The following is a 55,579-nucleotide window of genomic DNA, read 5'->3' on the forward strand; positions in this document are numbered from 1 at the left end:
TCCCTGCTCCTTTGAGTCAGGTATTGCCAGCTGAAATGACAGAAGAAGCAATTCGTCAGCAAGAGTGGCACCTGATGCATGACATTGAAGTGGATGAATCCATGATGGCATTCCCAGCGGTAGAAATGGTGTTGGGTGGTGTGGATTACCATGCAGAAGTGCGTTTGAACGGAGTAGCATTGTTCGACTGTGACGGTTCTCAAAATGTCTACAAGAAAGACATTCGTCCGTTCATGCAAATGGGGCGTAACCGCTTTGAAATCTTGTTCTTAGAGGAAGAAGAGGATCTTCTGTTTGATGAAGATAAACCTGAGCTGTGCTCTCTGTCCGATCATGAATATAAAAAAAGTGATGAGCGCTTAGGGGTATGGCAAGAACCGTATCTGCAGTTCATTCGCAATGTGCGTTTAGACCGCGTGGCTACCGAACAGATTTGGCACCACGGTGGTGGTTGTGAGTTTAAAGTAGACTTGTACTATCAAACTTTTTCGCCGGGCCTGGTCTCTGCATCGGTTAAGTTTAATGGTATGACTTACCATATTCCTATTGATGTCCGAGCGGAGCATGCGAGCGCTTTATTCCAGATCGAAGCGCCAAAGTATGCCGATCTTACTGATCCTGATCCAAGTGATCTCTACCAGTTGTCTGTTGAGTTGGATGGGCAGCACCAAAACTTCACTGTTGCCTTGAGCCAGGAGCTTTGTGTTACCCATGTTGTGCTTTAACTCTTAGTAATGCTCTTTATTACAGTGTTTTAAGCATTACGACTTCACATGCATCATGCCCTGTTTGTCCAAGCGGGGCATCGAGATGCTCAAAGCCTAGCTTTTCATACAAGCTTACCGCTTCTCTCAGACATTCAGTTGTCTCTAAATAGCACTGCTGATAACCAAATTGTTTCGCCAATTGTAAGCTCAATGCGACGATGCGTTTGGCTAAACCGTGCCCTCGTGTTTGAGGTAAGAAGTACATCTTTTGTAGTTCACACACATTTGGCTCGCCAGCTAAAGGGGCAAAGCCACCGCCACCAACGATCTCTCCGCGATGTTCAATGACCCAATAGGCGGCCCCGAATTGATTGTAAACCGAATACATATCATCAAGCGTTGGATCGGCCACACCATAACCTTTGTCTGCGGTTAAGCCGTATTCTGCAGAGACTTTACGAATCACATCTGCGACTTGCGGGTTGTCTGCTTTAGTAAGAGGTCGAAGAACGTATTCCTCAGACTGACACACTTTTGTTAGCCCTTTTAGGTAATTCTCTAGACCAAGTTTGAGTTGCTCTTGCTCGCTGTCATCGAGTTGGGTAAGCAGTTGTTCAAAGAAGTGGTTTTGCTGTTGGTCCAGTTCTGATAACGCCTGTTGGCCTTGCTCTGTAATCGCTACGAGTTGACTACGTTTGTCTTTTGGGTTTTCGATGCTCTCGACCAAACCTAATTTAATCAAACCAGTAACGGTTCGGCTCGCGTTGGACTTGTCGACATTAAGCTGCTGTGCCAGCTGATTGATGGTCAATGGCTGCAATTGGATTTCACCCAATGCGTGCGCTTGCACTGGAGTGAGAGCGACATCGCCGCATTGTTTATCAAGCATACCAAGCAATCGGACGGCTTGACGGGAGTAGTGTCGAAGTTGACGAGCGTTCATTATCACTTACCTCTAAAAATAAAGTTGCGCACCGCAATTAAATTAATTGCGGTGCGCAACCTTGTCAATGGTAAATGTCATTTTTCTCGTTAGGAGACGTAGTGAGCCTCCATGTTTAAGCGTGGTGATGTAAACAAAACTGCGGTGCTGGAGCTTTTTCTGATGATTTACGCATCCATACTTTCTCGTGGAAGTAGTAAGCCACCGTGTTCAAACTCGGCTCTAGCATCGCCATTACGCCGCCGACAAATGCATCACCTGTTAGTAAGTAAACCACGGTAAAAGCGACGCTGAAGTGCACGGTCGCAAAGCTTGCGGTTTTTAATTTGGTCATCCACTGACGAGCTTTAAGTGCTGGGACTTTTGCCCATGCCTTTTCATGAAAGTAGAAGGCTACGGTGTTCACTGAAGGCTCAATCATGGCAATTAAACTACCAATTAGAATGTCGCCTGTGAGTACGTAAGCGACACTAAATGCGATAGTAAAATGCAGTGCTGCGAAAGTTAGTGTCTTTTTCATGATAATTACTCAATCGTGTTTGTTTCGATGAGCTTATTATCGATAATAATTCTCATTAATGCTAATGGGTAATGAGTATTGTTGTGATAGGGGGAAGCTATTGATGATGGTTTTGGTGAAATGTATACAAAAAAGGTTGGCCATGATGACCAACCTTTTGAACCAAAAAGTGAGAAGTGTTAATTCTTCTCTTTCACTGAGGCTTAAAGCGCAGCGATCGTTGTCTTCTGCTCTTCTAGCTTAGCTAGCGTTTCTTTGTAGCCTTCAAGCTTCTCACGCTCTTTAGCAACAACTGCTTCAGGAGCTTTCGCTACGAAGCCTTCGTTACCTAGTTTGCCTTCGATACGCTTGATTTCGCCGTGAGTCTTCTTGATTTCGCCATCTAGACGAGCAAGCTCAGCATCTTTGTCGATCAGACCTGCCATTGGGATCATCAACTCAGACTTACCAACCAGTGCTGTCGCACATGCAGGAGTTTGTTCGCCAGTTTCAAGCACGCGTACTGCTTCTAGCTTCGCTAGTGACATCAGTACTTGCTTGCTTGCTTCTAGACGAGAGGCATCTTCTGCATTTGCTGCTTTCAGCATAACGTCAAGCGGCTTACCAGGGTTGATGTCGTATTCAGCACGTAGGTTACGGATGCTGGTAATGAACGCCTTCACCCATTCGATATCATCTAGCGCTTCTTGGTTGAAGTTTGCTTCGTCGAATTGAGGCAGTGCTTGAAGCATGATTGTCTCACCTTCTACACCTTCAACTAGTGGCTTGATGCTTTGCCAGATAGTTTCAGTGATGTAAGGAATCACAGGATGAGCCAGACGTAGAGTCTTCTCAAGAACCGTGATGAGTGTACGGCGAGTACCACGCTGTTGCGCTTCAGTACCTTTCCATAGAACGGGTTTAGTTAGCTCTAGGTACCAGTCACAGAATTGGTTCCAGATGAATTCGTAAAGCGTGTTCGCAGCCATATCTAGACGGAAGTTGTCGATATGGTTGTTAAACGCTTTCGCTGCGAGTTCAAACTGAGACTCAATCCACTTGTCTGCTAGTGAATATTCAATCTCACCACCGTTGAAGCCACAATCTTGCTCTTCTGTGTTCATCATTACGTAACGGCTTGCGTTCCATAGTTTGTTACAGAAGTTACGGTAACCCTCAAGACGCTTCATATCCCAGTTGATATCACGACCTGTTGATGCCATTGCTGCAAGAGTGAAACGCAGTGCGTCTGTACCGTATGCTTCGATACCGTTTTCAAACGTCTTACGAGTGTTCTTCTCGATCTTCTTCGCTAGTTGAGGCTGCATCATGTTGCCACAACGCTTCTCTACGAGAGACTCTAGGTCGATACCATCAATCATGTCGATTGGGTCAAGTACGTTACCTTTCGACTTGGACATCTTGTCGCCGTTTTCGTCACGGATTAGACCAGTAACGTAAACCGTCTTAAATGGTACTTGTGGTTTGCCGTTTTCGTCTTTCACGAAGTGCATGGTCATCATGATCATGCGCGCAACCCAAAAGAAGATGATGTCGAAACCAGTTACTAGAACGTCTGAAGGGTGGAATACTTTCAGATCGTCAGTTTGCTCTGGCCAACCTTGAGTACCGAACGTCCATAGTGCAGAAGAGAACCACGTATCCAGTACGTCTTCGTCTTGGTGAAGTTCAATGACTGACTCTAGGTTGTTGTTCTTACGAACTTCTTCTTCAGTGCGACCTACGTAAACATTACCTTGGTTGTCGTACCAAGCTGGGATGCGGTGACCCCACCATAGCTGACGAGAGATACACCAGTCTTGAACGTCACGCATCCAAGAGAAGTACATGTTTTCGTATTGCTTAGGAACGAATTGGATGTCGCCGTTTTCTACTGCTTCAACTGCGGTTTTCGCTAGAGGCGCAGTACGTACGTACCATTGGTCAGTTAGCATTGGTTCGATAACAACGCCACCACGGTCGCCGTAAGGAACTTGTAGATCGTGATCTTTCACTTCTTCAAGTAGACCTAGCTCGTCGAATTCAGCAACGATAGCTTTACGAGCGGCAAAACGCTCCATACCGTGGTATTTAGCTGGTAGCTCAGTGCTGTAAGCGTCGCTTGCTTCGCCGTTAGTGTTGAATACTTCTGCTGAGTCGCGGATGTTCGCGTCGAAAGTCAGAATGTTGATCATTGGTAGCTGGTGGCGCTTACCTACTTCGTAGTCGTTGAAGTCGTGCGCAGGTGTGATTTTCACACAGCCAGTACCTTTTTCCATATCTGCGTGCTCATCGCCCACGATTGGGATGCGACGATCAACGATAGGAAGGATGATTTCTTTACCGATAAGATCTTTGTAACGTGGATCTTCTGGGTTAACTGCAACACCCGTATCGCCTAGCACGGTCTCTGGACGAGTCGTTGCAACAACGATGTAGTCTTTGCCATCCGCTGTTTTAGCGCCATCTGCTAGTGGGTAGCGGAAGTGCCACATGTGGCCTTTAGTGTCTTTGTTCTCTACTTCTAGATCTGAAATCGCTGTGTGTAGCTTTGGATCCCAGTTAACTAGACGCTTACCGCGGTAGATTAGATCGTCTTCGTATAGACGTACGAAGACTTCTTGAACGGCGTTAGATAGACCATCGTCCATCGTAAAGCGTTCACGATCCCAGTCTACAGATGCGCCAAGACGACGAAGCTGCTTAGTGATAGTGCCGCCAGATTCGCCTTTCCATTCCCAGATTTTGTCGATGAAAGCTTCACGACCGTAATCGTGTTTTGTTTTGCCTTCTTCTGCAGCGATCTTACGCTCAACAACCATCTGAGTTGCGATACCAGCGTGGTCAGTACCTACTTGCCAAAGGGTGTTTTTACCCTTCATACGTTCACAACGGATAAGCGTATCCATGATCGTATCTTGGAACGCGTGGCCCATGTGTAGGCTACCAGTGACGTTCGGTGGCGGGATCATGATGCTGTATGATTCTTTAGTAGTGTCACCGTGTGGCTTAAAGTAGCCTTTCTCTTCCCAAGTCTGATACAGAGCTTGTTCGATTGAAGTTGGGTTGTATGTCTTTTCCATAGCGCTCTTTTAATGGATACGTTGATGGTTGAATCTTAGTCAATCTTTATAAGTGAGGGATCTTAACAAGATCGCCTTAACTATAAGGATTGACCGTTAAGGATATTGAATTTCGATCGTTTGCAGCTGGTAACCTGCTTGACGGTAAATTTTATATCTTTCTCTTGCGAGTTGTTTAGCTTTTTCTTCGCAGGGCACGAAGTCTACCACTTGAGCAAACTTGTTCGCAAAGGTTGTCTCATTTTCCGCCAAATTAATTACCAGCTGACGGTTCCAATTAGGTTTTACACCTTCATGGCCGATTTCAATATTGGTGGCGTATTTCGGTCCCTCGCCTACGAGGTTATGTGCCATGAACTTGTCTGCATCAACTTGCCAAAAGGCTTCAGCGAGCTGCTCGGCGTGTGGTTTGTCTTGGCAGTTTAAATACACTTTAGCGCCTTGGCGAGCAAAGTGCTGAGCCAAAAACACGATGTATTCTTCAAAGCCAGCCACCGTTGCTTGCGGGCTCTCTTCGTTAATGATGTAGAAGGTTGCAGTTTGCATCATTCTCTCACTTGCCTTGGGTCTCTTCCTAAGACCATCTTAAGTCCCACTTTCATTTTAGAAAATTAGGATAATAAAAAAGGGCCTTGCGGCCCTTTTAGATTCTGTTCAGAAATTACTCTTCTGTCTCTTGGCCGCTGCGGTTCAAAAGGAATTGGACAAGCATTGAGACAGGACGGCCCGTTGAGCCTTTCGCTGCGCCTGATTTCCACGCGGTACCTGCGATATCGACGTGTGCCCAGTTGTACTTCTTCGCGAACTTAGATAAGAAGCAACCCGCAGTAATTGTGCCACCAGGGCGACCACCAATGTTTGCCATATCCGCAAACGGGCTCTTCAACTGTTCGTGGTACTCGTCTGCCATTGGTAGACGCCATGCACGGTCACTCGCTTGCTCAGAAGCGTTTACTAGCTCATGAGAAAGAGGGTTGTGGTTAGAGATTACGCCGCTGATATGGTGGCCTAGTGCGATAACACAAGCACCAGTTAGCGTTGCAACGTCAACCACGCAGTCTGGTTCGAAACGCTCTACGTAAGTCAGTGCGTCACAAAGAACAAGACGGCCTTCAGCATCCGTGTTCAGAACTTCTACAGTTTGACCAGACATGGTCGTTAGGATGTCACCTGGACGGTAAGCGTTGCTGCCAGGCATGTTTTCACAGCCCGCTAGAACACCAATAACGTTGATTGGTAGGTTTAGCTTCGCTAGCGCTTTCATTGTACCGAATACCGATGCCGCACCACACATGTCGTACTTCATCTCATCCATACCTTCGCCCGGCTTTAGAGAGATACCGCCTGAGTCGAAGGTTAGACCTTTACCTACGAGCACAATCGGTTTTGCATCTGAGTCAGGGTTACCTTTGTACTCGATGATAGACATCATAGATTCGTTTTTAGAACCACGGCCTACTGCTAGGTAAGAGGTCATACCCAGTTTTTCCATCTCTTGCTCACCAATGATTTTGGTGGTTACGGTTTCGTAATCGTCCGCTAGACGACGAGCTTGAGAAGCAAGGTAAGCTGGATTAGCTACGTTTGGCGGCATGTTGCCAAGGTCTTTTGAGGCTTTGACACCTGATGCGATAGCAAGACCATGAGTGATTGCTTTTTCACCCAAGTTCAATTCACGACGCGTTGGTACGTTGAAAACAAGCTTGCGCAGTGGGCGGCGAGTCTCAGGTTTCACGCTCTTGAATTGATTAAATGTGTATAGACCATCTTTAGTCGCTTCTACAGCCTGGCGCACTTTCCAGTATGTATCACGACCCTTAACATGCAGTTCAGTTAGGAAACATACCGCTTCCATTGAGCCTGTCTCGTTAAGTGTGCTGATCGTCTTTTGAATGATTTCCTTGTACTGGCGCTCGCCAAGTTCACGCTCTTTGCCGCAACCGACAAGTAAAACGCGCTCTGACAAAACACCTGGTACTTGATGCAGTAGCAGCATCTGACCAGGTTTACCCTCTAGATCACCACGGCGAAGTAGTGAACTGATGTAACCGTCACTGATTTTATCAAGTTGTTCGGCTACTGGAGAAAGGCGACGTGGTTCAAACACACCAACAACGATACATGCGCTACGTTGTTTCTCTGGACTGCCACTTTTTACACTGAACTCCATGCGTACTCCTACATCCTGAAGACAAATTGCTCTAAATGTTAGATAATGATCGCTTACTTGTTGAATTTTAGCTCCAGGCTTACATGCAGAGCTGATTAAGCGACTAACATCTAGTTTATAATTTTTAAAAAAATAAATGGTTCAACGGGAAACTATAGTGATTCGACCAAAAAAACAAGTTTTGTATAGGTAATTTCAGCGTGATTATTGTTAGATATTTGATCCGCGAAACACTCAAGAGCCAATTTGCGATTTTTTTCGTACTTTTTTTGGTGTTTGTAAGCCAGAAATTCATAAGTGTTCTTGCTGATGCTTCTGATGGGGATATTCCTGCTGGATTGATTTTCTCGATTGTTGGTTTGAACATGCCAGCAATGGGTCTGTTAATGCTGCCTTTAAGTCTGTATATCGGCATATTGATCACATTTGGTCGTCTGTATGCAGAGAGCGAAATTGTCGTAATGAACGCGACAGGTATTGGTAATAAATTCTTGGTTCAAGCGGCCTTATACCTAGCGTTGATTACTTCAGCGGTGGCGGCTTTCAATGCGTTGTGGCTATCGCCGTGGTCTCAAGACCGCGTTGAGCAGCTTTATGAGCAGGTAGCGTCAGAAAACAGCGTTGACCTACTTAAAAAAGGTCAGTTCCAAGGTACACCAGACGGTTCATCGGTTGTGTTCATCGATGACATTAAAGACAATACCTTGAGCAACGTTTTTGTTGCGCAGATGCGCCCTCGAGATTCAGTGTTACCGAGTGTGATGTTCTCATCTTCTGGTGAAGTAAAAGAGCTTTCGGACGGTCGTCAGATCATCACTATGAAAGAAGGTACGCGTTATGAAGGTGTGCCTACTCGCGTTGAATATATGATCACGAAATTCGATGAATACGAAGGTGTTATCGGCCAACGTGAGGTCAAAAAGAAAGGGCGAGACTGGGAAGCATACCCAACGGTTGACTTGATAGGTCACCCAGATCCAGAGGCGCAAGCGGAGCTACAATGGCGAATTTCGTTATTTGTGTGCATTCCACTCTTAACAATGCTCGTTATTCCTTTGTCTGCGGTGAATCCGCGTCAGGGACGGTTTGCCAAAATGGGGCCTGCGATCCTGATCTACCTAGCGTATTTCTTGGCGATCAGTGCAACCAAATCTGCATTAGAAGATGGTGACATCCCGGCTGCTATTGGTATGTGGCCAATCAATGCGATGTTGCTGATTGTTGCTATCATGGCGAATATGATGGATAGCGTTGCTGCTAGACGAATAAAAGACAAATTCCGCAAGAAGAGGCTCGCGTAAGCTGTGTTCAAAATCTTAGACCTTTACATCGGTAGAACCATCATCTCTACCACTGCCTTGGTTTTAGCGACGTTTGTTGGCTTATCGGGCATCATCAAATATGTAGAACAGCTACGTAAAGTAGGGCGAGGTGTGTACGACCTCACTCATGCGTTGTACTTTGTGTTACTCAGTGTGCCGCGTGATATCGAAATGTTCTTTCCAATGGCGGCATTACTCGGTGCCCTTATCGGCTTAGGTATGTTGGCTTCAAGCTCTGAGCTGGTGGTGATGCAAGCTGCTGGTTTCTCTAAGCTGGATATCGGGTTATCGGTACTCAAAACGGCCGTCCCGCTCATGATTGTTGTTATGGCGTTAGGTCAATGGGGCGCTCCTGAGGCCCAGAAGATGGCCCGTGACTTACGTGCGTTTGCGATATCAGGTGGTAGCATTGTGTCTGTGCGCTCAGGTGTGTGGGCTCGTGACGCAAACGACTTTATCTTTATAGGTAAAGTCGAAGACGACAAGCTTTATGCTTTAAATATGTGGCGTTTTGATGATGATAAGAATCTACAAAAAGTTATTTTCGCCGAAGAAGTCGACTACCAACAAGATAACAACTGGCTGATGCGCTACGTACAAATTACGGACATGGAAAATGAAAACGTAATTTCAAAGCAAGACATCGAACAGATGGAGTGGCACACCTCTTTGGCACCGGATAAGCTAGCTGTGGTGACCGTGAAGCCAGAAGAACTGTCACTGAGCGGTTTGTATGATTATGTGACTTACCTAAAAGCATCGGAACAAGATGCATCTCGCTATGAGTTGGCGTTTTGGCGTAAGTTGACTCAGCCGCTTTCAATTGCTGTGATGATGTTAATGGCGCTATCTTTTGTTTTCGGTCCACTCAGAAGCGTGACCATGGGGGCAAGGGTATTGTCGGGCGTGGTTGCCGGGTTTACTTTTTACATATCCAGTGAGTTCTTTGGCCCATTAAGCTTGGTGTATGGCATATCCCCAGTGTTTGGTGCTTTGGCCCCGAGTTTGGTGTTCTTAGCTATTGCGATTGCACTACTACGAAGAAAGCTATAACTGAAGCATCATCCGAATAAACCAAGTTTTACCGAACCAAATGTAAAAGGAAGGCATTACGCCTTCCTTTTTTGTGTTCCTAGACAAGTTAGTTTGCCTTGGGTAATACAACAACCTCTGTTTTGGCCCAAATGTCGTGGAAACCACGTCTCTTCGGATCAATCGGTACAGTCAAATTTGCCAAGCCAAAGCCAGATGTCGAAATACGAATCAGAGCTTGAGTTACCGTAATTGGTGCTCCGTCTTTGGCATTGCGAACTCGAAGTTTCCAAGCGCGCATCCCAAGAGTTTGTCCTGCTCGCGTCCAGAAGAACACAAAGAAATATATCCACACACCCGCAAGATAAAGTGTAAATAGAGGGCTCAATACAGGGTGTTTTCCGAGCATATCTGCGGCATCAGCGTACTCGCCATAGCTCAACAATCCTGCTGCATTTAGTGCAAACACAACGGCCATAACAATACCTGCGGCCATCATTTCAATTGCGATAATAATCAATGTGTCGTAAATCAACGCTGCAAGTCGACGAAAGAGACCAGCAGGTGGAAGAGTTGTAGACGTTGTCATTATTCCATCACTTACCTTAAAAATTGTGCGTCAGAATATAGATTCCCTCACCAAGAGAAAAGAGACCTAACGCACAGAGTCTTTAATTGTGTATAAACGAAGAGACTTTTCTGCCCTACGTTATCAGCACATGTCATGATACACGAGGCCGTGCAGCAATATGTTTCAACTGAATTCGACTCTCTTAACCATTGGCTTTTTGGTCTGTGACCAGATTAGATAGCTGAGAGAGTTGGTGTTTCTCATCTTCGGTATAATGTTGGCTTAATGAAAGCTCTAAAGCTTTTTCTGACAGCTTGATTGCTGGTGACAAAAATAACTTAGGGTGCATACTAGAGAGAGCTAGCAAGGCCTTTTGTAGGCGAATCTGTATTTGGAGTTGCGCTGCACCATCGTGTGCTATCGGCAAAAAGACATCATCGAACAAATCCTGGCAGCTTAATGCGGGCACAAATAGTCTAGGGTATCGAGTTTTGGTAGGCGGCTCGCTGAGTAGGTCTCCCCATAATGAAAGTGCTCGTACAGAACGCCCAAGAACGTCAATCGCGGTGCCATTATCATTTACAGCCGGAGATAGTGCTCGTGAGGCGATTTCCGCCATAACGACTAAACCAAAGCGAGGGTCCTGATCATATGAACGCTCCGTTCGAATCGTGAAGGCTGCCGTTACTTCGCTTTCGTCTGGCAACTCTCCACAAACCCAAGCCAATGGTTGACCTACGTACACAAAACTTCCCGGTTGTCGCTCAAGATAGATGGTGCATTGGTTTGCTTCAGCAATACTATCGAGATGATGCATATCAACATGCTGTAAGTAGCCAATTTCTTGGCTCAAAATAGGTTTACTTCCTCTGGGTTTATGTTCTGGGTGGCTCCACGGGTGAGCACCTAGCCAGCGCTCTTTACCCCGTTTTCTTATCGCATCTAACAAGGCTTGCTCTACGTATGAAGTGGTTTCACTGACCCTTCCTAGTACGGAAAGGTGCTGAATCCAACGTAACAGAGTGAGTATGATCATCACGATTACGGCGATAGTCACGATGAATAGATAAATTTGTGCTTGTTGATGATAGGCCCCAATACCTAGCGCGATAATTCCTACCAAACTAAATAGAAAAGAGCCAAGAAAGGTTGCTAAGGCATTTTGTGTTGTGCTGTCTTCCATCAACAGTTTTGTCGCTCGCGGCGTTACCCCTGCACTAGCGGCACTGTACGCTGAGACCATAATATTGAGAGAGAATGTAGTCACTGCAAGCATGGAGGTTGCGAGGATATTTAATATGTTGTTCAACAAATCCTTGCTGACGTTGATGGCAGGGGGCAGAGTAATGAACTGGTTTAAAACAATCGACATTAAGGCGGTAGCAACAGCTAGTAATGCGTAGAGTGACGTCCGGACCCACAGTTTTCGTGTCATCTGTTTCAGTAACCACTGCCATTTTGACCCAGTCATTCTTTGCTCCTATTCAGTTCTCACTAGAAAGTCGATAGAAAATTCAGAAAGTTATTCTTGCTTAAGCATAGGTTAAATGCCCGTCGTTCTGCTTGATATTTCATGCATCACGAAAGTAAGAAAGCTGCTTGCTTCAAAGAATGGTGCTCTTGAGGTGTGAATTACCACGATTCTGTTACCTTAATTGATAGATGAATTAAAAGTATGTGATTGAAAAGAGGTAGCGCATGATTGTAATTACAGGTGCAAGTAGCGGCTTAGGGGCGGAACTAGCAAAGCGTTATGATGCGGAAGGCAAAGAGACGTATGTAATAGGAAGAAATACAGAAAAACTATCCGCACTAGCAAAACAACTCTCTCATAACGTCGGCTATCAAGCTTGCAACCTCTCATTACATCAAGGTGTGAAACAGCTCTTTGATGGGATGAAACAGCCGCCTGAAATGGTCATTCATAGTGCAGGAAGTGGTTATTTTGGCTTACTGGAAGAGCAGGAGCCGGAAGAGATTCAAAAGTTGATTGATAACAACCTGAATTCTGCGATTCATGTGTTAAGAGAGTTAGTAAAGCGTTACAAAGATCATCCAATAAAAGTGGTCATGATCATGTCCACAGCCGCGCAACAACCTAAAGCGCAAGAGTCTACGTATTGTGCAGTGAAATGGGCCGTCAAAGGATTAATTGAGTCGGTTCGTTTGGAGCTAAAAGGAAAACCTATGAAAATTATCGCGGTTTATCCCGGTGGAATGGATACGGAATTCTGGAAAACAAGCGGCAATACGATGGACACGAGTCACTTCATGCAAGCAGAAGATGCCGCAGAGATGCTCCATAATGCGTTGTCGAGCATTGGGAATGGTTATGTTTCTGATATTACAGTGAATAGAACTTAAAAAGAGTTTCGTATACTCATTTTCATCTGGAAGAGTAGTAGAAAATGGAGCGTACGTTTCTTATGAGTACAGCTTTGTCACACTTTGTGGCGAAATTATCAGCAAACGATAGTTATTTAAGGTATTTCTGCTTGCGCAGGTCAAAAGCTTACGTATAATGCCAACCATCAAAGGGCAATAGCCCAAAGATGCCGGTGTGGTGAAATTGGTATACACGACGGATTCAAAATCCGTTGCCTTCGGGCGTGGCGGTTCAAGTCCGCCCACCGGTACCATATTTAGAAAGGTCGCTTTTATAGCGGCCTTTCGTCGTTTTGGGCGTTTGAAAATATTCGACTTTTCAGGTGCTTACCTCATTTTTCCTTTTCTGTTGTCACCTCTTTTTTCGCTTCATTAACCTCACTCTATCCACCTTAAAATTTCTTCCATGGTCCATCTATGGTTCATCGCATGACGGTTCTGTGCGCAAGGGAATCCCAGTAAATCCAACAAATGCTAAAAGCTGCCATCTCGCAAGCCAGTATCGTCAAGGGCTTCGAGCTGCCAGAACCATGGTACGACCATGGTGACTTTACGGTGCTATGATGTTTTGGCTTTGCCCTTATGGAACACCTGATCGTTTTGATGGATAGTCGAAAAGTCGGTTTGAGATAGGCGGTTTTGCGGTGTGTGTAGTAAGCGCGTTGGGGTAATACACCTACAATCAATCACACAGATGAATTAACTCCAAGTTGATATCAATATGCAACTGTGTAATCTTCTTTATAGTGGTGAACAAATGGAGCTTGACCAACTATGAAGATGATTTTCGTCGATGCTGAAAATGTAGGACTGAAGGAGCTAGAAAAGATTAACGCTTCTGTTGTTGATAAAGTCTTTGTTTTTTCTAAGTCAGATTCAGTCAAGCTTGTTTGTGAAAAGTCGTTGTACCTGTTCTTATCTGACTATCCGACAGGTCAGAACCAAGCCGATTTCTATATCATTGCATATCTGTCTAGGGTGCTACTTGCTTTAGATAAAAAGCAGTTGGGCTCTGTTCATTTTGAGCTATACAGTAACGATGAAAGCTTGATTTCAGCATTTGAGTTTCAGTGCAAGCAATTAGGCGCACCTTTTCAAAGCATCAGAACTAGAGAGAACACAGTTGTTCCAATTGTTAAGCCACAGCAGACACCCCAAAAATCTCCTGAAGACAAGCTTCTTCATGCTTTGAAGTCTCCTCGTGCTTTAGATCCAAGCTTTCAAAAGCAGCTAGGGCTGTCAAAGTCAGATTTTACCAAGGCAATCAATGAGCTTTCCAAAAATAACCAAATCAAGCGTAGTCCTCAGTCCAAGAAAAAATGGGTTAGGTGTTAGTACGCTGACTTACCGACCTCATTAAAGTGTAATAAATGGCGGTATTCTCCATCGCTATTACTAACCATCAGTGTGTGAATATCGCTGTCCTAAGCTTGCTGAGTGATGATCTCGGTACTCTCTGGCGATTCGAGTGAGGAATTGGTGTGCCGAGTGGCGTACCGTAGAAAAATATGTGGTTTGAGCGAGTTTCTATGTAAGTTATGGACTCTAAACGCGTTGCTGGTGTCGGTAGTTGTAGGATTACGTGGATGTGGCTTGATAGATGAGGACTAGATCTTGGTTGGGATTTTTATATTAAATATATAATAACCAGTACAACAGCTTGCCGTAGGCTGCTGTTGTACTGGTTATTATTAATACTATGTTAGTGGTTCTGGTGGCGAAATCTGTAGGTAATACAGTGGTAGTTTCCCTTTTAAGCTATGACATTTTTCACTCATCCGTCCAAAATCACTGAATATCACTAAGAATCACTGAACAATCACCGTCCTATCATCATCGCTACGAAACCGACTCTCATACAATGTCATCGTTCATTCAACAAAGGAGATAGAACGATGGGCAACAAACAGAACAACCATAAAGCGAATCAAGCTAATAGCAACAAAGGAACTTCAGGTCACAATACTGCGTACCAGAAAGTTCTTGATAACAGAGCTAATCAATTGAACCCAAATAACTCACGTTACCAAGGCAAGAAGTAGGAGATTCAATATGGTTGATACTTCGGACATGTCACAAGACGAACTAGATCTATGGTCAGATATCAATAACCCGAATAATGATGCAGATATGGATGATTGGGCGGATGCTCACAACCCTAATAACGATGATTATTTAGGAGATGACTAAGATGAAAGCCGATGATTAAATATCATCGGCTTTCATCTTAATAACAGTTGGTTGGCATGACGATGAGTGACGATAAAAAATACAAATACACAAGGCAGTTGTTGAAAATTGCTAAACAAGAAGGCGATTACACGAATAAAGAGATTGAGAAGAAGGCCGGTTTGAGTGGATCTTCTAGTTCTTTGGCATCTCGATGGCTAAATGGTCATGCTTTAGCTACTGAGCGACAAATGCGCTACTTCATAAACAATTATGGTCACTTACTTAAGCGGAAAATGGAGCATTTGTTCTATAGACACGCACCTGATGGAGATGACTTATCAACTAAATTTATAAAGCTAACCGGAGATATCATATTCAAACACCATGTCCGATTAGATCCGTCTTATGAGTATAAAAAGGGCATCAATGTCTTGAGAGTTGTGATTCTAGAAAGTAATAGCCTTTATAAACTTGTGGTTCAATACCGCGCTGGTTTTGTTCAATGGAGAAAAGTCCAAAAGGGATATTCACCACTAATAGAAACCAATTCAAAGGGGCTGGTATCCTCAGATAATGAAGAGTCAAACTGGTACCTTTGGGAAGTTATAGACTGCAACAATACCGATGAGTTAATTCAAGAGTTTGAAGTATTGTTAGGTCATCTTTTGGTTCAATCTAACATCGTTGACTGGGCGGTGAACTGTGGTCGTTTAGATCAAGATACGCCTTCCCATTTTTTTAATCACAAGCATATTTCACCGATGAGATTTTCTTTTTATCAAAAGTTAATGAAACTTGGTTTGCATAGCGATCTGTTGCCGTTTTAAGATGTGACCGAAAACCCAATAGCCAAAGAGGGGCTTAATCCTCAAAGCAGAACTGGATGCCAGTTCAACAACAAATACCTTTCATCATGAGCACCACCTTAGCTTTAAAGTTGAGGTCGTGTATAGGTATTCGGATAACCTTGTACTCTGTCACTGACTAGGTGAAAACGCTGAGGCAAGTAGCTGAAACGGTTCAAGGTTTATTAGGGATAGGGGTGGGTAAAGCCGAACCATATAACTTCGTGTTGTATCGTTCGGCTTTTATTTTCACTTCATGCAATTCTTTATTTTACCTATTAAAAATTCGCCAAATTCTTTAGTTATCTGTACTTTATCGTTACCGAAGTTAAGCGTGCCTAGAGTGAAATTTCCTGACTTCGTCACTGGAATAGTGGGATAAAGTTGTCGGAATTCTTCTAATGCTGCGTTACGTTTAATGTCATATTTCCACCATGAGCCACCGAAGTCACAGCTATGGTTTTGTCCTTCCATATACCAAGGCCAGCGTTCTTTCCAAGCCTCCTGTTTTATCTCTTGATCTGTTACATGGAAAAGACTACCCGTGACTTTGAAGTAACTAAGCAAGGAACCACACCCTACGCCAGTTGTAATGACGATATCGCCTTTGGTTACACCTTTAGGCTTTTTCTTGGAAAAGTGTAAGTTCTGGTGGAGATCTGAGTAATCTCGTCGTTCTTCGAGAAGTACAGGATCATCCTGAGTCCCAATTGGTTTTAGGAAGTAGAGTGGCTCTTTATCTGAGTCGCTCTCAGAGGAATAGACTCGTGGTAGGATATCGATGTCAGCACTTGGCTGCTTTGTTTCCCATGCTTTTTGTGATCTATACTGCTCAGCGAACATCACGGCTTTTCTGAGTTGAGTTAACGTAAGCTCTCTAAATTCAATGGCTTCGTAAATTTCATCAATAAGATTGTCCAGATGGGCACTGTGTGGGGTTAGTACCCCCCATTCGTGATTGCGGTGTAATCCGTTTTTAGTGAAGTTTGCCGATGTGATGATAGCTTGATGCTCATGGTTTTTGGTTAGGGCATAGATTTTTCCATGAAGGTTATTATCGATGTGAACTTTTGCCTTTACCTTTGGGTATTTGGCATTGAAGTATTCGAGGAAGTCTAATAGTTGTTTTGGCTTTGTTAACTGCTCGGGATCATTGGCTTTGAATGTCGTTACCAGTTCAATGTTCTTGACTGCATTGAAATGAAAGCCATCTAAAAAATTTGTCATATCAGAAGCTAAGAACGGTGATGTAATGAGAAGTCTATCGCCACCTTGATCAACTAACCTTTGCAGATCTTGGTGATGGGAGCCAGTGATATTCGATAATATATACATGTTTTTCTAGCCTTGAATGACGTGTCGATATCTCATCATATTTGGCTGTGCTTGGTAGTGCATCAATATCGTCCTATGTCTGTTCAGTTTTGTTAACTATAGTGGTTTTTTACCTAAAACCACTATTAATCAATGGTGTACCCGTAACTAAAGACCTCTGAAATTTATATTACTGAAGTGTGGGTATATAAATTAACGGAGGTCTAAATGAGCAAATCACAACGACTCACCACCACTTTCCTTAACAACCTTAAATCCAATCCAGCTAGCGCTAAATCTACCGATTACGAAGTCAATCTGTCCGCTATGAAGGATTCTGGTTTGCCTACTGGTGTTCGCTGCTTAGTGGGTAAGTCTGGCGGGAAACGCTTCCTTCTACGCTATACCAGTCCGGTAACAAGTAAGAAGGCAAGCATTGGTCTTGGTAAGCACCCTGAAACTGACCTCGCCACATTGCGCAAAACAGCCAAAGAGTATCGCCAGCAAATTATAGAAGGCGTTGATCCCAAGCTTGAGCGTGACAATCAGACTACCGAGAAGACGATGACTCTGGAGCGGTTCTTTGATGAAGTGTACCTGCCACTGGCTAAACAGAAACGTAGCTGGAAAGATGACGTTGCTCGGTTTCGTTTGGCAAAGTCGATACATCACATATCCATTCATGAACTAACCGCCGCCGATATCATCAAAGTCCAAATGGAGATGCAGAATGCCGTTACGATTAAGGGTAAACCGTATGCTCCTGCCTCGATAAACCGTGTTCTAGCTCTGCTCAAAACGATCAATCGTCAGGCATATAAGTTGATGGACGCGCCACTCATTGCTGACAAGGTGAGCTTGTTGAAAGAAGATAACGTGCGAACTGGGTACTTGTCCGAATCACAGCTAAAGGAGTTCATAGGTCACGCTCTGAACCATGAAGATAAAAGTATTGGCGCATACCTAGCTTTGCTGTTTTTGACTGGCGCGAGGGATAAGGAACTGCGTTTGCGCTTGAAATCCGATGTGAATTGGGAGGAGAAAACACTCACTATTCCGCATACGAAAAACGGTACTAGTCACGTTTTATTCCTAAGTGACTACATGCTTGATATTTTGAGGTCGGTACCTCATGTGGCGAATAATCCGTATCTCTTTCCTGGACGCAAAAAGGGTAAACCAGTAGGGCAACCTAGGCATGCTTTCAAGGCTATCAAAGCCAAGATGGGACTACCCGACATACCCGGTGATAAAGCGAACCTAACCCTGCATTCAGCTCGCCATACGGTTGGGAGTTTATTAGCTAGCCAAGGAGTCTCGTTACACGACATAGCCAAGCAGTTGAATCACGCTGACCTTTCATCCACAAGGCGCTACTCGAAATTGACTGTAGGGCGTCGGAGGGAGATTGGCTCTCGTTTGTCGGATATGGTGACTGCGAAGCCAGAGATACGTTGGGAATGAAGAAGTTACGTTTAACCAGTTAATTTAGAAATACATTAGAAAAGCCCCTGTTTAGCGATGAGCTAAACAGGGGCTTTTTCATTATTAGAAGGAAATTCACGATGAAAACAGTAAACAAGTTTGAAGACATTCAATCATTGACAATGCCTGATGGCGTGAAAGCAAAACTGCTAGAGCACCTGATAGAACCATTCGGTGATGAAGAAAGCACAAAAACGTTTTGGGATGAGGTCGGTACGACCTTGTACTTGATTGAGGAAGGGGATACCAACGAAACCTTGAGTGAAGAATCTGAGGAAGATCTGCACTTCCTTCGCTTTGTTACTAACTACCCTGAATGGGTGCTGTTGTTAAACGATGATGACTGTCCTTGGTTGCTGGCGGTCGCCATAGTGACCATGGAAGGCTCTGGCGTGTACTGCTGTGCTCCTATGAACAGTCCCACGTTCCCTGTCGTGATGCTAGCAGACCAAACTGAATCTTAAAACCAAATTAAACCTGAACAATTCCATCTTAAAGGAGGTGTCCTATGGCACGTAAACCAAGCAATAAACAAGAAACGGTTCAACCTGAAATCTTAGAGGGCAATGAACAAGTCACGGTCACTGACGATCAACCAGTAGACCATTTCACTTATATCGTGCGTGAGGGCAAAGCTAAAAAGCTATCACCGAAAACAGAGAACCATGTGTTCTATGAAATCGCCTTACATGACGAGGAAAACGAACTCTATATCCGCATGTCGGGTAATGAAGGCGGAGGACTACACAGCAAGGAATGGATCCCGCTTAAAGATATCACAGCTGTACTAGATGTGCAGGGTGATAAGCCGTTCAAGAGCTCTGTGATGAAGTGTGTGTTTTCTGGACAGTCAGCGAACAACGCGGGTTTTATGGCTGCTTGTTGCAGGGGGCTTGGTCTTATCATCCAGTCGGAGAAGTCAGTGTTTCTCCACGTTCTAGCGCCAGACTACGTAACGATTCGAGAGGAAATCCTGTCTCTAGTGGATTCTGAAGCTAAAACTGAATAACCCCAAAACCACATCAAGCCTTACCCACTAAGCCAATTCTGGCTTTTCATACTGAGCACTGCCTAAGAGTGCTTCCCTGACAATTTAAACGAGATTTTATTATGAAATTAGTCTTTGATACTGAGCGCCTTTTGTTACCGATATCAACTAGTCTTCAAGATGCTTTAAACCGAGCGATCAGCGAATCAGGTAAATGGACACCCATGATCCAATCGGTTGTGATCAACTTCCGAGATTCATCCTACAGTTCGGAAAACGGCGGTTGGCACCCCGTTGAAATCAGGCTTGTCCGCCTCTACGACCAGTGGATATTTGATTACATCACTGACTTTGCGTATTGCAGTGGTCCTTATCCCGAACTGGTTAAAGAGGTGGATTTTAACTTCTCATCTGGAACAGCCAGTTTTTCCTATGTTCCAGAACTGCCGATAACAAATAGTGAGGTAATGGAGTTCTACTCGATGTGGGAATCCAACTTTCTCAGCTACGTCGAAATGGGCGTGTTCGATGAGATAAAAGTCACTGTGGATTAGTCCATTCGTCTGGAACCAAGTTGAAAGCACCGTATATGAACCATAAAATTGGTTACTCACTTCCTAGTGACTCAGAGGCTTCCTATTGCTCCATGTTAATCATGGTGTGATGGGAAGCCTTTTTCATTGGGGCAAGTTTTAGCAACGTTTACCCAATCCGTTGCCTTCGGGATTCAGAGGGGATGAAGTTGCTGGATTGCAATGAACGGTGAAAACACCATGGAAGGGAGCGTTAATTTTAACGAGTTTGGTTGGTTTACACTGGTGTTTTGTTATTAAAAGCTCCCATTGCTATGTCGAAGCAATGGGAGCAGTAAGGGGTGGGAAGCCTATATAAAATACCGAGAGAATGATTTGTCTGATGCTATCTCTGCTGCTAGGGGTAAAGGCTAGCCCTTATTATGCGACGAGAGGCGCCCCTTAATCTTATGTTCGTAGTTTGGCGCGAAAACTAGGGTATTTTCAACGTTGCCATACGAAATGACAACTTATCCAATGTACCCCCCAGTACAAACAGAATTAGGTATAACTTACTGACTTAGTTCGTCCAGTAGAGACAACCCTAGCTGATACTTGTCATCTAGTGCAGATGGGTGAACATGTCTCTTTATATTTGGTAGAGAGTTCAGGTAGCTGAAGAATCCGGAAGTGGTCATAGGGTATCCAGGCTCAAAATACTCTTCCTCATCATCCCCAAATGAAAACCAATGACAAAGCATTACGAGGTCTTCTTTCTCGTAAACAACCGCAGATGTGCGTGACTTTTCATGGTCGCTGTAAGCTAGAAAGTCAATGAAGATAACTTCTTGGCTTTCTGGGTTTTCCAAATGCTCTTCTGCCATCTGAATCGAGTAGTGATCCGACTCTGCGAAAAACATTTGAGTTCCCATCGTTGCTTCATGTCCCCAAGCTGCTGCCGCACACTTGGCAATTTTCTCACTTTGACAGTCGTTAAGTAGATGCTCTGTTTTATTGAATGAAATAGACATGTTTTTTGTACCTATTTTGTTTTGGTTTCGATATGCGGATTAAACATGCTTCACTTATAAAACACTAGTCTAACTGATAGATTTATAACGATATTCGTGAATGGATTGACACAAATGAACTTTTACTCAAATTTTTCACCTATTTTCAGAAGCTAGTTAAAACAGGCTAGGTGTAACAAAAGGAACTTGTCACCGGAATCTATGGTGACAAGTTCAATTTATGGCTCTGTTTATCCAGTCATCATACCCAGTAGATAGCCAACGGCGGTGAAGCTTAACAAGTTAGCGATATCAACTAGGTAAAAATACGGACTGGACTGAGTGATTTGGAGCAGAGTTCGTGCATCAGACATCATGGTTATACCCCTATTAAATTACTTCTCCTACCGGAGTTATTTTAGTGTTTGCTAATTAACGACGAAAAATGGCATCATTTTGAGTTTTCCCTTACGTGGTATCGGTTTCAAGTTTCGCTAAATCGTCTCTTTCGCTTATCTCACATAGGTAAGCTCAAAATCGGTACATAGTGGCAAGTTGATGGTTAGGAGGGGCTGTAGTGGTGCTGTGAAACGACATTATGTCGGGGTTCTTTGTTGTTTTGGATCTGTGCTTCTAGAGAGAACGCTAGGGCGTCATTTATTAACGTGGCAACGTCATGAAACAATACTCACGTACAGCAAATAAAGTATTTGGATCATCATGATCTAATTACTCAGTAAGCTGATCGGTTTCGGTAGTCTGAAACGTGTCGACTACTTGTAACGATCCAATGTGGCGTGGAGATCGCGTATCAGTTCAAGCTTGAGACTGACTGGAGAGAGAACCTCGACTTGAGGCATCCACGACTTCAACAAGGGTAAGATATCGCTCAATCTTGATACTCGACTGCTAACCAATAAACTACCGTCGCTCAGTTCTTTCAATAGCTGCTGGTGGGGAAGAATCATACTTTCAAGAAAGTGCGGAGCTACTTCCCTATCAACCTGTACAAGCACTTCAGCATCATCCGGAGTTAGCCACTCCATCCCTTGTTTATATATCTCCTCGTGGACTTTTTGACTCGGTTTGTATTTATCTTCCCGGCGGTGAATCCGTGAAATATTCGGCAGTCGGTACGAATGTAGCTGGTCACAGTAGGTCGCAGCGAGGAACCAGATACCACGGTCATTCACCAAGCGATAGGGATGGACAGATTCAAACGTTTTGCCATTGTAGGTAAGGTCAATAACAGAGTGAGTGGTAATCACTTCGGTCAGCTGTCTAAACAGCGCATCGAACTTCCCGATGGGTTCGGAGCGTGGATTCTTAAACAGAATGGGAGTGTGACCGTTGAACTTGTAGTGGTTAGGCAATAGCGCGGACAAACCCGTATCGTGCAGTACCTTGTTGGTATTCGCATTACCATTATTTCGAGTTACTGGATCTAACCGATAACCCTCATTGGTGCGGATAATTGGAGCGTTGACTAGCCTTTCATTGAAATCGCGTCTCAGGGTTTTCTCACTTACCTGATAATCCGCTACCAACTGCTCAGGGGAGAGCAGTTCTCCCATAAACAATCTCGTCAATATGTCACCTAGCCTTAAAGCTAGCTTTTCACTCTTATCGCTCATGCTACTAGCGTACGGTTTCCTCTGGACAGGTTGAGGGCAAAACATTTTTAAATGTTTCTAACCGTCACGCACTTAGATTTGGCATAGCTTTCATTGGATAAGGCAGGGCAATGACGATGACTATTTTCACACTCATTCTGCGGTCTTGGACATATCCTGTCCGGTCGCAGTGGGATACTACACAACGTAGATTTACTACAACGTCAATTAAAGGAAACAAGTAATGCAAGTGACATTCATTAAGCCACTTATGGCATCAGGTTATTCATGCCGCTCTTTAGGTTGTCCCGGTTGGGTCTCCAAGGGTGGGTCATGCGATACATGTGGCGCAATGGATTACAGCTAAGAAGGAGTATTCGTTATGGGTGGTTGGACAGAAGACCAAGGTGACTATGATGATGGCACAGAAGATTCTGGCTTCAGTCAGGACTTCGACATGGAACCGGGCGACGATGGTTGGCTCGGCGGTGACTTCATGGCTGACGATGACGATGATTAAGTCCCATCACTAAATTAGGCTTATCAACAAGGGCGATATCGAAAGGTATCGCCCTTTTCTGTATTTGTACCTATAGAAAAGGAAAAAATTATGACGAAAACACATTTTCATTCTAACCCTCAACAGCGCTGGTTTAAGCCTAGCTCGTCAACAGGTGTTCGATTCGCGAAGTACGGTGCCACACTCGGTACCCGCTATGGCCCCCAAGGTGTCGTGATTGGCGGGGCGATTGGGTTTGTCGCAGGTGCATTAATCGGAGGGGCGTTGGATGAGCTAGATGTTATCTAGTGAAAAAGTAGAGGCGAAACTGCCTCTACTTTTTTCTTTGTCGTAACTGATGGGAAGTGGTTTCCCTTTATCTCATTGGACTTTTTCCTCTGTGTTCATTTAGTCCGTTGGGGAATTAATACCATTCTTAATTTCACACGGCCACGTGAGCAAGATAGGTTTCGTTTTATATGCTTGAGGTCTTTCAATGAACATTTTGGGTGTAACGATATCGTGAAACTCTGTCAGCGAGAGCGATTGGTGCATACGTTGTAAGATATACCTTATGCTGCGTTTGCCGATATGTCCCTCCGATGTTGAGAGCTTTACGTTACATGTGTGAATTTTTCTTTGTCTAACAATTGTGTGTTTTTTGTCAGGTAACGATGGCTCCCAAAAGTTGAACTTATTGAATAATATCTGACCAGTAAACGGGTTAGGTACGTCTTGCTGAAAGTCTTGCTCGATGGTGGCTTTATATTTTATTCGACTTTTGTCACTAATAACGAGTTCGAGCGTTAATTGATTACGGTTTTTAATTGCATACACTGAGTAAGTGCTGTCTCTACTACTAAGATATTTGTAGAGCGGATTTAGGTTGGTAATTTTGAACGGGATGTATTTGATACTTTTGCTTGGTTTAACCAAGAGATAGATAAGGTACGTGCTCTGTTCGTCGTCTTTCTCGTCAGTTTCGCCACGCGTATCGTCATAATAATCTAAGTAATTATGAGTGGTTGTCTCAATCTCTTTGCTTTCTTTGGTATCAGCTTTACTATCTTTGTTATCAACCTCGTCGTTAATGGTGTTAAAGATAACGAGTTTGGCATCTAAGAGCTGTTTGTTAGCTACTTTATTGGTACTTGGTTGACCAATATGTTTTTTGTAGAACTTGAGATTCGTTTCTATTAGGTGCTTTTCTGCTGGTGGTGATGCTCTGCGTACGGCTTCAAGAAGCAACTGATGGCTTTCTTCTTCGTACTTTCGCTCGGTTGAAATGAAGTTTCCCAAGAGCTGGATAAATTCTCGGTTTTGTTTATACCAAGGTGGGAAGTCTAGAATATCTACCGTGATTGGCATCTCTATATCTTGGTATGCCTCGTCTTTACTGCTGTCCAATTCTACAATGCTGCTCTCGATTAAAGTGAGCGCAATTCTTTTCTTGTTTGACAATTCTTTCAATGGCTTGAGCGTTTTAATGTGCTTAGTTTTATAAGTGGAATGTGCGGAACGCTTTGGGAACGACTGGTGTAACCCTGCTTTTTTAAAGGCACTTTCCAATGCTGCGGTAGCTTTATCAGGACTGAAGCCAAATAGCCGCTGTAGGGTAATGATGAGCAAGTGCTTATTATGAATTGATAAGGGTTTAGCTTTTGGCGTGAAAAGGTAAACCGTTTTTTCATAGAGTACGGGTTTTCTTCTAGGCATATTAAATCAAACAAAATGGTTCCTTAATCTGTGCATACTAACGAGTTAATTTCTTTGTATGAACTCTTTTTTCTTACGGTGCATCATATTTTATGGTCTGTAGAGGGAGTCGTGTGGTCGGCACTCTTCAGTCAGTGTCACCTTAATCTTTGCTCACGATTTACTTATACGGAGTGAGATATTGTGAGCACTACACCGATAGAAATGAACCAGAAGGTACTTAACGCCTTGCCTCGTCCTGCTAAGGGCGAGCAAGGTGTTGAGTATCCTTGGAAGAAAAACCCCCGATTGCGCTTACTTGTGACCGCGAAGAGTATGCGCTGGATTGTTCGCCTTGGCTGGAAAGGAAAGCGTTACTACGAGTCGTTTGGGACTTACCCCGAAATGAAGTTTGCTGAATTCAATCAGTTGGCTTACCAATTTATCGCTGATGTTCAGTCTGGGGCATACCAGAAGGGGTCGCGTTTGACTGTACAACAGTTCTTTGATGACGTTGTACTTCCATACAGTCGTAATCATCACCGCGATTCTAAGACCTTTTTATCCCGCTCTAAGCGCGTAATGGCTGCGTTTGGTAAAGAGCGTGTTACGGACGTGACTCGCCGTGATGTTGAGCGGTTTCTCAATTCACTTACTGACTTAAGTCATGCGTCTATTAACCGCTATCACGCCTTCTTGTCGAAACTTTTTTCGATGGCGGTTGAGCACGAGATTATCGATAAAAGTCCAGTAAAGGGCGTTAAAAAGAGGGTGGAGAACAATGCGAAAGACCGAGTGTTGTCCTCGAAAGAAGCGGAAAGCTTTTGTCGGAATGCGTGTGCTGAACCTAACTTTCTACATGCGAGTGCGCTGATGTTGAGTTTGTTGACAGGTATGCGCATTGGTAATGTGATTAGCCTGACTCGATCTATGCTTGCGGATGACCTTTCTTCTGCGCTCCTGCTGATGACTAAGTCTGGTAAATCACAGCGCGTCTATTTCTCCGAGCCAGCAAAACGCCTGATCCGTAAATGTCTCAAAGTGTCGTTCAACGATTGGGTGTTCCCTTCGTTAAAGAACAAAGGTGAGCACATTGCCTACCCACGCGCTTGTATGGAGCGCATTCAGCTTGCCATGAAGCAAGAAGGCTGTCTGGACGCACCTTTTACTATCCACGATCTTCGCCGCACTTACGCAACCCAAATGTTGATTGCGACGAACGATATCCGTCTCGCGCAGCAAAGCCTTGGTCATTCCAATGTGAATGTCACCGAGCGTTACGCCTACTATCAAAATACCCATTTAGCGCAAGCCTCTCAGCAGACCGTTGACGCCATGCTACCTAACTTACAAATCGATTAAGGAGTTCGACATGTCCAGAGTACTAACAATTGAAGAATTTGCTGAAATGTACGGCTTAAACCCGGCAACCGTACGAACTAATGTAACTCGCAACCCTAAAAGCTTACCGCCAGTGATGCGCATAGGCCGCAGTGTGCGCTTCTTGCGTAGTGAGGTTGAGCGTTGGGAGAAAGAGATGACAATGCATTAACACAGTAATATCTCTCAATAGAGATAAAAGCCCAAAGGCGTCCGTTAGGACGTCTTTGGGCTTTTTAGTATCTGCCTATGAAAATCAAACAAAAGTGTACCGAAGATCGAGCTTTTTACTATCACAGCATTGACGATTGATATTTCTTCTAGCGCCTTTCGTGACTGGGGATCTCCGCTTGAGATTCTTTGGTCTTAAATATCAAGGTCAGTTATTTTGTGGTTTGTCGACTCTATTCCCTTCTTAGTTGAGTGCTTTCTTTCATCCCTAATATGGACCTCAGCAACGCAGCGATTCTCTCGCTTGGTTGTTTTCGAGGGGGCAGCGAGCTTCTTCGCTGCTCTTTAACAATTCAATTTTAGAAGGAAAAATAAAAAATGAACGCAATGTTTGTAAAAACGAAATCTGGTGTCGCGAATGTGGCTAACGGCAAAACAGTATTAGCGTCTGATGATCGCTTAGTGGTGTTGGATAAGAACTGTCACTTGATTCTTAACGAGTCTGGCGATCAAGTTGGTGAGCTGTTCGATAAGATCTTAAAAGCGGTGAAGCCAGAGAAAGGAAAGTGCTTGATGTTGGAAAGTGGAAGCTGGATTCACGCGAGTGCGATCTCCAACGCTTTCATTTCAGGTAAGTCTGGAGCGCTTCTGATTACGGCGACGAATAGCGATAACCTACTCGCGATGTTTACTCCCGAAGAATACTCAGATCTAGACGGTTTACGAGATGCGATTGTTGATGCGCTGATATCGTTTTCTGAAGGCAATGATTTGCCAACGGTGGACTGGTCAGAATATCGATAAGACCTATCTTTTAACCCTTTCAAAAAGATGCCTTCGGGCATCTTTTTGCGTATCTGGAGTAAACCTAATGAGTAAAAATTTTAATTGGTTAGAGCAGTCTTCTGACTTAAGCATGGACAACCTAGCAACATCCGGTTGGACTGAGGAAGAAGCGGTAAGTGCTTGGGGTGAAGCTCAACCGAGTGAGCCTGCTTCTTTTGATGGCGTAAAGCGCAAAGCTAAATCCATAGTGCTCCGCAAACCCAAAAAGAAGAAGCAAACCAAGCGTAAAAAGCGAAAGGCAACACCGTTCTTTGAACGTCCCGTGATAGCCATGGATACTGAGTATGTGGAGTCTGAATGCGGAGGCTACAACCGTATCTTGAGCTACCAATTCGCGGTTCTGTTCCAGGGCAAGTTATCAACTATTATCTTGTTCCCTGATTCGACCAAAAAATCGGGACGGCTGGCACTGGACAAATGCTTGGTTCAGGCTATAGAAAAAGCGATGGAAGATGAAGTACTTGATAAGTGGCCGACAGACATCATTTTGTGCGCCCATTGGCTATCGGCGGATTTGTTTAACTTCAGCCAAGCCTTTGATCAGTTAAAGACCCACGTAAAAGGGTTGCGTAAGACGGTGGCGAGTCTTGATGACGTATACGGACTAGAACTTGATAAAGTCATGTCTCGACGTATCGACAAAGAACCACTACAGGCTTACTCGAAGTCTGGTAACAAGAAAACACTCTTCATCACTTTCTATGACACCATGCTTTTATCGCCTAATGGCTCATCCCTCTCATCCGTAGGTGACCTACTGTCTATACCCAAAGTTGAAATTCCAGAGCCGTACTCTATCTCTCGAATGGATGAGTTTCTGGAAGCAGAGCCTGAGAAATTCGCTGAGTATGCAATTACTGATTCAATTATCAGTGCTCGTCATTTCGAGCGGGTTTCTTCCTTCTGTCAAAATACACTCGGTCTAAATTCGGTTCCGTTCACCATCGGTGGTATTGCCGTTAAAGCCTTTGTGAATAGTTTGGAGGATAAGCGCGGTTACCGTGGTTTGTTTGGTTTTGAGAAGGTGACTAAAGAAGTGTGGCCGTCTGACCGAAGTAAACCACTAACGATAACTCGTGATGTGCCTGTAACGGCTCGCATGACATTAGAGTACTTTTCGACCATGGTCTACCATGGGGGTCGCAACGAGTCATTTATCGCTGGTCCTACTCCTATTGATACTTGGCGAGATTATGACGTTCCAAGCTGCTATTCGGCGATTACGCTAGGTCTGCGCGAGTTGGCATACGATCAGATGTACATGACCAGAGATCTTAATGAGTTATTTGGTGATAAATGTGCTTTGGCTTGGGTTGAGTTTAAGTTCCCTGAACATACTCGCTTCCCAAGTTTAGCCGTTCGATCTGAGTATGGATTGATATTCCCGCTATCGGGTGAGACGCATTGTACAGGTCATGAGCTTGAAATTGCGTATAACCAAGGTGCGGAAATCACCATCAAGCAAGCGTTTGTAGTGCCATGGAAGAATGATGTTCGTATTTTCGAGCCGTTTATGAAATGGGGTAGAGAACGCCGTAAGTCATTCACTAAGGGTAGTTTTGATGAAAAATTGACCAAAGAAATGTTAAATAGTTGTTACGGAAAGCTAGCTCAATCGTTGCGCCCTAAGAGGTCGTTCGATATTCAGGCTGGTTACTCTACGCAACTACCACCATCGACTTTGACCAATCCCTTCTTTGCTGCCTATACCACTGGACTTGCAAGAGCCTTGTTGGGGGAAATGCTTCATAACATCCCCGATGACAAGGTTGTTGTATCAGTCACTACCGACGGCTTTCTGACTAATGCTGAGCTAGATGAGATAGACCTAAGTGGCTCTATTTGTCAGCGGTTCCGAGAGCTCTACCATCGTATAGACCCAACTGGTGGTGAAGTATTGGAACTCAAGCATCAAGCGAAGCAACTGATCGGTGCGAAAACTCGTGCTCAGTACACGGTTATCGGAAGTGAAGGTTTTGAGCCGATACTGGCTAAAGGTGGCGTTAAGGTCGATCCGATGGTTACTGACCAAAGTGCTTATATGGTGAACAAGTATCTCACCCGAAAGCCCGGTGACAAAGTTGATGGTAGCTACCTTACACCGAACCGGATGCGCTTTTTAGAACATAAGGATTTGATGCTTGAGAAGCGGTCTATCTTCCTGAATATGGAATATGATCAAAAGCGACAGCTCCTAAATCCGGTAATGGTTGACGTGAAAGGACGGAGTCATATTGCGCTTGAAACCAAACCGCACAAATCTTTGGATGAGATGCTGTTTACACGATTGCGCTTTGATCGCTGGCGCAAGTCTCATGTTCTAAAGGATTTTGATGATTGGTGCTCATGGCAAGACCGTTTGGTAATGGCAGAAAGCACGAGTCACAAGGACCTGCGTTTAAAGGCTGATGAGACCTCGGACAGTTTGATGGCACGCTTATTCTTGCGTTTCTACGCGCATGAAAAAAGCGGTATGAGTAAGAAACAGATTACCGCCAAAGCGTTAGCTGAGTGGATGACCGATATTGGCTATCCAACTAAAGCGACCGCTGTTCGTAGTGCTAAGAACGCCAAATTGATTGAAGGCGCTGTACCGATGACAGAGCTGACTATCAACTTAGCTCGCTTAATAGTCTCGAAGTTTCCTGACTTCGAAGTTGAAATCCTCTTCAACCCTGAATCTCGTTCCTCACTTCGGGAAGCTCTCAGCCCGAACTGAGATCGTAAATATTGACCTATCGAAAGCCCTTATCTGGAAGGGTTTTTTTACCAATCAACCATTGCACCGTTGGGGATATAAGAAGCCCAACCTCACACGCAATGACATTTATTCAAATTCTCAGCCGTCATTCCGGCGGCTAACTCAATAAAATTTTAAGGAGCATTATTATGGCTAATAAAAAGTTTAACTTTTACGCATCGGTAAATAACAACATAGCTCGTATCGTAAAAACATGGACTGAATGTGAGAAAATTATTGCTAACCCCGGTGGTAAGAAGAAGGGGGCTTTCACCTACAAACAAGCCGAAGAATACTTGCAGGAGTTGGTGTCTGAACGTGATGCTCGCCTTGCGCACAGTAAGCCTAAGAGAAATCGATACAGTAATTCTCGACCAAAAGAAGATTTAAGCTTCTTGAGTGCTTTCACAGCAAGACCTACGAAAAAGACCATTACCTGTAAGCTTGGTGTTGGCGGTAAGGGTTCGACGGTTTCGGTTGTAGGTGGTGACACGCAAGTATTTGAAGTTAAGAACTCTACAGTTTCGGCAATGCGCTACCAGCTCTGTATGCACACATTAAACATCGCTAAAAGTTTGCTAGATCAGGAGGTGAGTTCTATCGAGATTAAAGGGATGGATGCCGCGACGATAAAAACCCTCACTGAATGGGCACCGAAGTGGAAGCAACAGAACTGGGTGAAACCTAACGGACAGCCGAGACCAAACGCTAAACTGGTGCGCGATATGCTGGCGTTATATGAGCAGATTAAATCTAAGGTTAGCTTCGGCGAGGGTATAGCTCAAAAAGCACCTGTAGACGATGATGCGCCGTTTTAAGGTCTATTTAGAGTAGTGACCATGCAGAGGTCGTCTGGCTTGTCCAGGCAGCCTCTGTGTGGTTTTATGCTTAGCAAATTGAAAAGTGATAACTATATGAAAAATATCTATGAAATTGAGGGGGTTGAGTTCCCTTCCCGAACAGCTGCTGCGCGTCACTATGGTTTGAATCCTAAACTGGTCAACGAACGCATAACCAAGTTTGGCTGGACACTAGAGCAAGCCCTTGAACTAGAAGCGCGCCCTAAAGGTGACTACCGCAAGAAAGTTGTTATAGACGGCAGCGAGTACTCAAGTATGCGCCAAGCTGCTAGAGAGCTAGGTGTGGCGCAAAGTACGCTGATGAACCGCATAAAGGCTGGCATATCTGTAGAGGAAGCGCTGTCTGCTGCTCACACCGAGCGTGAGAAGTTAAAAGGTCAGTCCAAACCTATGTTCTACCAAGGTAAGCTCTATCCGTCTGCGCGCCATTTGTTGCTTGCTCATCCCGCGCTGGTTGCTGGTGGTGATTTGGGTAAAGCCATTACCTCGCTGAATGACAAGGCTCGTCGAGCTAAGAATCAGGGTGAAGTTCGTAACCTATCGTTGGATCAAGTTGCTGCTGAGTATGATTTGGCGAAAATTGGGTTTCCTGATGAGTTTGATGGCTTTGTTGCTCAGTTAGTGGAACAAGTTGGTGAAGCTGGTTTGACCGAATTGTTCTATGAGCTGAAGTAGTCCGAATTGGTGTTTTGAAGGGAGTAGTTGCGTTGAGTGACTGCTCCCTTTTTGTTGTCTGCGTTTTATACTGGTTATTATTAATTAGTTTCTAACTCTGGACCTGAAAACTGCCATTCAGTTCGCTCGCTCAAGAACCTGATAGGTGGTGTTAAATTCGAGGTTGGTGATCACATCTGAGGGTGGTGCTTGTGCTAAGTCGGTTTTGTCCCAAACTGTGATTGGAGTAGTTTACATACCATGAGAGCGTATGGCGTTTCTTCATACTTTTCCTAATACCTCGAAAGCACCTGGGGAAATGGGTTCAGTTCGGACAAAACTAACTAATGTGTATAGACTCGAGGGCTATTCAGGTCAGTACAGTCTGGACACAGAACTATGACTGTGTGATACCAGTTGGCAGGTGGGCTCGGTCAACGTCTAAAGCCTCGGCGGTAAAACTGTTATCATCCAAGCTGCAACTACCTCTACCACCAAAAAGACGAGTATGGCGCAGATTTTCGACTACTGGCTGATATGTATCTTCATACCTGCTAACACAATGCCAATCAGTCCTTGCAAGAGTATACACACTCAACCGAGCCTAAAGTGATAATGGTGCATCCTTTACTTCACTCATTACTGCATCAACGACTTCTCGATTTGCGTTTACGCAACTTTTTTTCAAGGTTTCCAGCGCGTCTTTAGGATCACTTTGCGTCGACAGCATAATCTGCAAACTGGTATTACCATTACCGCTACCACCGCTTAACATAACTAGCATGGCTTTGTCAGGGTACTCGTTATTAGGGTTCCGCATTGAATTAAAAGTGCCATGCATACTCTGCGCTTCCATAGCGGTCTCAAAATTGGTAACCGGGCGTGCTTGGACAACGTAGAGCTGTTTGCCTCCACGTTTAAAGTCATAGAACTGGCTTAGATTAAACCTAGCCTTGAGTGCTTTTGCAACCTCTTCGTAATCGTAGGGATACGATCTACGATAAGCGATATCTGTAACGATACCATTCTGTTGGTTGTAAACTATTTTTACCTCTGCGCTATCAGAGCTATTTTCATCTATATAGGAATAGAAAAAACTTGCTGGAACGCTCGTTTGAGCTAAACTTTCGGTACCGCTAGTAAATGCGTCAGAAAGACGTATAAGCTGCTCTTTGCTTAACTTCCTTTTATCAATTTTGTTGCCTTCCCAAAATTGCTGGCGGCAATATCCGCTGTACGTGGACCATTCATTGTTTAAATTAATTTGGATGTTTTGGCTATTGACGGAATACGTCCCTTTAGAAGAGTCGATAGGATCTCGCTCTAGCAAAGAAGCGATGCTGTCCCCCAAGCGAATCCCATCAATAGACACTGTATCTACGTCCGTTCCGTCCAACACTGGTGGCACGTTTAATGTTTGGCTGCGTGCGTAATAGGGTAAAACGACAACCAGCGACAAAAATGCATAATTCAACCATTTCATAGTTTATTCTCCTATCCGTGGTGCTAATGAAAAATCGCTCCGAGCTATCATCTGCTTAGAAAGACGAGCCTAGGGGGGAAGAAATAGTTATTCAAGGTTTACATAGTCAATTTCATACTTATTGACTAGCTTTGCATTTTTTGTTTAAGCGGCACGCACACGTTGTTACACCGCCATCGCATAGAGAGAATTTCAATTGCCATATGGAGAGACTATTTCAGTAACTGGCTGTAATTGATCCACATAGCCATCTGTAGTGGCATAGTTAATTTGGTCAACTGGTAAGAGGTTTTGCAATACTTCAGGTTATCCTTTAAACGCTAATTTAGCGAAAGCTGTAGCTAATTTTTGTCCAAATCTGTGTTTTGACTTCCATATCGAACACGTAACTACCATTTATTTTGGCCTACATTTCCTAATGACAATTGTTCATAGGTCGGTAGCTACTCAGTTAATAAAGAGACTATACAGGCGATTAACACTATGGCTTGACACCATTAAAAGGTTTTTCTTCACAAGAAACAGGAGCAACACCCATATTAGTGCAAAAAGACTGTTTGATATGATGATGCGTGTAAGTGGTTTTAGTGTGGCTTTTCCCAGTTATTTTATCTGTGATAATGTAATTATGTTCTCTCGTGAAAGTAGTACGCTTTGGGCCTATCGTGTCATAGCATTTCCCAGCCGATAACGTAACATTGACGGTATCAGTAACACCACCTGCAAGACACCGCCAGTGTAATTCCAAAAACGTGTTTCAGCAGGAGGAGTGCTTATCCCTAGCAGTTTCAATCTTTAATGTTAAAGTTGCGAACTTTATTGTCTTAGTTTCGATCTTAGTTGTCCGCCGACACCTTACGACTAAACCAGTCGATAATTGCCACCAAGTACAAGAACCCTTTAGTCATTGGGATGTACGTGATATCAATGGCCCAAGCTTGGTTTGGGTATGTAACCTCGATATCACGTAGTAGGTAGGGATAAACCTTGTGAGCCTTGTTTGCAATGGTCGTTTTAGGCTTGGGATAAATAGCACCAATGCCCATTTCACGCATGATCCGAACAATGCGTTTACGATTAACATGATACCCTTCTTTAATCAGTTCATTGCGAATACGCCTACTGCCCATGAATGGATACTGAGGGTGGATCTCGTCGATGATGCGTCGTAACTCAATCTCTTCACAGGAGAGTCCTGTAGGCTGATAATACGCGGTAGAACGAGCTATATTGAGCAACTCACACTGACGCTTAATTGGCAATTGGGTGGATTTATCCAGCGAATTCTTTCGCTGTGCCCGATCTAACGACCGAGCACTTTCGCCAAAAAATCATTTTCCATGGTCAATTGACCGATCTTAGCGTGGAGTTTGTCCACTTCTTCAGAATTGTCTTTGCCCAACCGACTTTCAGAGGCAAAGATCATGGCTGCATTTTCAAGCAGCTCTTTCTTCCATGTTGAGATCTGGTTGGGATGCAGGTTGTACTTCTGTGCTAACTCTGCGACAGTTTTATCACCTTTAGCGGCAGCCAATGCCACCTTAGCTTTAAATTCGGGAGAGTGGTTTCTGCGTTTTCTAGTCATAACCTGCTCCAGTATTTCTGGGTACTATAAAAACAGATCAATCACTTAAAGTCATGTCCGAAAATCGGGGACCACTTCTGTAAGAGGAAATCATGCGTTGAATAAATGGGAGATTCGGTGATCTTAAGTTGGATGGTCTGGGTGGCGCTGATCGTATTTGTCTGGTATGAGCTATTTTCTGTCGAAGGTCAGATGTCTCAAAGTTGATACGGTTATTTATTATCTGTTGTTTCCACTAAGTTAGTGGCTCTTATTGTCTAATATTTAAATTTATCATTAAGAGTTGGGGGGCATATGGAAATTCTGATTATAGGTTTCATTATTGTTGTGGTTTTATTCTGGGCTTTGGGAGGGAAGGACAAGAAACCCAGATCTCTTTCAGGTGGAAGTAAGGCGACTATTCTTAGCCCTTATTTAAGCAAGGACGGTACGCGCTACCAGGTGACGGGAGAGCAGTTGTGTAAAGCGTGTGGGATGAATGCACACAACTACGTCAAAACCTTCTCTCCGGATAACGATTATCTTCAGCGTGCCTCCATTGGCAGCATTGCGGGTGGCTCTGTTGGAGGACTAGCACTGGCATCGTCGATGATGGGTTTTGCATCTAGTTCGTATTTAATGGGCTATTTGCAGGCGAGTGTAATGGATAATGCGTTTGAGTCTGATCCTAATGAGAGCACCGAGGCGATTGATCGGTTGGCTGAGTTGGCAGCAAAAGGAGAGCTTAATAGTCATGAGCTGACCAAAGCCATGGCGTCACTTTTGTTTAGGGATGGTCGTGGAAAACCGAACTTTATTGAGTTTGATAAATTGGGCTCGCCAACATTTAAGGACGATAAGCACCGGTTGGCTTCAGCCATGGTTTATCAGCTGTTTAAATCAAACGTACCACCGCAGGAAAACGTGTTGCGATTGACTGAGGGAGGCGCGTAATGATGGGACAGTATTTAGGGTGGAACCTACGAACAGTTCTGGTTGGTGGTTGGAAAATTTGAGGTACTGTCTGGTGAAGATGGAGTGGCGCGTTTTCTTTTATGGTGCAGATTAGTGACCAAATCGACCAGATTAATGAATTCTCGATCAGTTGCAAGGTGGCGGTGTGACAGTAAGTTATGATTGGGTAGGCTTGCCCGTCTGCTCAATACTCCTGATGATGCCACAAATCTGACTCACAGGCCAACGAGCACTGGTGCCTTGATGCTGGTTTGTATCAGTTCTCATTTGATCAACCGCCAGCGCTAAAGCTTCATTCTTTTGTTATGCAATTGACGTTTCCCTGTAGGGATAGCAAAGGTATATTATATGCACTCAAATGGTAGAACTGTGTGGTTAGTTGGTCGTAGACGATGGTGTATTCATCACTGCAAATTAACTTTGCCCTTTTCTTCAATTCATCAAAGGCTTCAGTTTTGAGAAGTTTAATGGAATCTTCAAATGGCTTTTTATATGAATTTATCGTGATACTAGGATGTGTTGAAGCTGCCTTGATAATATGAACATATTCCACTTTGGCTATCTTGCCTGTGTTGGGACTTAAGTTTGAATAAGCACCACTCATGAACTCGACTTGTTGAAGCATTTCTTCAGCATAAGTTGGGAGTATATTGAAACCCGAGAGTGCGATTACGAAAATTGGTATATTATTGAAACGCATATATTCCTCTCTATAATCTATTCAGAGCACTCACTCATCTTGGTCATGAACTCAATCACAGTGGAATTTTCACCGTCTTTAAGTTGAATATCGAGAGGGTAATACTTGCCTCCTTCTAATATCATTATTTTATCTGAAGCCATTTTAGGTAAAACTGCAGCAGTGACGTTTTTTAAATTGATTACTGTGAGGCGTTGACGATGAACATCAAAGCCCCCTATGAGCAGTAATGTACACCCTTGAAAACTGTAACCTTTAGCATCCATGTCCTTGTTAAATTTATCTTTATCTAGGGCTGCAAATGATTGGCTAGCACAAAGTGTTAAAATACATACAATTAATCTCTTCATGATACACCTCTTTTTTCAAACCGATACCAGTAACCTTAGAAGATATAAATAATATAGTTATCTCAAATGTAAGAATTGTAATATCAGAAAAGTGTAAGCGCGTCATAAAACCCACATTCTATCTAAGCCCTGCTAACTTCGAACAAACATACTGATCTGTACCAGCAGAACTGGGCACTTCACTAAGCGACTTTCCGATATCCAAAGTTATCCGCATTTTTCTAATTTAAGTGAATACTCTAAGAAAGTTTTGCCCCTTTCCTTGTTGCGTATTTTGGTGATTGCGAACGCTTGTTTCGGTTTATTCCGAACACCTGAACCAGCACTTTTTCTCTTTCCCTATTTTTACTCTAAGTGTTCGGATTCGCCAGTTTTCTCATTGATTCTCCTCCCAGTTCTATTCGATGACTATTGTGAACTAGACGATCCATTAGAGCGTCAGCGACAGTGGCGTTGCCGATCATGTTGTACCACTCTTTTACTGGTAACTGGCTGATGACGATTGTGCTGCTGTTTTGGTAACGGTCTTCAAGCACTTCTAACAAGTGACCAGCATGCTCTTGAGTCAGTTTTTCCATCCCCCAGTCGTCGAGGAGTAGTAAGCCTTTCTTAGCCAGCGACTGAAGTTGTTTTTGATAGCTCCATCCAGACGACCTGCGGTAAGATCATCAAGCAAGCGAGTTAATCGGTAGTACCTGACGGTTTGCTGTTGGTCGCAGGCACTGGTTGCCAGAGCGCAACCAAGATAGGTTTTGCCAGCACCTGTTGGGCCTGTGATCAAGATATTCTGATGCTTGTGCAGATAACTGCCTGTTAGCAGTTCGCTCATCTGTTTACGATTGAGATTTCGTCCCTCTTTGTAGATGAGTTGGCTTGGCTGGGCATCCACTCTCAGCTTTGCTTGTCGCTTCAAGCGTTGGATTTTGCTCTGATTACGGTTCAAGATTTCACTCTCCAGGAGCAAGCTTAACCGCTCCTCGAAGTCCAGCTCTGCGTAGGTGGTCAGTTGCTCTTGTTGCTGCTCTAACGCTTTCGCCGCATGGCTCAAGCGCAGGGTTTTAAGTTGGTCATTGAGTGCGTTCATATCCTTTCTCCTAGTGATAACAGTTCGGGCCACGAACATTGCTGTGAACAAGGTTCGGCGTATTCGCTTTATCTTTACTCAGTTGCCCCTAACGATTGTTCTTGAGTAGATTGTTGACGAAGGTGTAATTGGGTTTTGTTAGCATCAGTGCATCTTTACAGGCTTGCTCGAGGCGCGATTCGCCATGGGCTTTGCTCAGGTTGAGCAGCCCAAGGCAGGAACGATACGACTGCTCGGGATGAGGCTTAGAGTTCAGCATTTTATTGACGACTTCCCGTGTGGCGGGGCCGATATTGGCTCCCCAGTTGAGTAAACGTCCAGGCGACCACTTTTGATGTTGATGATTACTCGGCATGTGCTCAGGTTGAGTGCTGTTTCCGCGCTCCCTTTGGCTACGTGGGTGCTGGGCGATCAAGTTACTTTGATGGTAGATTTGCACCAGACGGTTGGAGGCTTCCAGTTCGACATGTTGGCCAACAAGTTGATGGGGAACCGAGTAGTAGTGACGGCGATATTCGATGTGATAATCAGGCCCAACCTTGGCTCGCTTGGTTTCAGTATATAGATATCGCTGCTTAGGAAGGGGCTTTAACGCGGGTTTATCGAGTTTGTCGAACAGCGCTTTGCGGCTTGCACCATAATGCTTCATCTCACGTTCGTTTAAGTCATTCATCAGCTCACGGATGTCAAGGTTCAGCTCTTTGAAGGTATAGAAGGTTTAATGGCAAAGTCGCATCATGATCCAACGTTCCACTAGTAGGACTGCATTTTCTGCTTTGGCTTTGTCTTTCGGTTTGTAGGGGCGAGCTGGCATCACGGCAGTTTGATAATGATTTGCCAGTTTTTGATAGCTTTCATTAAGCCTCGGTTCATAACGGTTAGCTTTGCTGACCGCGCTGCGTAGATTATCGGGAACCAAGAGCCGTGGTACACCACCGAAGTGTTCGAGCGCATTGGCATGCGCCTCTAACCAGTAAGACTTACCTTGACTCGGGAAGCCTTCCACATAGGTGTAATTGGACGCTCCTAAGGTCGCCACGAACACTTCTGCTTCGCGCACTTCACCTGTATCAGGGTTGACCACTTGAAGCCGAGGCCCACAGTAATCGATAAACAGCTTATCACCTGCAACATGGAGCTGACGCATACTGCGCTTTTGGGTTTTGAACCAACGAGTGAAGTGCTCGCAGAACTGAGTGTAAGCGTAAGCTTGCTCTTGATATTGCTCATGGTACTCCTGCCACAACAACATCTTTGTCATGTCTTTACGCTTGAGTTCGACAGCGTACTGAGCGAAGTCTGGCATGACCTTGTCTCGACTGGCTTTCTTCGAATGATAAAGAGCTTTAGTAAGGTCTGTATCACTGTAACCTTCTGGAAGAGGCCAGCCTATCTGACTTTGCTTAAAACGAGCGACAAGTTCAGAGACTGTTGCAAGACTGACATTGAGACAACTAGCAATACTACGGTAGGACAACCCACACTCGTACTTAAGGCGTAATATCTCTTTGATTTTGTTCATTGGAGTTCTCTTTTTAGCCATTGTCGCTTCCTTACGTTCTTGTTTAAGAAGTAAAGAATAGCGAGCTATTGATTTAAAAGAGAAAAAGGAAGGATTTCGGGCATTCCGAACGCTGATTTCGGAGTTCGCTTAAAAGTGTTCGGATAATCGCGGAATGTGCGTTCGGATTAAACCGAAATAGGTGTTCGGGTCATACTGAAATGGCTGTTCGGAATGCTCCGAAATACGCACCTTGTTTCAATAGGTTGAATGTTTACTTTACTAAACCATCATTTGACATACATTTCCTTATATCTGCTAAAAAATACCAATATGATACTTGATAGCTGTTTCAAGCAGCGAACACTGTGGTAGACAACCATACTTCTGTTTTCATTTCATAGAGTTTCTGGTAACCAACCGCAAGATTGAGTGGATGTCGCCTTTTACACGAGGGTTGTTCATTCACACAGAGGGGGGAGAGATATCGCTTTTCTATTCGACTACAAAGGCTCTTCAAGCTTGCAACTGACTAAATCTGAAATTGAATTGTAAACAATGGTTGTGTAAACCTTAACCCCAGCAAAATAAAGGCACCCGATAAAGAGACGCCTTAGTGAGGATGAATTGGCTTAATCCAATTATCTTATCTTAAGGATATACCCGCAGTTTGAACATACGTATACTTCTTTAATACCTAAGATTCTTTCTATAACAGACCGCTTTCTGCGTTGATAATAAATGCCATGTTTACACATAAACCTACTTACTTTATTTAATGTTTTCTATATTACAAAATTGATAATAACGACCTACACCTAATGTTTATCAAATATCTCATTAAGTAGTAGTAACTCTTCATCAGATAAAATATCTTTCGGTACTATCTTTTTTTTTGTAAATATCTTTTTTTGTAATTGTTTTATTTGCTCTTGAGACATAACTTCAATCGAATTAATAAGCTCATTGAACTTCACTTCTTCCATTCGTACGAGTAAATCCATCATTTCAACACACATAAGCACTTTGGTGCTGTTCTATTGTAATCATAAAGTCTTAACGTTTGTTGCTTAGTTCTATTGAATTAAGCAACAAACCGTTAATTAGCCGAGGTTCATGCGCTTTCTGCATTGATGAATGAAAAAAGTGGAAGCAAAGCAAGGTGATCTACTCCAGTGAGACTGGGCGTTCTATTAAGGGGCTTTTAAATACCGAACTTTATCCGTATTTTTCTAATTTAAGTGGTTACTCTAAGAAGGTTCTGTCCAGAGATGAGTTGCGACGTCCAGCTAGAGCGCTCTAGTTCTGGTTTCTCTGTAGTGATGTCGCGGCTCTCTCAGGGACAAGAAGCACCTAGGACTATTACTGATGCTCTACACGCTAGTAGCTAGAAGTATTCTAAAATGGAATGGAACGTGATTTCAAACTCTACCATTCGATTTACTTTTCTTCATACTTAGAGAACTAAGCGTGTGGCCAAGTTTTTAATCCACCACACATCGAAGGGCGAAGAGAGGTTATATGGAACATTTGGACCTATTGAACACTTATTTCACATTAGAAAACGAATGTATCTTTATACGTGGCGATAACCGAGCTAGCAAATTTAGGGCAAGAGTAAGCTTACCAATTGCAGTTGGCAAACTTTTGTTTCTTGCAAATTTAAACTCAATAGAGATGACTCGTGACGAAGCTAAAGAGTTGTTCAACCAACTACAACCACTAGAGCCGTTAACGCTGGAGCAGCGATTGCTGCTAAGTCAGTCTTTTCAACTCCCTAATGCTAGTAGCTTTCTTTTCATATTTTATTGCAAAGAGACTAACAACATGCTCAAACAACGTTTATCGTTCGGCAAGTGCGTTGCTGAAGCTGTTAAGCTTGGTGTTACTGAAGTACAAGCTATTGATTGGCTACGTGAAGAGATTTCAAGTGAAGAACAACATCAAAAATTCCTAGACCGCACTTATAGAACTCCAGAAGGGTCTTGAGCAAACAAACAATTTCGATTAAAGGGCTTTTAAAGGTAAATATTTCGTGATGATCAAAGTTAGCAAGAGCTGTAACTCAGAAATGTCCAGAGACGTGCCAGAACTATCACTGCTGGCACACTGATGCCCCAAACCTTTCTAGCACAAGAATCAGGACTCATTTCTTTTGTCATAAATTGGCCTATTTTTGGTAATGCTAAAAGTGGCGACGATACTGGTGGCTATTCAAGTAATAATGCCTAACTTCAGTCACAGTTTATTCAACAATTACCCTATATAATAACTAGAATATAATCAATACACTGCTCTGATTATAACTACAAGTATCAAGTATATAATTCGCCCCCATGGAGGTCTCTATGCCCCAGAATTATGATAGACATATCAGTAATTTGACCAAAGACACTTACGCTTTGATATTGGCTGGTGGTCGAGGTAGTCGTTTATTTGAACTCACCGATTTTCGAGCAAAACCTGCTGTATATTTTGGTGGTAAGTTTCGTATTATCGATTTTCCACTATCAAACTGTTTCAATTCAGGTATTGACCGCGTAGGTATCGCTACACAATACAAGTCGCACTCGTTGATCCGTCACATTAGCCGCGGTTGGGGAAGCCTTAGAGCTCAACAATTTGTTGAAATTTTACCTGCTTCACAACGAACGGGCGATGACTGGTATGCTGGTACAGCGGATGCGGTATATCAAAATATTGATATAATTCGTTCACATAGACCCAAGTACATTCTAATTCTGTCTGGTGACCATGTATATCGTATGGACTACGGCACTCTACTAGCGGAGCATGTGGCAAATAACGCAGATATGACAGTCTGTTGCCTAGAAGTTGATACTGAAGAAGCTGCGGGTAGCTTTGGTGTTCTAACCGTAGATTCCAAAAACAAAATAGTCGCTTTTGATGAGAAACCTGCTCAACCTAATGAAATTCCGAATAAACCGAATAAGTGTTTGGCTTCAATGGGCAATTATTTATTCAATGTTGATTTTCTTTTTAACCAGTTATTAAAAGATGTGGATGTCCAAGGATCCACCCGCGATTTTGGCCACGATATCATTCCTTCAATCATTAATGAGAGTAATGTTTTTGCGTACTCTTTCAAAGATCCAGACAGTGAAAGTCAGCCCTACTGGCGTGACGTGGGTACACTTGACTCATTTTGGGAAGCCAATATGGAGCTTGTTACACCTAAACCACAACTTGACCTTTATGATAAAGACTGGCCGATTTGGACATATCAAGAACAGCTTCCACCTGCTAAATTCATTTTTGATAACGATGAACGCCGTGGTATGGCCGTAGATTCAACGGTTTCTGGAGGGTGCATTATTTCTGGTTCAACTATTAGAAAATCATTGTTGTATTCAAGTGTCCATGCCCACTCATACAGTCTTATTGAAGATTCAGTATTGTTGCATGGCAGTCACGTTGGTGAACACGCTAAACTGAAGAGAGTTATCCTTGACAGTTATTGTTGTGTCCCGGCCGGCTTGAGCATTGGCTATGATAAGGAACAGGATGAAGCCAATGGTTTTCGTGTTACAGAAAAAGGAATCACCCTAGTAACTAAAACTATGCTGGAAAATCTTGCTAAATAAACGTACTGAACAACTTTTTCTCGAAATACGAGTCAAAGGCATCGCAATGGCGATAAATATGGCAAGCGAGCACAACTAGTCTGACACCCAAATTATGGTCTTATCTTCACCACTCGGAGATAAGATCACGTTTCACCTGAATATATTCCCTGCAGCTAACAATTTTTTCATCCACAGACATCGAGAAATTGTATGTTAAAAAGTGAACCTTATGTACTAGTAGAGCAGCGCAACTCAAAGCTGCACCTTTCCCATTTAGATTTATTACTCATAACAATTTTTGGTATCAATGTCTGACCAAATAATTTTAATGATTCGATCTGGTTCTGACTAGCTCATAATGTGAACAATTCCCTGTCTATAGGTTTGTTGGCGCTTTAGGGTTTCTTTTTGTGTGTTTGTCATCATTTTGATGTAAGTAGACAAAGGGTTGTGAGATATAAATAATCAATTCAATCCTTTAAGCGTATAAGTACGTGTGCAATTATTATTTGTTGAAGACGTGGGCTTGGTAGATAAAATGATAATTAAAACAAGAGAATCAAATATAAAAAAGATGCTTTATTCATGCTTGTTACTAGCTTTTTTAGTCGTGATGGCAATAACATTCATATTTAATGAATATCAAACTCAAAGAGAACGAATTTTACTTGGTTATTCTCATGCACTACGTTCTAAAGTTGAGTCTAGCTTAGGCGTTTATAAAGATTTTTCAAATTACGTATTTAAAGAAATTGAAGATGACCAAGATATTTTTAGGTTGATGAGTGAAGCCTATTTTGGTGATGAGAGCATAAGAACATCTAATAGGAATTCAATATACTCGAAGCTGGAAGAAAAGTATAAAACTCTTACAGATTTCAACTTTCGACAGTTACATTTTCACTTTGAAAATGGTGATAGTTTTTTACGTGTCCATAAACCTGAAAAATTTGGTGATAATTTATTCTCTATAAGAGAGTCGGTAAGGATATCCAATAAAGAAAAGCGATTTGTACAGGGGTTTGAAGAAGGTAGAATATATAACGGTTATCGATTCGTTTATCCAGTAGTATATAATGACATTCAGATAGGCACTTTAGAAGTATCCCTATCAATGGGTAGTATCGTCAATTTATTGTTTAATCTATATCCTGAACAAGATTTTTTCTTCTTGATGAATAAGGATGTTGTGAATTACAAAGTGTTTGATGATACGAAGAATAACTACATAAATAGTAAAATAGCCAGTGATTACTATGTAGATAAAGACGTGCTAAATAAAAGCCTGGAAAACCTGAAGTTTACTGAACTTGAGGGTGATATTGAACTATTTAAAAAACAGCTTGATCCTTATATTAAAACTGGTAATACTTTTTCAAAAGAGTTCAATGTGAATGGAAAATATCTGATTGTATCTTTCTTATCAGTTGAAAATTTTAAAAGAGAGCACGTGGCCTATTTAATTTCAATATCAGAAGACGATACATTAATGCTTATGAAAAGAAACTATCTGTTGTTTGATTTTATGATATTCATAGTGTTAATCTCATTTTTTGTAATTGTTTTTCAAAGTTATCGAAATCAAAATAAACTACTTAAAATGTCAACCATAGACTTTCTAACTCAAGTGCTAAATAGAAATAAGATGGTTGACCTATTGTCACAGGAATACGATAAAGCAAAAAGGCATAATTCCATATATACCGTAATGATGTTTGATATTGACTACTTTAAAAGCATTAATGACGAGTTTGGTCATGCTGTTGGTGATGATTATCTAGTTGAGTTTAGTAAATTAATCCATAGAAACATAAGAACTAGTGACTCTTTTGCTCGTTGGGGCGGTGAGGAGTTTGTTCTATTGCTTCCCAACACAGATGAAGACAGCTCGATGCTAGTTGCCGAAAAATTGCGAAGTTTAATAGAAAAGTATATTTTTTCAGGCCCTAAAAACATAACTGTAAGTATCGGTATCTCTGAGGTCCAATTAGATGACAGTAGTCTAGAAGATGCCATAGAAAGAGCTGATACAGCACTTTATCACTCGAAAGAAAATGGCAGGAACCAAGCGACAGGCTGGAGTGTGATTAAGTCTTAATCTTAATCGCCTAAAATCAGACCAAATTGGCATATGACATGTGCCAATTTGATTGGGTACATCATCGAGCGACCGTTCAGTGCCTGAAGTTATTAGTGTTTTTTAAATCAATGAAAACAATTACTTGGTGATACAGAAACATTGCGACCGCTACTTTTTGCTTTATTTAGAGCAGAGTCGACCTGCTCTAAATAAAGCTCAATTGTACTCTACGTTGAGGAACATAACTGTATACTTCGACGGAGGCTGTGATTTGATGGGAGATGCCAATGATTTCACAAGAGATAGCGATGGTTTCAATATTCCTTCGAATTCTTTCCGCTAGCTCAAGGATTTCAAAACTAGATGATACAGATATGACCACTAAAACTCTTCGCCTCCCATCCTGAAAGCGAAATCACCAGAACGTCGACTAAACACATGCTTTAACACAATGTCAGGAACCTAAGCTATGCACTAACACGGCAGACCATTTGGCATACCTGAGCTAATCTATGAATCGCTAAGTTAGTAAAATAGCTAAAACACTTTTGTCCATCATCGTGTCAGATAGGTCTCAAACTTCTAGCATGAAAATGCACCGGAGTGAGTTTAAAAAAGTCAGATGAATTCCAGAATATAGCTACGCTCCTTCAGAGTAACTTGGTATTGAAGTACGAGTGAGCGAAGTCGTTTTTCAGTTTATTTGCGATAAATTAAGCACATCAACTCAAGACCTGATAACGTATAGAAAACTTAATCTTAATTTTATATACAATGAACCTTGAACCCCTAATAGAAGAACTAAAATCAATCGCTGAAGAATTTCCTCTCAAAGAATACTTTACATGGATGATGCCAGAGGACTGCCCGTTAGATTTTCCAAGCGAAATTACTTCGAACTATGACCGAAATCTTTTCATGAAGCACAACTTGAGCTCTTTGTTAGTTAACGACTTAACCAATCGCTACTGGGTTATTCAGAAATGGGGAGGGATTGGAAGTCTCAAATCGACAGAAAAAAATGATGATATATTGTCGAAGCTAGATGCTCGTCTCAGCAAAGGCGCTCTAGATAAAAATACATTCGATGTAATTTCATCAATGTCTAAAGTTGCCTCTTTTCTCGATCACACGAAGTATGCTATTTACGACTCAAGGGTCATCTACTCACTTAATTGGCTGTTGCTCAAACATACTGATACTAATGAGTTCTATCCGATGCCTTCGGGTCGAAATAAAGATTTAATCAAATTAGACCTAGATACAATCATTAATCTCACTGGCCGCGATTCTGACAAAATAAGTTATAAAGATGCATACCATAGATATTGTGACCTGATGATTGAACTCTCTAAAGCTATCTACGAACGTCACGAACCATACTGGTCTGAAATGCTCTTATTCTCTATTGCGCCAAAGTACATTACGGGTGACATCAAGCAATCGATTTCTATCTCAATTAATGACTAACAAGCTACTAGGTGGAAATTTACAAGAACTAAACATGTTTCTTTTTATCAATAACATTTACCTAAAGTAATGCAGAGGCTGAAATTTAGTATATCGACTCTAAATGATTTCTGTCCAAAAGTGAGCTGGGAACATATTTCAAATCTGTACTCTACGTGTGCAACAAAGATCCAATGAAATCCTATTTCATGGTCCTTGATATCCAAAGAAATCCTCTTAAATGCAAGTAATTACAAGTGCTTAAGAGGAATTCAAAATCCGTTGCCTTCGGGCGTGGCGGTTCAAGTCTGCCCACCGGTACCATATTAGAAAGGTCGCTTTTATAGCGGCCTTTCGTCGTTTTAGGTGTTTGAAAATATCAAAAGGAAGTTAGCGTTGCCTTCGCGGTGGCGGCAGGAATGCCAGTCCAATCAACTCCGTCCACCGGTACCATATTTTAAGACAGAGCCTCGATGAAAGTCGGGGCTTTGTTGTATCTGGATCTTCAAAACAAAAAAGCGCGAGGGGTATGCCTCGCGCAAACTACTACATGGTGATAGTAGGAACAGCCTATAGAGCTGTGAACAAGGTATTTTGAGTGTTCGGAGTCCAGTCTGCTTGGGACACGTGCGGTACATCAACTAGATAACGCAAACCTTGATAAGTCACCACATCACCTTGTTTATAGGAAACATTCTGAGTCCAGTTAGTGGCTGGGTCTGCATTTGTCCAAAGGCTAGAGGTTGGAGACGGTGCCCAATCTTGTTGCGCAGTATGGTTTGTTACAGCCTGGTATACAGTACCTAGGTGTAAGACGTAATCGCCAGCGTCGTAGTTATGACCAACTTGCCAGTTCGGTGTGTAGTTATCCATTGTGTCGAAGTCATAACCCGCTTGTTTTGCTAACTGTATAAACTTAGCGAGCTTAGGTAGGTTTTGCGTTGCACCCATGCCACGCTTACCATCTTCAAATAGGAACTCGTGAGTTAATACGATAACTTTATCGGCGTGTAAAGGTGTACCACATGGGAACTCTTGAGCTTTGGAGTTGATCGGGTTAATCGTTGTTGGTGCACAAGTGTTTAACGCGGAATCCACATATCCAAGAAATGCTTCTGCTTCTGTAAGGCTGTTTGCTGGCATTTCAATGCCCCAATTTTCGGGTGCCCAGTCCACATCCCAACCGTGAGTTTGATAGCCGTTATTCGCCAGGATATTTTGAACCTCGATAGCTGCTTTTACACTGTTGGATGGGTTGGATGTATCGCATACATATCCTGGTTCCCAAGGTTTCAGGTCATCAGACGTGGCACATAACCCATCTGCTTTGAAGTCTTTCGTCACGCGCCAACCGTTGGTGTAGGGCAGTCTAGCAAACTCTGTTGCCTTGTAGTTCGGGTAGCTTGTAATGTTCGGCAAATACTTTGCTAACACAGATAAGTTTTCCGTAAACATTGAGGCATCGTAAACAGGATCTTGATACGAGTTAAGCTGGTGGTCCCCGGTCGCATTACACTCCGCAGCACTGTTCGGTCCAAACTCATCCACGCAGTTGTGCACCATGTGATCGTAACTGTGGTTCGCAACAATATGACCAGTGTCTAATGCGAGCTTTAAGGCTTCTAGGGAACGGTCTTCATTCTCATCACCAATTCCATCTAAATGCCAAGCATTAAAGTAAAACGTCGCTTTGATATCTTCCTGGTTAAGTACTTGAATAACGTCAATAGATGCATTGATTGGTCCATCATCAAACGTTAGATAAATTGTGCCTTTAGAGTCGGTTTGAGCAAATGAGTGTTGTGATAGTGCGGCACTTACAAGCGTTGCAATAGCCAACTTATTAAATTTCATTCTCTATTCCTTTTAAGAAATTAATAACGACGTTGTCAGTAGTAAAATATTGATAATTTGAAAATTAATGTGATGTTTTAAATTATTTTATAACTTTTATCCTAGACCTAAATAATTACAAAAAAATAGGTGGTATTTTCTAAATTGGGATTGTGTTCACGAATAATGCAACCGGTTGCGCTTTTTTGTCTTGGTTATTTTTGCTACAGTTTTTGCAGGTTGAAATTTACACAACGGGAGTAAGGCTATGAAAAAGATCCTTTTATGCTGTAGCGCAGGGATGTCAACCAGTATGCTTGTTAAGAAAATGGAGCAAGCTGCTGAAAATAAAGGAATTGAATGCAAAATTGATGCGATGTCAGTGAATGCATTTGAAGATGCAATTAAAGAGTACGATGTTTGTCTTCTCGGGCCTCAAGTACGTTTTCAGCTAGAAGAGCTAAGAAAAACGGCGCAAGAGCATGGTAAAAACATTGACGCGATTTCTCATCAGCATTATGGAATGATGAAGGGAGAGGAAGTACTAGAGCAAGCATTAGAATTAATTAACTAAACCATAGTTTTAAATTAAAAAGATAACTGTACATCAAATATAAATATTTGATGCGGGATTCTTTTGCCTAAAATAAGGATGGATTCTATGAAGCTTTATGACGCAATTATAGGCGCAGTCGAAAAGCATATAGCCCCTATAGCAGCTAAAGTGGGGAATCAGCCCCATGTTCGCGCAATGAGAGACGGTTTTATTGTCGCAATGCCGTTTATTATTGTCGGTAGTTTCATTTTGATTTTTGCATTCCCCCCATTTGCCGAAGATACAACCTTTACTTTTGGTCGAATTTGGCTCGATTTCGCCACTACACATTTTGATACCATAATGATGCCCTACAACATGTCGATGGGGATCATGACCATTTTTGTTTCGCTGGGCGTTGCTTATAGTTTAGCGAAGGCTTACAAGATGGATGGGATCACGAGTGCTGTATTGTCACTAATGTCTTTTTTACTCATTGCGGCCCCAGCTAAAGATGGCGCGTTGTCTATGTCTCACATGGGCGGAACCGGGATCTTCACCGCAGTGATGTGTGCATTTTTCTCGGTGGAGCTCTACCGTTTTATGAAAAAGCACAATATTACGATTCGCATGCCAGAGCAGGTGCCACCGGCGATTGCGCGATCATTTGAAGTATTGCTACCAGTCTTAGCGATATTCATTACCTTATATCCACTTAGCCTTTTCGTACAAACCCAGTACGACATGCTGATTCCAGACGCTGTTATGGCTATCTTTAAACCGCTAATTAGTGCGTCTAACTCATTGCCTGCCATTATTGGCGCTTTATTGCTTTGCCAGCTGCTTTGGTTTGCGGGTATTCATGGTGCTGCAATTGTTGTTGGACTGCTTTCTCCAATCTTTTTGACCAACATTGGTGCCAACATTGAAGCCTTTGTTGCAGGTGAACCGATTCCAAACGTATTTACTCAACCGTTCTGGGATTTTTACATCTTTATTGGCGGCTCTGGTGCAACACTTGCTCTTGTTATGCTGATGTCGTTTAGCCGTTCTGTTCACCTTAAGAGCATTGGTCGAATGAGTGCGGTGCCTGGCTTTTTCCAAATCAACGAACCAGTGATCTTCGGTAGCCCAGTTGTGATGAACCCGACCTTGTTTATCCCGTTCGTCTTCGCTCCAGTCATCAACGCTACGATTGCGTATTTTGCTGTGCATGTCGGCTTTGTGGGTATGGGTGTCGCTACAACACCTTGGACAACACCGGCACTGATAGGTGCTTCGTGGGGTAGCGGTTGGACCTTTGCGCCAGTATTGCTCGTCATTGGTTTATTGATTCTTGATCTAATCATCTACTTCCCATTCTTCAAAATGTTTGAGAAGCAAATGTTGGAGCAAGAACTACCAACGACGAAGGAAACTAAAGGTGACACGCAGCCGTCAGGCGAAGGCGTTACTGCTTAACTGTGCTTAATGGGCCGCAATTACCGCGGCCCGATTTTCGGAGAGAAAATGATGGAACAAGAATTGGTTGTAATGGAGATCATTTGCAATGCTGGTGAAGCCAGAAGTTTAAGCTACGAGGCATTGCGTTTATCTCGAGAACAAGATTTTGAAGCGGCTGATGAGAAGCTCTCTCAAGCAAGAGAGTGCATTAATAAAGCCCACTTAATACAGACTCAGCTTATTGAAGAAGATCAGGGAGAAGGGAAAGTCCCGATGACGTTAGTGATGGTGCATGCTCAAGATCACCTGATGACTACGATTTTGGCTCAAGAGATGGCTGTAGAAATCGTCGCACTGAACAAAAAAATCTCGAACAAGTAAAGGGGGATGAAAATGTCTAGAGAGGCGATCAAACTTGCCATTATTGGCGGTGGTAGTAGCTATACCCCGGAATTGGTTGAAGGGGTTATTAAGCGCTTAGAATATTTACCCGTTAAGAAGATTCATTTTGTGGACATTGAGTCAGGAGCTGAGAAGCTTGAGATCATCAAAGGATTGGCTCAGCGAATGGTCGATAAAGCCGGAGCAAAAATTGAGATAAAAGCCGGTTTCGATCGCCGTGCTGCGATAAAAGATGCGGATTTTGTGATGACGCAGTTTCGTGTTGGTGGCCTTGCTGCACGCGCTAACGATGAGCGAATCCCAATCAAGTACGACGTCATCGGCCAAGAAACAACGGGCCCTGGTGGTTTTGCTAAAGCACTGCGAACCATTCCGGTCATTCTGGATATCTGTAAAGACATTGAAGAGTTGGCTCCAAACGCATGGATGCTCAATTTCACCAACCCAGCGGGTTTAGTTTCCGAAGCGGTCAGTAAGTACACCAAAGTAAAGAGTATTGGTTTATGCAATGTGCCCGTTTCAATGGAAATGATGATTGCAGAAATGATGGAGTGCGAGCCAAAAGAGCTGCAACTTGAGTTTGCTGGGTTAAACCATCTCGTGTGGGTACACAAAGCATGGCTCAATGGGGAAGATATTACTCAAACGGTATTAGAGAAAGTCGGTGATGGTGCCAACTTCAGTATGAAGAATATCTGGGAAGAGCCGTGGGATCCGGCATTTCTAAAAGCACTGGGGGCGATACCATGTCCTTATCATCGTTACTTCTACCAAACTGATGCCATGCTTGCTGAAGAGAAACAAAGTGCCGATGAAAAAGGCACTCGTGCTGAGCAGGTAATGGAAACAGAAAATGCGCTATTTAAGCTCTATCAAGATCCTACCCTCGATCATAAGCCGAAAGAGTTAGAGGAGCGGGGTGGTGCTTATTATTCTGATGCATCACTGAACCTAGTTGATTCAATTTATAACAATCGTAATAGTATTCATGTTGTTAACGTTTTAAATAATGGAGCGATCAACGGCCTACCTGACGATGCTGTGATTGAATGTAGTGCCGTGATTGGTAGCTGGGGGGCGAAACCTCTTGCGGTTGGCGAGTTGTCAAACAATATCAAAGGATTACTCCATCAAGTTAAAGCGTATGAGCAGCTAACAATAGAAGCTGCTGTCGAAGGTAATTATGACAAGGCGCTTATGGCATTAACCAATAACCCATTGGTGCCTGACATTGGCCGCGCCAAGTCAATCCTGGATGATATCCTAGCGGTGAACGCTCCGTATTTACCTCAATTTAAACTAACGACGTTGTAAGACAAGGAAGGGCGCCGATGAAAGTCATTTTTAATGCTGATGATTTTGGTTTAACGAGAGGTGTAAATAGCGGCATCGTTAAAGCTCATCAGCAAGGTGTGGTTCATTCAACCACCATGATGGTGGGTATGGATGCTGAGCAACATGCCTTAGAACTAGCTCGCCATAATCCAGACTTGAAAATTGGCGTTCATCTTAGGTTTACAGCAGGTGTGCCTATAACGAAGCATCCTAACTTGACCAACGGCCGAGCGCACTTTATCAACTATGACGAACTTTGGAGTAAGCAGGACTTCGAAACTCAGGTCATTTATGATGAAGCAAAAGCTCAGGTGGAACATTTTTTATCGCTTGGGTTAGAGCTAAGCCACTTAGATAGCCATCATCACGCGCATACTCACCCTCAAATTTTGCCCGTTATTAAAGAAGTAGCGAATGAATACAGAGTGCCACTGCGGGGCACTGGCTTGTGTCAAGAATCGATGACAATCAGGTATATCTTTACTGATGAGTTTTATGATCAAAAAGTGAGCTTGGATGGCTTAATGGCACATCTATTGAGCTTAAAAGCTGACTATGACTTGGTTGAGGTGATGTGCCACCCGGCAGAGGCCGATCAGGCGCTTATCTTAAAGAGTGGCTATGCGCTTCAGCGAGAGCTAGAGTTACAAGTTCTTACCTCTCCCATTTTAAAAGAACAGTTAGCTCATCATGGCATAACTGTCACGGATTACTCTGAGCTTGTTTCTACCAATCAAATGGTCGGTGTATGATTAAAGGCTGCCAGCTTCGCCCCCTATAGCACCTTACGAATTGCTGGCAGCCGTTCTACACAAACGAATATTTAATAACAATTGCAGTTGGACCCAATAGCATTATGGCAAGGATTAAAGATGTAGCCGAACTCGCCGGTGTAAATCGCTCTACCGTTTCTCGAATTATTAATGGAGAGGGGAAATTTCGCGAGGAAACTCGAAAAAAAGTAGAGCAAGCTATGGCGCAATTGAATTATCGTCCTAGTGCAATTGCTCGTTCACTCGCAACCTCATCCAGTAATATGGTTGGGTTATTGGTGACTTACTATACGGGGGGCTTCTTTGGCGAGATGATGGAGCAGGTTCAGACCGAGCTGGATATTCATAAGAAGTTTTTGATTACAGCTCAAGGCCATCATTCTGCACAAGGTGAAAAAGAGGCAATTCAGCGTTTTAATGATTTACGTTGTGACGGCTATGTACTTCATAGTCGTTATTTGTCAGATGATGACTTACGTGAATTAGCTAAACAGCCAACACCTTTCGTTCTTCTGGATCGCTACGTGGAAGGAATAGAAGAGCGTTGTGTTACCTTTAACCATCATCATGCAAGCCGTATTGCCGTTGAGCACCTTTTAGCTGGTGGTCATCGAAAGATTGCTTGTATTGCCGGTCCATCCCAACGTCATAACAGTGTATTGAGAAAGCTTGGGTATATTGATGCAATGAAGGATGCTGGTATAGATATTGATGAAAGCTGGTGTGAAGAAGGGAATTATGGTCGGCAAAGTGGTTATGATGCAATGGCTGCAATTTTACAACGACACCCTGATGTGACGGCTGTCTTTTCGTGCAGTGAAGAAATGACGGTTGGCGCAATGCAGTACTTACACGAGCACAGTATTTCTGTACCAGAGCAAATCTCATTAACTAGCTTTGACAGTGTTGATCTTTGTGAAAGTCTTTACCCTACAGTATCAGCAGTGCACTTTCCTATCAGTGACATGGCCCGTGTAGCGGTACAAACGTTAATGGGGCTAGTCAAAGATCAAGAAGTAATAGACAAGCCAGTGTTCGAGGCCAAGCTTAAAATACGCAAAGCAGATCGCTCCTTAAAGTAGCTTACTTCTATCTAATTAAGTGAGTCGCTTAGAAATAACGGTTTGATGTTTTGATAGTTACTGATGAATTTATTCACAAAATTTACTAGTATTCTAACTCTCTTAAGAAATATAAATCAGTAGTGAATAAGTGGCAGCCATTAAACTAACGGTCGATCGTATTCAACCCGGATTACATATCCGTCTTCCGCTAAAGTGGAACGATCACCCCTTTCTACTCAATAGCTTTAAGATTAAAGACCAAGAGCAAGTCGAGATGATCCGCCACCTCGGCGTAAAGTTCGTTTACTTTAATCCAGAGCAAAGCGATGCCGTTCCACTCCCTGTTGATCAAAGACAAGCTGACAGAGTAACAAATGAAGCGTCGTTAGATCATGAAACTCAAAAAATGTGGCAAGAAAAACAGAACCGCATAGAAAAGTTAAGTGCATACCGTCGACGCGTGATTCAGTGTGAAAAAGAGTTTGAGCGCTCTCTGGCACGTATGCGTTCAGTCATGACTAAAATCCGTAACCGTCCGACAGCAGCAGTTGATGAAGCAAAGCTTCTTATTGAAGATATCGTCGAGAAGTTAATGTGCGATGATAATGTTACGTTACATCTGATGAACGGAAAAAATGAGTTTGAAGATATTTATTTCCACTCATTGAACGTGGCTGTTATCTCGATGATGATTGGCCGTGCTAAAGGGTACTCAGCAGCACAGTTGAAAGAGCTTTCCTTCTCCGCACTATTCCATGATATCGGGAAAATAAAAATCCCGACTGCAATATTAAGAAAGCAACTACCTCTAACAGAGCCAGAAACCAACTACTTAAAGTTGCACACTAAATATGGCGTCGATCTTGCGAGTCAAATCGAGGCTTTTCCCGAAGTCGCGAGAATTGTGATCGCGCAGCACCATGAGCTAAGAGATGGGTCTGGTTATCCCAAAGGCCTGAAAGGAGATGAGATCAACGAGTTTGCTCAAATTATTGCTCTAGCCAATGCGTTTGATAACTTGTGTCATACACCGATAGTCTCAGATCAAAAGATTCCTTATACCGCACTCTCTCATTTATATAAGAACTGTAAACACCTATATAAAGAAGAGAACCTGAACATCCTAATTAAGTTTATGGGCGTGTTTCCTCCGGGTACCGTAGTTCATCTTTCTAATAATATGGTCGGCCTGGTTATCTCAGTGAATGCATCGCATTTATTATTCCCGAATGTCTTGGTTTACGATCCATCAGTACCAAGGACGCAAGCGCCAATCATTGATCTTGCCTCAAAAGATATAAAGATAGTTAACGCGATTCATCCGTCAAAATTACCGGATAAAGTAAAAGAGTATCTAAATCCGCGTTCGCGTATTTCTTATTTCTTTGATAGTGATGAGTAGTTATCCACAGCTTTTTGTGGGTAAATTGTATAAATCCTGAGTGTTATTTCTGGGTAATTTTAGGGTTGGATGGAAAGTATCCATTTGGCATGTTTTTTTAGAAAAAATGCATTTTTAGTATTGCCAAAGAAAATCTTCTCCCTATAATGCGCATCCATCGACACGGCAGACGCCACAAGGCTTTAGTAGGGTCGAAGAGGTAAAAAGCTTCTACAAAAAATTAGTTTAAAAAAGTGTTTGACACTAACAACTAAATCGCTAGAATGCTCCTCCGCTTTGAGAGAAAAACTTCTCGCAAAGCAAGCTCTTTAACAATATAGACCTATCAATCTGTGTGGGCACTCGTTGATGATAATCCAATTAGATACCTCGGTATCAAATTAGGTTTCAATGAAACGAAGTGACCATTGAATCTTCGGATTCAGCACAGTCAATTCAAACATTACTTATGTAATGTTCAGTATTCATTGAGCCGAACAAAATCTTAAATTGAAGAGTTTGATCATGGCTCAGATTGAACGCT

49 protein-coding genes, 1 tRNA gene and 3 pseudogenes (1 of these 53 running past the window's edge) are annotated in these 55,579 nt (G+C 43.0%); 33 read left to right on the top strand and 20 right to left on the bottom strand.

Translation table 11 applies throughout. The annotated features are described in order from the left end of the window. A protein-coding gene (locus R8N28_RS14435; RefSeq protein ID WP_005381080.1) for a glycosyl hydrolase 2 galactose-binding domain-containing protein crosses the window boundary here: on the top strand, nt 1–725 show its 3' portion. Its footprint begins 76 nt before the window's first position; 725 of the gene's 801 nt are visible here — the last part of the coding sequence; the start codon falls outside the window, past its left edge; it ends in the stop codon at nt 723–725. Nucleotides 726–744: 19 nt separating this feature from the next. Here R8N28_RS14435 and R8N28_RS14440 read toward each other — a convergent pair whose 3' ends face one another. The 5 genes from R8N28_RS14440 to pepA all read right to left on the bottom strand — a co-directional run bounded on the left by R8N28_RS14440 (nt 745) and on the right by pepA (nt 7,402). Continuing rightward, nucleotides 745–1,650 carry a bifunctional helix-turn-helix transcriptional regulator/GNAT family N-acetyltransferase gene (locus R8N28_RS14440; protein WP_080773746.1) on the bottom strand — a complete coding sequence of 302 codons (906 nt, stop codon included), beginning with the start codon at nt 1,648–1,650 and terminating at the stop codon, nt 745–747. A 115-nt stretch (nt 1,651–1,765) separates the two neighbouring features. Further along, nucleotides 1,766–2,170, bottom strand: coding sequence for a DUF2061 domain-containing protein (locus R8N28_RS14445; RefSeq protein WP_005381078.1), 405 nt, complete (start codon nt 2,168–2,170; stop codon nt 1,766–1,768). Between the two features lie 203 nt (nt 2,171–2,373). Further along, nucleotides 2,374–5,232 (bottom strand): valine--tRNA ligase, encoded by a 2,859-nt coding sequence (locus R8N28_RS14450; protein WP_042523474.1) that lies wholly within the window; start codon nt 5,230–5,232, stop codon nt 2,374–2,376. A 96-nt stretch (nt 5,233–5,328) separates the two neighbouring features. Beyond that, the gene (locus R8N28_RS14455; RefSeq protein ID WP_031777270.1) at nt 5,329–5,778 is read right to left on the bottom strand and encodes a DNA polymerase III subunit chi; all 450 of its coding nucleotides are present in this window, start codon (nt 5,776–5,778) and stop codon (nt 5,329–5,331) included. 115 nt (nt 5,779–5,893) lie between these two features. After that, on the bottom strand, nt 5,894–7,402 hold the full coding sequence (gene pepA / locus R8N28_RS14460; RefSeq protein ID WP_005381073.1) for a leucyl aminopeptidase: 1,509 nt from the start codon (nt 7,400–7,402) through the stop codon (nt 5,894–5,896). A gap of 200 nt (nt 7,403–7,602) precedes the next feature. Here pepA and lptF point away from each other — a divergent pair, with 200 nt between their 5' ends. Both lptF and lptG read left to right on the top strand, forming a co-directional pair. Beyond that, a complete protein-coding gene (gene lptF, locus R8N28_RS14465; protein ID WP_005381072.1) occupies nt 7,603–8,703 on the top strand; it encodes an LPS export ABC transporter permease LptF in 1,101 nt (366 codons plus the stop codon). Nucleotides 8,704–8,706: 3 nt separating this feature from the next. Next, nucleotides 8,707–9,777, top strand: coding sequence for an LPS export ABC transporter permease LptG (lptG, locus tag R8N28_RS14470; RefSeq protein WP_005381071.1), 1,071 nt, complete (start codon nt 8,707–8,709; stop codon nt 9,775–9,777). An 88-nt stretch (nt 9,778–9,865) separates the two neighbouring features. On the opposite strand, the gene R8N28_RS14475 is transcribed toward lptG, so the two are convergent. Next, nucleotides 9,866–10,345 (bottom strand): RDD family protein, encoded by a 480-nt coding sequence (locus tag R8N28_RS14475; protein WP_042523472.1) that lies wholly within the window; start codon nt 10,343–10,345, stop codon nt 9,866–9,868. A gap of 184 nt (nt 10,346–10,529) precedes the next feature. Next, entirely contained in the window at nt 10,530–11,798 is a 1,269-nt protein-coding gene (locus tag R8N28_RS14480) for a DUF2254 domain-containing protein (protein ID WP_005385537.1), read from the bottom strand. 227 nt (nt 11,799–12,025) lie between these two features. On the opposite strand from R8N28_RS14480, the gene R8N28_RS14485 reads away from it, so the two are divergent. The 6 genes from R8N28_RS14485 to R8N28_RS14510 all read left to right on the top strand — a co-directional run bounded on the left by R8N28_RS14485 (nt 12,026) and on the right by R8N28_RS14510 (nt 15,711). Beyond that, nucleotides 12,026–12,691 (top strand): SDR family NAD(P)-dependent oxidoreductase, encoded by a 666-nt coding sequence (locus tag R8N28_RS14485; protein ID WP_065274889.1) that lies wholly within the window; start codon nt 12,026–12,028, stop codon nt 12,689–12,691. 190 nt (nt 12,692–12,881) lie between these two features. Continuing rightward, nucleotides 12,882–12,966, top strand: a tRNA-Leu gene (locus R8N28_RS14490). A gap of 520 nt (nt 12,967–13,486) precedes the next feature. Beyond that, on the top strand, nt 13,487–14,047 hold the full coding sequence (locus tag R8N28_RS14495) for a hypothetical protein (RefSeq protein ID WP_029841376.1): 561 nt from the start codon (nt 13,487–13,489) through the stop codon (nt 14,045–14,047). A gap of 560 nt (nt 14,048–14,607) precedes the next feature. Then, nucleotides 14,608–14,754, top strand: coding sequence for an alpha-amylase (locus tag R8N28_RS14500; RefSeq protein ID WP_065274888.1), 147 nt, complete (start codon nt 14,608–14,610; stop codon nt 14,752–14,754). 10 nt (nt 14,755–14,764) lie between these two features. After that, a complete protein-coding gene (locus tag R8N28_RS14505; RefSeq protein ID WP_172438150.1) occupies nt 14,765–14,902 on the top strand; it encodes a hypothetical protein in 138 nt (45 codons plus the stop codon). 62 nt (nt 14,903–14,964) lie between these two features. Further along, on the top strand, nt 14,965–15,711 hold the full coding sequence (locus tag R8N28_RS14510; protein ID WP_065274887.1) for a hypothetical protein: 747 nt from the start codon (nt 14,965–14,967) through the stop codon (nt 15,709–15,711). A gap of 267 nt (nt 15,712–15,978) precedes the next feature. On the opposite strand, the gene R8N28_RS14515 is transcribed toward R8N28_RS14510, so the two are convergent. Next, nucleotides 15,979–17,064 carry a phospholipase D family protein gene (locus tag R8N28_RS14515; RefSeq protein ID WP_065274886.1) on the bottom strand — a complete coding sequence of 362 codons (1,086 nt, stop codon included), beginning with the start codon at nt 17,062–17,064 and terminating at the stop codon, nt 15,979–15,981. A 207-nt stretch (nt 17,065–17,271) separates the two neighbouring features. Between R8N28_RS14515 and R8N28_RS14520 the strand changes: the two genes are divergently transcribed. The 4 genes from R8N28_RS14520 to R8N28_RS14535 all read left to right on the top strand — a co-directional run bounded on the left by R8N28_RS14520 (nt 17,272) and on the right by R8N28_RS14535 (nt 20,070). Next, complete coding sequence (locus R8N28_RS14520) at nt 17,272–18,507, top strand: tyrosine-type recombinase/integrase (protein WP_065274885.1); 1,236 nt, start codon at nt 17,272–17,274, stop codon at nt 18,505–18,507. Nucleotides 18,508–18,608: 101 nt separating this feature from the next. Further along, complete coding sequence (locus tag R8N28_RS14525; protein ID WP_065274884.1) at nt 18,609–18,992, top strand: hypothetical protein; 384 nt, start codon at nt 18,609–18,611, stop codon at nt 18,990–18,992. A 44-nt stretch (nt 18,993–19,036) separates the two neighbouring features. Beyond that, nucleotides 19,037–19,537 (top strand): hypothetical protein, encoded by a 501-nt coding sequence (locus R8N28_RS14530; RefSeq protein WP_082240163.1) that lies wholly within the window; start codon nt 19,037–19,039, stop codon nt 19,535–19,537. Nucleotides 19,538–19,638: 101 nt separating this feature from the next. Further along, the gene (locus tag R8N28_RS14535; protein WP_065274883.1) at nt 19,639–20,070 is read left to right on the top strand and encodes a DUF2787 domain-containing protein; all 432 of its coding nucleotides are present in this window, start codon (nt 19,639–19,641) and stop codon (nt 20,068–20,070) included. Between the two features lie 530 nt (nt 20,071–20,600). Here the strand turns inward: R8N28_RS14535 and R8N28_RS14540 are convergent. The 3 genes from R8N28_RS14540 to R8N28_RS14550 all read right to left on the bottom strand — a co-directional run bounded on the left by R8N28_RS14540 (nt 20,601) and on the right by R8N28_RS14550 (nt 22,717). Beyond that, a complete protein-coding gene (locus R8N28_RS14540) occupies nt 20,601–21,059 on the bottom strand; it encodes a hypothetical protein (RefSeq protein WP_025767633.1) in 459 nt (152 codons plus the stop codon). A gap of 230 nt (nt 21,060–21,289) precedes the next feature. Next, nucleotides 21,290–21,415, bottom strand: a complete 126-nt coding sequence (locus tag R8N28_RS14545) for a hypothetical protein (RefSeq protein WP_255212448.1) — start codon at nt 21,413–21,415, stop codon at nt 21,290–21,292. Nucleotides 21,416–21,811: 396 nt separating this feature from the next. Next, nucleotides 21,812–22,717: a helix-turn-helix transcriptional regulator gene (locus R8N28_RS14550; protein ID WP_082240162.1), complete on the bottom strand. Its 906-nt coding sequence runs from the start codon at nt 22,715–22,717 to the stop codon at nt 21,812–21,814. Nucleotides 22,718–23,033: 316 nt separating this feature from the next. On the opposite strand from R8N28_RS14550, the gene R8N28_RS14555 reads away from it, so the two are divergent. Both R8N28_RS14555 and R8N28_RS14560 read left to right on the top strand, forming a co-directional pair. After that, nucleotides 23,034–23,171 carry a hypothetical protein gene (locus R8N28_RS14555; RefSeq protein WP_023585706.1) on the top strand — a complete coding sequence of 46 codons (138 nt, stop codon included), beginning with the start codon at nt 23,034–23,036 and terminating at the stop codon, nt 23,169–23,171. A gap of 90 nt (nt 23,172–23,261) precedes the next feature. Next, complete coding sequence (locus tag R8N28_RS14560; RefSeq protein WP_023585707.1) at nt 23,262–23,459, top strand: glycine zipper domain-containing protein; 198 nt, start codon at nt 23,262–23,264, stop codon at nt 23,457–23,459. Between the two features lie 99 nt (nt 23,460–23,558). On the opposite strand, the gene R8N28_RS14565 is transcribed toward R8N28_RS14560, so the two are convergent. Beyond that, nucleotides 23,559–24,866, bottom strand: coding sequence for a hypothetical protein (locus R8N28_RS14565; RefSeq protein ID WP_065274881.1), 1,308 nt, complete (start codon nt 24,864–24,866; stop codon nt 23,559–23,561). Nucleotides 24,867–25,049: 183 nt separating this feature from the next. Between R8N28_RS14565 and R8N28_RS14570 the strand changes: the two genes are divergently transcribed. The 6 genes from R8N28_RS14570 to R8N28_RS14595 all read left to right on the top strand — a co-directional run bounded on the left by R8N28_RS14570 (nt 25,050) and on the right by R8N28_RS14595 (nt 31,517). Further along, nucleotides 25,050–26,207 carry a tyrosine-type recombinase/integrase gene (locus R8N28_RS14570; protein ID WP_237289014.1) on the top strand — a complete coding sequence of 386 codons (1,158 nt, stop codon included), beginning with the start codon at nt 25,050–25,052 and terminating at the stop codon, nt 26,205–26,207. Between the two features lie 10 nt (nt 26,208–26,217). After that, entirely contained in the window at nt 26,218–26,397 is a 180-nt protein-coding gene (locus R8N28_RS14575) for a helix-turn-helix domain-containing protein (RefSeq protein ID WP_005484891.1), read from the top strand. Between the two features lie 377 nt (nt 26,398–26,774). After that, a complete protein-coding gene (locus tag R8N28_RS14580) occupies nt 26,775–27,200 on the top strand; it encodes a hypothetical protein (protein WP_065274879.1) in 426 nt (141 codons plus the stop codon). Nucleotides 27,201–27,267: 67 nt separating this feature from the next. Next, the gene (locus R8N28_RS14585) at nt 27,268–29,961 is read left to right on the top strand and encodes a hypothetical protein (RefSeq protein WP_065274878.1); all 2,694 of its coding nucleotides are present in this window, start codon (nt 27,268–27,270) and stop codon (nt 29,959–29,961) included. 170 nt (nt 29,962–30,131) lie between these two features. Beyond that, nucleotides 30,132–30,800 (top strand): hypothetical protein, encoded by a 669-nt coding sequence (locus R8N28_RS14590; RefSeq protein WP_065274877.1) that lies wholly within the window; start codon nt 30,132–30,134, stop codon nt 30,798–30,800. A 96-nt stretch (nt 30,801–30,896) separates the two neighbouring features. Further along, on the top strand, nt 30,897–31,517 hold the full coding sequence (locus R8N28_RS14595; RefSeq protein ID WP_065274876.1) for a hypothetical protein: 621 nt from the start codon (nt 30,897–30,899) through the stop codon (nt 31,515–31,517). 583 nt (nt 31,518–32,100) lie between these two features. On the opposite strand, the gene R8N28_RS14600 is transcribed toward R8N28_RS14595, so the two are convergent. Both R8N28_RS14600 and R8N28_RS14605 read right to left on the bottom strand, forming a co-directional pair. Next, nucleotides 32,101–32,979 carry a hypothetical protein gene (locus R8N28_RS14600; RefSeq protein ID WP_065274875.1) on the bottom strand — a complete coding sequence of 293 codons (879 nt, stop codon included), beginning with the start codon at nt 32,977–32,979 and terminating at the stop codon, nt 32,101–32,103. An 845-nt stretch (nt 32,980–33,824) separates the two neighbouring features. Next, nucleotides 33,825–34,564, bottom strand: a pseudogene (locus tag R8N28_RS14605) (IS3 family transposase); the annotation flags it as partial. 294 nt (nt 34,565–34,858) lie between these two features. Here R8N28_RS14605 and R8N28_RS14610 point away from each other — a divergent pair. After that, nucleotides 34,859–35,497: a hypothetical protein gene (locus R8N28_RS14610; RefSeq protein ID WP_132937358.1), complete on the top strand. Its 639-nt coding sequence runs from the start codon at nt 34,859–34,861 to the stop codon at nt 35,495–35,497. 313 nt (nt 35,498–35,810) lie between these two features. Here R8N28_RS14610 and R8N28_RS14615 read toward each other — a convergent pair whose 3' ends face one another. The 5 genes and pseudogenes from R8N28_RS14615 to R8N28_RS14635 all read right to left on the bottom strand — a co-directional run bounded on the left by R8N28_RS14615 (nt 35,811) and on the right by R8N28_RS14635 (nt 40,160). Then, a complete protein-coding gene (locus tag R8N28_RS14615) occupies nt 35,811–36,218 on the bottom strand; it encodes a hypothetical protein (RefSeq protein WP_065274872.1) in 408 nt (135 codons plus the stop codon). 17 nt (nt 36,219–36,235) lie between these two features. Then, nucleotides 36,236–36,568 (bottom strand): hypothetical protein, encoded by a 333-nt coding sequence (locus tag R8N28_RS14620; RefSeq protein WP_065274871.1) that lies wholly within the window; start codon nt 36,566–36,568, stop codon nt 36,236–36,238. Between the two features lie 350 nt (nt 36,569–36,918). Then, nucleotides 36,919–37,691 (bottom strand): annotated as a pseudogene (gene istB / locus R8N28_RS14625) (IS21-like element helper ATPase IstB). Continuing rightward, nucleotides 37,663–39,195: pseudogene (gene istA, locus R8N28_RS14630) on the bottom strand (IS21 family transposase). The pseudogenes istB and istA overlap by 29 nt, the downstream one beginning before the upstream one ends. A gap of 776 nt (nt 39,196–39,971) precedes the next feature. Next, the gene (locus R8N28_RS14635; protein WP_065274870.1) at nt 39,972–40,160 is read right to left on the bottom strand and encodes a hypothetical protein; all 189 of its coding nucleotides are present in this window, start codon (nt 40,158–40,160) and stop codon (nt 39,972–39,974) included. Nucleotides 40,161–40,674: 514 nt separating this feature from the next. Here R8N28_RS14635 and R8N28_RS14640 point away from each other — a divergent pair. The 4 genes from R8N28_RS14640 (at nt 40,675) to R8N28_RS14655 (ending at nt 46,290) form a co-directional block, all read left to right on the top strand. Continuing rightward, a complete protein-coding gene (locus tag R8N28_RS14640; RefSeq protein WP_065274869.1) occupies nt 40,675–41,142 on the top strand; it encodes a hypothetical protein in 468 nt (155 codons plus the stop codon). Nucleotides 41,143–41,501: 359 nt separating this feature from the next. Then, a complete protein-coding gene (gene glgC, locus R8N28_RS14645; protein WP_065274868.1) occupies nt 41,502–42,758 on the top strand; it encodes a glucose-1-phosphate adenylyltransferase in 1,257 nt (418 codons plus the stop codon). 478 nt (nt 42,759–43,236) lie between these two features. Then, complete coding sequence (locus R8N28_RS14650) at nt 43,237–44,838, top strand: diguanylate cyclase (protein ID WP_237289010.1); 1,602 nt, start codon at nt 43,237–43,239, stop codon at nt 44,836–44,838. Between the two features lie 756 nt (nt 44,839–45,594). Then, a complete protein-coding gene (locus tag R8N28_RS14655) occupies nt 45,595–46,290 on the top strand; it encodes a hypothetical protein (RefSeq protein WP_065274867.1) in 696 nt (231 codons plus the stop codon). A 549-nt stretch (nt 46,291–46,839) separates the two neighbouring features. Here the strand turns inward: R8N28_RS14655 and R8N28_RS14660 are convergent. Further along, nucleotides 46,840–48,123: a carbohydrate-binding protein gene (locus tag R8N28_RS14660; RefSeq protein WP_005381066.1), complete on the bottom strand. Its 1,284-nt coding sequence runs from the start codon at nt 48,121–48,123 to the stop codon at nt 46,840–46,842. Between the two features lie 247 nt (nt 48,124–48,370). On the opposite strand from R8N28_RS14660, the gene R8N28_RS14665 reads away from it, so the two are divergent. From R8N28_RS14665 to R8N28_RS14695, 7 genes are all read left to right on the top strand, one after another. Then, nucleotides 48,371–48,676 carry a PTS sugar transporter subunit IIB gene (locus R8N28_RS14665; RefSeq protein ID WP_065274866.1) on the top strand — a complete coding sequence of 102 codons (306 nt, stop codon included), beginning with the start codon at nt 48,371–48,373 and terminating at the stop codon, nt 48,674–48,676. Nucleotides 48,677–48,763: 87 nt separating this feature from the next. Beyond that, complete coding sequence (locus tag R8N28_RS14670; RefSeq protein WP_005381064.1) at nt 48,764–50,098, top strand: PTS sugar transporter subunit IIC; 1,335 nt, start codon at nt 48,764–48,766, stop codon at nt 50,096–50,098. A 51-nt stretch (nt 50,099–50,149) separates the two neighbouring features. Beyond that, nucleotides 50,150–50,461: a PTS lactose/cellobiose transporter subunit IIA gene (locus R8N28_RS14675; RefSeq protein WP_031777269.1), complete on the top strand. Its 312-nt coding sequence runs from the start codon at nt 50,150–50,152 to the stop codon at nt 50,459–50,461. A gap of 12 nt (nt 50,462–50,473) precedes the next feature. After that, nucleotides 50,474–51,796: a 6-phospho-beta-glucosidase gene (locus R8N28_RS14680; RefSeq protein WP_005381048.1), complete on the top strand. Its 1,323-nt coding sequence runs from the start codon at nt 50,474–50,476 to the stop codon at nt 51,794–51,796. Between the two features lie 17 nt (nt 51,797–51,813). Then, the gene (gene chbG, locus R8N28_RS14685; RefSeq protein ID WP_054579416.1) at nt 51,814–52,569 is read left to right on the top strand and encodes a chitin disaccharide deacetylase; all 756 of its coding nucleotides are present in this window, start codon (nt 51,814–51,816) and stop codon (nt 52,567–52,569) included. A 104-nt stretch (nt 52,570–52,673) separates the two neighbouring features. Next, nucleotides 52,674–53,672: a LacI family DNA-binding transcriptional regulator gene (locus R8N28_RS14690; RefSeq protein WP_005381031.1), complete on the top strand. Its 999-nt coding sequence runs from the start codon at nt 52,674–52,676 to the stop codon at nt 53,670–53,672. A gap of 130 nt (nt 53,673–53,802) precedes the next feature. Beyond that, nucleotides 53,803–55,056: an HD-GYP domain-containing protein gene (locus R8N28_RS14695; RefSeq protein ID WP_065274865.1), complete on the top strand. Its 1,254-nt coding sequence runs from the start codon at nt 53,803–53,805 to the stop codon at nt 55,054–55,056. Nucleotides 55,057–55,579: the final 523 nt, after the last annotated feature.

The organism is Vibrio sp. Vb1554 (genome assembly GCF_033344235.1).

What these genes read in the sequence shown, in the direction of transcription:
- R8N28_RS14440 (WP_080773746.1), bottom strand. Translation starts at nt 1,650, where the DNA reads ATGAACGCTCGTCAACTTCGACACTACTCCCGTCAAGCCGTCCGATTG.
- R8N28_RS14445 (WP_005381078.1), bottom strand. Translation starts at nt 2,170, where the DNA reads ATGAAAAAGACACTAACTTTCGCAGCACTGCATTTTACTATCGCATTT.
- R8N28_RS14450 (WP_042523474.1), bottom strand. Translation starts at nt 5,232, where the DNA reads ATGGAAAAGACATACAACCCAACTTCAATCGAACAAGCTCTGTATCAG.
- R8N28_RS14455 (WP_031777270.1), bottom strand. Translation starts at nt 5,778, where the DNA reads ATGCAAACTGCAACCTTCTACATCATTAACGAAGAGAGCCCGCAAGCA.
- pepA (WP_005381073.1), bottom strand. Translation starts at nt 7,402, where the DNA reads ATGGAGTTCAGTGTAAAAAGTGGCAGTCCAGAGAAACAACGTAGCGCA.
- R8N28_RS14475 (WP_042523472.1), bottom strand. Translation starts at nt 10,345, where the DNA reads ATGACAACGTCTACAACTCTTCCACCTGCTGGTCTCTTTCGTCGACTT.
- R8N28_RS14480 (WP_005385537.1), bottom strand. Translation starts at nt 11,798, where the DNA reads ATGACTGGGTCAAAATGGCAGTGGTTACTGAAACAGATGACACGAAAA.
- R8N28_RS14485 (WP_065274889.1), top strand. Translation starts at nt 12,026, where the DNA reads ATGATTGTAATTACAGGTGCAAGTAGCGGCTTAGGGGCGGAACTAGCA.
- R8N28_RS14495 (WP_029841376.1), top strand. Translation starts at nt 13,487, where the DNA reads ATGAAGATGATTTTCGTCGATGCTGAAAATGTAGGACTGAAGGAGCTA.
- R8N28_RS14500 (WP_065274888.1), top strand. Translation starts at nt 14,608, where the DNA reads ATGGGCAACAAACAGAACAACCATAAAGCGAATCAAGCTAATAGCAAC.
- R8N28_RS14505 (WP_172438150.1), top strand. Translation starts at nt 14,765, where the DNA reads ATGGTTGATACTTCGGACATGTCACAAGACGAACTAGATCTATGGTCA.
- R8N28_RS14510 (WP_065274887.1), top strand. Translation starts at nt 14,965, where the DNA reads ATGAGTGACGATAAAAAATACAAATACACAAGGCAGTTGTTGAAAATT.
- R8N28_RS14515 (WP_065274886.1), bottom strand. Translation starts at nt 17,064, where the DNA reads ATGTATATATTATCGAATATCACTGGCTCCCATCACCAAGATCTGCAA.
- R8N28_RS14520 (WP_065274885.1), top strand. Translation starts at nt 17,272, where the DNA reads ATGAGCAAATCACAACGACTCACCACCACTTTCCTTAACAACCTTAAA.
- R8N28_RS14525 (WP_065274884.1), top strand. Translation starts at nt 18,609, where the DNA reads ATGAAAACAGTAAACAAGTTTGAAGACATTCAATCATTGACAATGCCT.
- R8N28_RS14530 (WP_082240163.1), top strand. Translation starts at nt 19,037, where the DNA reads ATGGCACGTAAACCAAGCAATAAACAAGAAACGGTTCAACCTGAAATC.
- R8N28_RS14535 (WP_065274883.1), top strand. Translation starts at nt 19,639, where the DNA reads ATGAAATTAGTCTTTGATACTGAGCGCCTTTTGTTACCGATATCAACT.
- R8N28_RS14540 (WP_025767633.1), bottom strand. Translation starts at nt 21,059, where the DNA reads ATGTCTATTTCATTCAATAAAACAGAGCATCTACTTAACGACTGTCAA.
- R8N28_RS14545 (WP_255212448.1), bottom strand. Translation starts at nt 21,415, where the DNA reads ATGATGTCTGATGCACGAACTCTGCTCCAAATCACTCAGTCCAGTCCG.
- R8N28_RS14550 (WP_082240162.1), bottom strand. Translation starts at nt 22,717, where the DNA reads ATGTTTTGCCCTCAACCTGTCCAGAGGAAACCGTACGCTAGTAGCATG.
- R8N28_RS14555 (WP_023585706.1), top strand. Translation starts at nt 23,034, where the DNA reads ATGGGTGGTTGGACAGAAGACCAAGGTGACTATGATGATGGCACAGAA.
- R8N28_RS14560 (WP_023585707.1), top strand. Translation starts at nt 23,262, where the DNA reads ATGACGAAAACACATTTTCATTCTAACCCTCAACAGCGCTGGTTTAAG.
- R8N28_RS14565 (WP_065274881.1), bottom strand. Translation starts at nt 24,866, where the DNA reads ATGCCTAGAAGAAAACCCGTACTCTATGAAAAAACGGTTTACCTTTTC.
- R8N28_RS14575 (WP_005484891.1), top strand. Translation starts at nt 26,218, where the DNA reads ATGTCCAGAGTACTAACAATTGAAGAATTTGCTGAAATGTACGGCTTA.
- R8N28_RS14580 (WP_065274879.1), top strand. Translation starts at nt 26,775, where the DNA reads ATGAACGCAATGTTTGTAAAAACGAAATCTGGTGTCGCGAATGTGGCT.
- R8N28_RS14585 (WP_065274878.1), top strand. Translation starts at nt 27,268, where the DNA reads ATGAGTAAAAATTTTAATTGGTTAGAGCAGTCTTCTGACTTAAGCATG.
- R8N28_RS14590 (WP_065274877.1), top strand. Translation starts at nt 30,132, where the DNA reads ATGGCTAATAAAAAGTTTAACTTTTACGCATCGGTAAATAACAACATA.
- R8N28_RS14595 (WP_065274876.1), top strand. Translation starts at nt 30,897, where the DNA reads ATGAAAAATATCTATGAAATTGAGGGGGTTGAGTTCCCTTCCCGAACA.
- R8N28_RS14600 (WP_065274875.1), bottom strand. Translation starts at nt 32,979, where the DNA reads ATGAAATGGTTGAATTATGCATTTTTGTCGCTGGTTGTCGTTTTACCC.
- R8N28_RS14610 (WP_132937358.1), top strand. Translation starts at nt 34,859, where the DNA reads ATGGAAATTCTGATTATAGGTTTCATTATTGTTGTGGTTTTATTCTGG.
- R8N28_RS14615 (WP_065274872.1), bottom strand. Translation starts at nt 36,218, where the DNA reads ATGCGTTTCAATAATATACCAATTTTCGTAATCGCACTCTCGGGTTTC.
- R8N28_RS14620 (WP_065274871.1), bottom strand. Translation starts at nt 36,568, where the DNA reads ATGAAGAGATTAATTGTATGTATTTTAACACTTTGTGCTAGCCAATCA.
- R8N28_RS14635 (WP_065274870.1), bottom strand. Translation starts at nt 40,160, where the DNA reads ATGATGGATTTACTCGTACGAATGGAAGAAGTGAAGTTCAATGAGCTT.
- R8N28_RS14640 (WP_065274869.1), top strand. Translation starts at nt 40,675, where the DNA reads ATGGAACATTTGGACCTATTGAACACTTATTTCACATTAGAAAACGAA.
- glgC (WP_065274868.1), top strand. Translation starts at nt 41,502, where the DNA reads ATGCCCCAGAATTATGATAGACATATCAGTAATTTGACCAAAGACACT.
- R8N28_RS14655 (WP_065274867.1), top strand. Translation starts at nt 45,595, where the DNA reads ATGAACCTTGAACCCCTAATAGAAGAACTAAAATCAATCGCTGAAGAA.
- R8N28_RS14660 (WP_005381066.1), bottom strand. Translation starts at nt 48,123, where the DNA reads ATGAAATTTAATAAGTTGGCTATTGCAACGCTTGTAAGTGCCGCACTA.
- R8N28_RS14665 (WP_065274866.1), top strand. Translation starts at nt 48,371, where the DNA reads ATGAAAAAGATCCTTTTATGCTGTAGCGCAGGGATGTCAACCAGTATG.
- R8N28_RS14670 (WP_005381064.1), top strand. Translation starts at nt 48,764, where the DNA reads ATGAAGCTTTATGACGCAATTATAGGCGCAGTCGAAAAGCATATAGCC.
- R8N28_RS14675 (WP_031777269.1), top strand. Translation starts at nt 50,150, where the DNA reads ATGGAACAAGAATTGGTTGTAATGGAGATCATTTGCAATGCTGGTGAA.
- R8N28_RS14680 (WP_005381048.1), top strand. Translation starts at nt 50,474, where the DNA reads ATGTCTAGAGAGGCGATCAAACTTGCCATTATTGGCGGTGGTAGTAGC.
- chbG (WP_054579416.1), top strand. Translation starts at nt 51,814, where the DNA reads ATGAAAGTCATTTTTAATGCTGATGATTTTGGTTTAACGAGAGGTGTA.
- R8N28_RS14690 (WP_005381031.1), top strand. Translation starts at nt 52,674, where the DNA reads ATGGCAAGGATTAAAGATGTAGCCGAACTCGCCGGTGTAAATCGCTCT.